Origin of the sequence: Mesorhizobium sp. M1142 (assembly GCF_040318565.1) — a bacterium.
Lineage (GTDB): Bacteria > Pseudomonadota > Alphaproteobacteria > Rhizobiales > Rhizobiaceae > Mesorhizobium.
The window spans coordinates 170,804-228,351 of record NZ_JAMYMK010000006.1; the positions used below are offsets into that span (position 1 = coordinate 170,804).

Genomic DNA, 57,548 nt, shown 5'->3' on the forward strand with positions numbered 1-57,548 from the left:
CACTTCCTGCATGTTGGAGACGGTCTTGTCGAAAAAGCGATCATGGGGCGCGATGACGATCACTGGCATGTTGTCGTCTATCAATGCGATCGGACCGTGCTTCAATTCACCCGCCGCATAGCCCTCGGCATGGATGTAGGAAATCTCCTTGAGCTTCAGCGCACCTTCCATCGCTAGCGGGAAACTGGTGCCACGGCCGAGATACAGGACGTCACGACACTTTGACAGTTCGCGCGACAGGAACTCCATCTCCGACTGGATGCTGTTGAGTACCTGGCCCATGACGCGCGGCACTTCGGCGAGGCTCCGGACGAGCGCCTGGAGCTCGTCTTCGGTTACGGTCCCGCGGGCTCTGGCGGCGCCGATGGCAAGTGCGGCTAGAACGGCAAGCTGGCAGGTAAAAGCCTTGGTGGAGGCGACGCCGATCTCCGGTCCGGCAAGGATCGGGAAGACCGCATCGGCCTCCCGAGCGATGGTCGATTCGCAGGCATTGACGATAGCGCCAATTTTCAGCCCACGCTCCTTGCAGTACCTCAACGATGCGAGCGTATCAGCGGTTTCGCCGGACTGCGAAATGAAAAGAGCCGCCGACTGCGGCGACAACGGGATCTCGCGGTAACGGAATTCGGACGCAACGTCGATTTCAACTGTCAGGCGCGCATAGCGCTCGAACCAGTATTTTCCGATCAGTCCGGCGAGATAGGCGGTCCCGCAGGCCGAGATCGCCAAGCTCGGGATCCTGGCGAAATCGATGCCAGAAACCGTGTCGGCGCGATTCTCTATGATGTTGCTATAGTGACGGAGAGCATGGGCGATGACTTCGGGCTGCTCGTAGATTTCCTTCTCCATGAAGTGGCGATGGTTGCCCTTGTTGGCCAGATCGGCCGCGGCCGTGGAGGTATGGCGCGGACGCTCGACGGGATGGCCGTCGAAATCGAAGATATGGGCGCCCGAATTGCCGACAATGGCCCAGTCGCCCTCGATGAGATAGGTAATTTCATTGGTGAAGGGAGCAAGCGCGATCGCGTCGGAACCCAGGAACATCTCGCCGTCGCCGTGACCGATCGCCAGCGGTGGTCCATTGCGCGCCGCCATGATGGTCGACGGATCATCTTCAAAGAGGACAGCAAGCGCATAGGCGCCCCTGAGGCGTTTCAGCATGGCACGCATCGCGTCTTGCCGCCTCATGCCGTCCCGGCGGTGTCTTGCCAAGAGATGCGCGACGACCTCGGTGTCGGTGTCGGTCTGGAACTCGGCGCCAGCCGCCGCCAATTCGTCCTTCAGCTCGGTGAAATTCTCGATGATCCCGTTATGGACGACGGCGACACCGTCGGTAAAGTGCGGGTGCGCATTGCGTTCCGTCGAGGCCCCATGGGTTGCCCAACGCGTGTGGCCGATGCCGATGTTGCCGCTCAGCGGCTCTTCCTTCAGTCTCCTCTCGAGATTGACGAGCTTGCCCTCGGCGCGCCGGCGGTGCAAGGCACCTTCGGTGATCGTCGCAACGCCGGCGGAATCATAGCCGCGATATTCCAAACGCTTCAATGCGTCGACCAACCGATCCGACACCGGCTGTTGCCCAATGATGCCAACAATCCCGCACATGTTCGTCTCCCCATTCTTGCCGGCAGCTTCAGCCCACGCGAGACGGATGCCCATCCGGCCGCGTTCATTCGGGACCTTGTAGTAGTATTCGGTAATATTGGTACAATTGATTGTAGGGATAACTATCATCCACCACATGGATGAGCCCCTGATCTAAACTTCTCGTTGCGCCTGACGCCCTCATGACCGAACGCAAGCCCACACCCCGCGGCACGAAGGACCAATCGGCCATGCGCGACCATCCCGGCTACGCACCTGACACGAAGCGCCGCCGCTCGTAATCACGCGGTGATCGGCGTGATCACAAGCACTGTAGTTAGGCAGCATCAGCGACGCATGATCGGCATCATCATCATCGGCAGCGTGGGCGCCGTCGGCATGATTCACGTGTTCGTCACGTTGATCATAATCATCGTCGCCGCCGATCAAGTTTCTGATTGCCTGCCGCTGTTGACGCCGCTTTCGCCGGTAGAGCTTAGCCCGCGATGGCCTATCAATACGCTGTTGGTCGGCATGGCCGAAACCGAGAGTCAGGCGGCGCAGGCCACAGAGCACGTTCAGCGACCGTTTCAGTCAGCGCCGGCTTTGTCGGGGTTCGTAACGGTCATCAGGATTCTCGGGGCATGAATGCACTATCACGAAAACGTTGGTTCTCAGTGCTTCGTCCGTATTACTCAAACCGGATTCCCGCAGCGGAAGAACTAGGCGCGTGTCACGTCTTGTACAAGGCACAATAGCAGTGAGAAATGGAGATTGATGCCTGCGCGTTTTCGAATAAGACAATCACCAAGCTGTCACCCGAATTACATCAGGAACTGTCTATAGCCGCCGCCCATCAGGTAGCGGCCACGTTGGATGGCGCGACGCACCTGATCGCGAAGATGGCTACCTGGATGAGACCAATCTTCTTCGACACGGCGTCTCCCAAACAGGGCAATGGCGATCTCCTGATGAGATGCTCCCGCAAGCGAGCCGTCCAAAGCCTGGAGCACGATACGCAGACGCGCTCCGCGGGGTTCCGGCGGAAAGCAAGCAGCTGCCAGGCGGCCGCAACCATTGATGTCGTTCAGGAACTGAAGGGCAGCGACATGGAACTTCAGGTGCTGCGGCTGCACGATCGCGTCGACATATAGCCGCAACGGGCGGAGAACGGATGCACCGGAAAGGGCGATCTGCAGACTCCGGCAGTCCTCCCTCAGCAGCACGTGCTGCACGCCGGCAGGTGTCAGCAGGATGTCCTTGCAGCATGAGAGCGAAGAGAGATCAAGCGGTTCAAAATCGTGGTCGAGCCCAACCGGCTCCGCGGCCGCTCGTAGAATACGGGCGCAGTCGCGCGGATCCCAAAAGACCCTTGCCGACGTAGCGTCCGACTGTGGCGCGTCCGCGAAAAAGGAGGCTCCATTGTCTTAGGAAAGATGATCCTGTCGTCAACTCGATTATCTTCATGTCGGCCTGGGCTCCGACAATGCAGGCGGACGGTGCCATTTTGGCGTGGTCGCGCTGGAATTGTGGATTGCGCCGAAGAAACTCCCAGGCCCAGGCAGTGCGTGGCAATCGTCTGGCGTAGTGGTAAGCTTCGTGACGACGCCAGTCCGGCCAGCATACAAGACCGACCGTCGCTTCCTTGGGCAGACCTGCATCCTTCACGGCTCAGGTGTCCACAATGGCGCTATGCCGACGGGCCTAGAACCGGTTGCCACAGTACCGGTCCGCTCAGACGTCCCCTGCTGCGGATGCGCAAAAGGCTCGCGCGGGAAATCTCGAGAAACCCGGCCACCGCCTCCGTTTTGCCGACGGACTTGGGTTGTCCGATGCGCGACAATGGCCACGTCGCGAGGCGAAGGATCCGTTCCATGCGCGTATCCGTCACCGTTACGATCCGGGTCAGATCCTTGGCCAAGCCGAACTCGATCATGCCCGCGAAGAGCTCGTAGGTTGCCTGGGCCAGCCCGCCCGCTGCCTTGGGCGCCGACGGAGGGAGATCGAGCGCGAAACGACTGCTCTCCCATATGTCGGCAGTCGAGGGCACGACGTCAGCACCCAGCAGCACCGGGAACGTGTCGCGCAACATTGTGGGTCCGGTGCTGGGCAAAAGACGCACGCAACCGCGAATTCGCCAGTCGGATCCCTTGAGGAGCAGATAGACAGGCTTCAGACCATCAAACGGGTCTGTTTCCATCTGGTCTTCGGTATCAACTTCCCAATCGAGCCTTTCCTTGAACACCCGAAACCTGAGCCCGTGCATCTCTTTGAGCTCGCTTGCGAACTCGTTGTAAAGGTCTGGTGTTATCAGCTGCATCATGGTCGCCTCCGTGCGGGATGTGTTCCCGCCATGGAAGGGCAAAGCTGGCAGCGATGCAGCCTGTAGAGGTTTACAGCTATCGTGGCCGAAGAATCAGGATCTCGCCTGGCCGGAGGCAGCCAGTCGTGCAACGGCCTGGTTGATCGTTCGAACGCCAAGCTTTGCCTTGGCGTTTTCCAGGTGAAAGGTCACGGTGCGCTTTGAGACGCCGAGAAGCTGGCTGATATCCCAAGCCGACTTGCCGCGCGCCGCCCATTTCAGGCACTCGAACTCCCGCGGGGTGAGCGTTACACCATCCACCACGCGATCGTCGGCGAGCCTGCGCCGGACATGGATATGAAAGTTGATGGCCACCAGCTGCAATGCTTTTTCGTAACGTGTCAGTGACCGCAACAGAGGCGGACGGGACTCGTCGGAAGCAAAGGTCAGGGCAGCAAACCGGCCGCGATGATCATGCATGGACATCGTCAGGCCGCCCCGGATGCCAAACTCAGCCGCACTCTCCAGAATTTGTTGCTGCGAATTCGGCAGACAGTGCCGAGCGCGATCCACACCCCAATCGAAGGTATCCCAGCCTTGCAGCCCGCGCAGGATGACCGGATCAAGACTGTGGTACCGCTGTTGCAGATAACGTGATGTCCAGGATGAAGGATAGTTTGAGATCAATTGCGGGGCGTCGCCGGGGGCCGACGGGTAAGTGAAATAGGCGAATAGCGGAAAATCGAAGCCGGCTGCAGCGGATGCCATTGCCTCACGGAGATCGGCAGCATCAACACTTGCAGACAGTTGCTCGACGAAGTTCTCAAACACGCGATGCATTTGCGCTTTGCGTAACCTCCGTGATCGCTCGATGCCAGGCAGAGACCTTGTTTTAAACGATCCCGGACGGATACAGCGCGTGCCGAGAACCCCGTTAATCTGTTGAAACCCGTGATATTCTGACGTTGTCTATGAGCCGTGTGCCGCCGAGCCAGGCCGCGACAAGCAAGCGTGCAGGTCGGTCAAGGCTTGTCATGGGTCGCAGATCTGCCTCGTCGCGAAGTTCCAGGTATTCGACCTCGCGATAGCCCGCAGCCAGAATTGCTGCGCGCGCTTCGGCAAGCGTTGGCAGGACGGGCGAGCCGCGGGCAAGCCGCTCAGCCGTCTCGAGCAAGACCGATGGTAGCTCGGGGGCAACAGCACGCTCTGCTGGCGAGAGCCGGACATTGCGCGATGATAGTGCAAGACCGTCGGCTTCGCGGACTGTCGGACAAGGAACAATGGTGATTGGAATATCCAGGTCCCGGGCCATACGCCTGACTAGCTGAAGCTGCTGAAAGTCCTTTTCGCCAAAGAAGCCGAAGTCAGCGCTGGTCTGCAGGAAGAGCTTGGCGACGACGGTCGCCACGCCATCGAAATGTCCCGGCCGGAAGGCACCGCACAGGCCCTCGCTGACACCGGACACCGAAACGGTCGTGGCGAAGGCCGCCGGATACATTTCCTCTGCATCCGGCGCATAAAGCAGGTGCGCGCCAAGCGGTGCCAGCTTGGCGGCATCCTCGTCCTCGGTGCTCGGATACGCGGCGAGATCGGCCTGGCTGTTGAATTGCTTCGGGTTGACGAAGAGCGTCACGATCACCCGGTCGGCCTTCTCGAGTGCCGCGCGCACCAGGCTGAGATGACCCTCATGCAGGACGCCCATCGTTGGCACCACGGCAATCCTCACGCCCTCGCGGCGCCATGCGGCGACGATTTGGCGAAGCTGGGCAACGCTCCTGACAATCGGCACGCTCACGCTGCTTCTCCGCTCTTGGTGGCGTCCCCGTCGGCGGGCTTGGGCGCATCGGCAAACACGTGCTCGGCGGCCGGAAACTGGCGCTCCTTCACTTCCCGCGCATAGGCCGCGATCGCAGCCGCAGCGGCCTCCCCCAGTTCAGCATAGCGCTTGACGAATTTGGGCCGGAAGTCGCCGAAGAGGCCCAGCATGTCGTCGACGACGAGAATCTGGCCGTCACAGGCTGCCGAGGCACCGATGCCAATGGTCGGGGTCGCCACCTCCCCGGTGATCCGGCGGGCGAGCGCCTCGGGAACCTTCTCCAGCACGACCGCAAAGGCGCCCGCTTCGCTCACCGCAAGCGCGTCGCGCCTGATGCGCTCGGCATCCCCGCCTCTGCCCTGCACGCGGTAGCCACCGATGGTGTTGATCGCCTGCGGCGTCAAGCCGACATGGGCCATGACCGGCACGCCGCGCGCGGCGAGGAAGCCGATCGTCTCTGCCATCGTTTCGCCGCCTTCGAGCTTGACGGCCGCGCAGCCGGTCTCGGCCATGACGCGCGCGGCATTGCGGAAAGCCTGCTCGGGGCTTTCCTCGAAGGAACCGAACGGCAGGTCGACGACCATCAGCGCCTGCTCGAGGCCACGGCGCACGGCCTGGCCGTGAATGATCATCATCTCCAGCGTCACACCGAGCGTCGAGGGCAGGCCGTGGAGAACCATGCCGACGCTGTCGCCGACCAGCACCACATCGCAATGGGGATCGACAAGCCGGGCGACTGGGGTCGTGTAGGCGGTAAGACAGACGAGCGGCGTCCCACCTTTGCGCGAATGAATATCCGGCGGTGTGATCGCCTTGGTGTCACCAAACGCACTCAATGGACCCTCCTTCCCCAACGTTACCAACCGCGGGTGTCGCGTTTGCCACATTTTTGTGCAAGTGCGAAGAGCTAAAAATGGCCGTGCAGCTGTGCGGTGTTGACGTGCGGACAGGCGCGCTTACATTTAATCGATTCAGGCGCTCCCGAGCTGGCCAACCACTTTCGCGAACATGGACGATCAGGCAAAAGGACCCAGGAAAGACAGAGCCGCCGTCAAGGCCGACGAAGTCAAAGTGGACCTGATCGCCTTTGTCGTCGCCGTAAACGACAGTGAACCCTGTGTCCTCACCATCGGCCAGGCGGACACCCTGCCCTCCGGACCATTTGCGCTTGAGCACCGATCGCTGCAATCCGGTTTGAGGGGGTGGGTCGAGCAGCAGACCGGCCATCCGCTGGGGTATATTGAGCAACTCTACACCTTCGCGGATCGGGATCGCATCGGCGCCGAGCGCCAGCAGCGCGTCATCTCCATCAGCTATCTCGCATTGACCCGCAAGGAACAGGCAGCTGGCTCGCCCAAGTGCGGCTGGCAGAGCTGGTATGAATATTTTCCATGGGAGGACCACCGCTCCGGCACGCCTCCGGTCGTGCTGGACGTTCTGCGACCGCGCCTGATTGAATGGGCAGACGGCGTCAGCGACGCGGCCACGCGACGTGAACGCTGGCAGCGGGCGACGATAGCCTTCGGCTTCGACGACCGCCTTTGGAACGAGGAACTCACGCTTCAACGCTATGAGTTAGTCTACGAAGCAGGCCTGGTCCAAGAGGCCGGAAGCGGACGGGACGCGACGCTGCCTCCGCTGGTGCCTAGCAAGTCCATGGTCGCCGATCATCGCCGCATCGTGGCGACCGGCATTGCGCGGCTGCGCTCCAAGATCAAATACCGGCCGGTCGTCTTTGAGCTGATGCCGCCGGTCTTCACGCTTTTGCAGCTGCAGCGAACCGTGGAGGCGCTTGCCGGCAGGCTCGTGCGTAAGCCGAACTTTCGCCGGCTGATCGAGCAGCAGGAGCTGGTCGAAGAGACCGGAGAGGCAACCGCGGAGACCGGCGGCCGGCCAGCGAAGCTTTACCGGTTCCGCCACGCCGTTCTCGACGAGAGGGTCATCGCCGGGACAAAATTGCCGCTGGCGCGGGGTTGACATCGCTTATACTCACAGCAAGTATATGCTGGTTATTTTCAACTAGAGTATAAGCTGGAGGGGTCGATGAGCGCCATGCTGCCTGCGACCGCGTTTCTCTACGAGCGCGTCCGACGAGTGATCCCGCCGATCGAATGGCCGGCTTTCGTCGAGGATATCGAGGCGATCATTGCACTGAAGCGCGAGCGCAACGCCATCATCCTGGCGCACAACTATCAGACCCCCGAGATCTTCCATTGCGTGGCCGACATCGTCGGCGACAGCTTGGCACTGGCCCGCACGGCTGCGACGATCGAGGCGCAAGTCATCGTGCTGGCTGGCGTACATTTCATGGCCGAAACGGCCAAGCTGCTCAATCCGCAAAAGACGGTGCTCATTCCCGACCTGCGGGCAGGCTGTTCGTTGGCGGAATCGATCACGGCAGAAGACGTGCGCTTGATGCGCCAGCGTTATCCCGGCGTGCCGATCATCACTTATGTCAACACGTCGGCCGAAGTGAAAGCCGAGTCGGATATCTGCTGTACATCCGGCAACGCCAAGGCGGTCGTCCAATCCCTTGGCGTTCCCCGGGTGATCATGTTGCCGGACGAATATCTGGCCCAGAATATCGCCGCCCAGACCGATGTGCAGATTATCGCCTGGAAAGGGCATTGCGAGGTGCATGAGCGCTTTACACCGGCCGACATCCGCGAGTTGCGCGAAAGCCATCCCGGCGTGATCGTGCTCGCGCATCCCGAATGCCCGCCCGACGTCGTGGCTGAAGCAGATTTTTCCGGCTCGACCGCTGCCATGTCCGACTATGTCGACAGGCAAAGGCCGGCACGTGTCATGCTGATGACCGAGTGCTCGATGAGCGACAACGTCGCGTTAGCGCACCCAGAGGTCGAGTTCATCCGGCCCTGCAATTTGTGCCCTCACATGAAGCGGATCACGCTTGCCAACATCCGCATGGCGCTCGAGCAGAACCACCATATCGTAACCATCGAACCCGGGATCGCCGGGCGCGCGCGGCTTGCGGTCGAACGGATGCTGGCAATTTGAGCGCCGATGTCCGCAGCTTCTTCGGGCGGCCCATCATCATCGGCGGCGGCATCGCCGGATTGATGACCGCGCTTCAACTGGCGCCGGAGCCGGTGCTGCTTCTGTCCAGGACGCTGCTGGGAGCTGACAATTCGAGCACGTGGGCACAGGGTGGTCTGGCTGCAAGTTTCGGCGAAGACGACGATCCGGAACTGCACCTGGCCGATACGCTTGCCGCCGGGGATGGTCTCTGCGACACAGACGTGGCGAGCCGCATCCTCCAAGCCGCGCCCAAGGCGATAGAGGGGCTTGCGCGCTTTGGGGTTCCCTTCGACCGTACGTCGAAAGGATCACTGTGCCTCGGATTGGAGGCCGCACACAGCCGACGTCGCATCGTTCATGCGCATGGTGACGGCACCGGGCGTGAGATCATGCGTGCCCTGATCGCGGCTGTGCGTTCCACTCCGTCGATTGTTGTCGTGGAGGGCGTGGAAGCGCGCCGACTGGCGGTGCGAGAGAATGCGATCCGAGGCGTCTGGGCGAGCTGTTCGATCGGACCTGTCTTCTTCGGCTCACGGCGGGTCGTCCTCGCCACCGGTGGGATCGGGGGACTGTTTCTCGACACCACGAATCCTTCGGGCAGTTGCGGACAGGGCCTGGCGCTTGCGGCCCGCGCTGGAGCTGTCCTTGCCGACCTCGAGTTCATCCAGTTCCACCCGACCGCGCTTGACGGCCCGGAACGCCCTATGGTGCTGCTCAGCGAGGCCGTCCGCGGCGAAGGTGCTGCCCTGATCGACGAAACCGGCCAGGCTTTTCTCCAGAGCGTGCCAGGGGCGGAACTTGCGCCTCGTGATGTCTTGGCGCGCGCCGTCTGGAACCATCTTGCCAACGGCCACCGTGTTTTTCTCGACGCGCGGCAACGGCCTGGCCCGGAATTTGCTCGACACTTCCCGACAATCGCATCAGCCTGTCGTGGAGCCGGCATCAATCCCGCGCGCGATCTCATCCCCATTCGTCCGGCCCAACACTACCACATGGGTGGCGTTGCCGTGGACGGCTCCGGTAGGACCTCCGTCAAGGGGCTGTGGGCCTGCGGCGAAGTCGCTTCGACAGGACTGCATGGCGCCAACAGGCTCGCCAGCAATTCCTTGACCGAGGCCGCCGTGTGCGCGCGCTGGGTCGCTGAAAGTGTCGCCGGAACGCCTGCTCGCAGAACAAAGCGTGCGTTTGCGGACGTTTACCCATCGCCCGCGCCGACACCCGTGCGTGTTTTCCTGTCGCGTGCACTGGGCATCGTCCGGGATGGTGAAGGTTTGAAAGCAGCCGCATATACCTTGTTGCCGCTCGCCGAAAGCAAGGACGCGGCCTCGGATCCGGCGGCTGTCGGGCTAATGATCGCGGTTGCCGCCCTGTTGCGCGAAGAAAGCCGCGGCGCTCATTACCGGACAGACTTTCCTCATCATGCGACTGTCGCCCGACGGTCCGAAATCACCCTCGAAGCCGCTTTGGCCGCTGCGCGGGAACTCGGACACTCGCCAAGGCTCGAAGGGGCAAAGTGATGACGTTCTCACCGCTTCCCACGGTCATGCTTGAGCCGCTTGTAAGGGCAGCTCTTCTTGAAGACCTTGGCAGAGCCGGCGACTTGACCACGGAGGCCATCATCCCGAAGGCACACCAAGCGGGAACCGTGCTGGCGGCGCGCCAGTCCGGAGTTGTCGCCGGCCTCGATCTGGCGATGCTCGCTTTCCGCTTGATTGATCCTGATATCGAAATCTCGGTGGAGCGGGCAGACGGCTCCAATGTCATGGATGGAGAGGTCATTGCATCAGTGGTTGGCCCTGCCCGGGCCATTCTCACAGCCGAACGGACGGCACTCAATTTTTTGTGCCATCTGAGCGGCATCGCTACAGCAACGGCATCGATCGTCGCCGCGGTTCGTGGATATGGCGCGAAGATCGTCTGCACGCGCAAGACGACGCCCGGATTGCGGGCAGTCGAAAAATACGCCGTGCGCGCAGGTGGCGGATCCAATCACCGCTTCGGCCTCGACGACGCAATTCTGATCAAGGATAACCACATCGCCATCGCAGGCGGCGTTCGCCCGGCGCTCGAGCGAGCACGAAGACGGGCCGGTCATCTCGTCAAGATCGAGGTCGAGGTCGATACGCTGGCCCAGTTGGAGGAGGTACTTGGCTTCGCTCCCGATGCGGTTCTGCTCGACAACATGTCCCTCGCCGATCTTCGCCGCGCCGTCGCAATCGTTGGCGGCCGTGCTATCACCGAGGCTTCTGGCGGGATCGCATCCGATACAGCGCGAGCGATTGCCGCGACCGGCGTCGATCTGATTTCGGTCGGCCGCCTGACCCACAGCGCGCCGATCCTGGATATCGGCCTCGACTATTGGGGCTCATGATTGTCTGAGGAACGAACAGGATCGAATCAACTGTCCTTTCCGATCGTCGTCAATCAGACAGCAAAGCAAGGCAGAACCGGAGGAACAGCATGGACATGCAAACAGCCAGTCCAACGCAGTCATCGCCACAGGCTCAATCCCCTGACCCTGGAGCGTGGACCCTGGAGAAGGCTCAGGCACTTCACGATGCCCCCTTCAACAATCTCCTCTTCCTCGCGCAAACCGTGCACCGCCAGAATTTCGATCCCAACAAGGTCCAGCTCAGCCGGCTGCTCAGCATCAAGACGGGCGGATGCCCGGAGGATTGCGGCTATTGTAGCCAGTCGGCGCATCACGAGACCGGCCTGAAGGCGTCGAAGCTGATGGAGGTCCGGCGCGTCGTCGCCGAGGCGACCAAGGCGCGTGACGCCGGCGCGACCCGCTATTGCATGGGCGCGGCCTGGCGAAACCCCAAGGCGCGCGACATGGATGCGGTGGTGGCGATGGTCGAAGGCGTCAAGGCGCTGGGCATGGAGACCTGCATGACGCTCGGCATGCTCGATCTTGAGCAAGCCGCTCGACTGAAGCAGGCTGGTCTCGACTTTTACAACCACAACATCGATACGTCGGAACGCTACTATAGCGAGATCATCAGCACGCGGAGCTTTGCCGAGCGGCTCGAGACGCTCGAGCACGTTCGCCAATCCGGCATCAAGGTCTGCTGCGGCGGCATTGTCGGCATGGGCGAGGAGCCGGCGGACCGGATCGACATGCTGGTGACGCTGGCCAACCTGCCGGAACATCCGCAAAGCGTTCCGATCAACATGCTGATCCCGATCCCCGGCACCCCGCTTGCCGACGCCAAGCCGATCGAGCCGATCGAATTCGTGCGCGTGATCGCGCTGGCCCGCATCATGATGCCGAAATCGCATATCCGTCTTTCCGCCGGCCGTACGGCCATGACCGACGAGATGCAGGCGCTGTGCTTTTTTGCCGGCGCCAACTCGATCTTCGTCGGCGACACGCTGCTGACGGCGGACAATCCCGGCGAGGACAAAGATACCCTGCTGTTCCGGCGCCTCGGCATCGAGCCGATGGAACTCGAGGCGCAATGAACGGGGCACCACTTGCCCGCTATGAGGCGACCCTGCAGGGACTGGCGCGCAAGGACCGGCTGCGGACGCTAAAGCCGCGCGCCGGCCTCGACTTCTCGTCGAACGACTATCTCGGGCTTGCCGCCTCCAAAAGACTTGGCGAAGCGGTTGCGGCGGCGATTGCGCGGGGCACGCCGGTTGGCGCCACCGGGTCGCGGCTGTTGCGCGGCAATGCACCGGAACACGAGCAGCTCGAGGCAGACGCGGCGGCGTTCTTCGGCGCGAACCGCGCGCTGTTCTTCGGCAGCGGCTACATCGCCAACTTCGCTCTGCTGACTGCGCTGCCGCAGAAGGGCGATCTTTTGGTCCTCGATGAGCTCGCCCATGCCAGCATGCATGAGGGTGCGCAGGCCGGGCGCGCACAGTTGGTGCTGGCCGCGCACAACGACGTCGATGCTGTCGAGGACGCGATCAAGCGTTGGCGCGCCGAAGGCGGCGCGGGGCGCGTGTGGATCGTGGTCGAAAGCCTGTACAGCATGGATGGCGACCGCGCGCCGATGGAGAGCCTGGTCGCGCTTGCCGATCGGCACGACGCATTCATCGTCATTGACGAGGCGCACGCCACCGGCGTCTGGGGACCGGACGGCCGGGGGCTGGCCGCCGCTTTCGAGGGCCGCGACAACATCGTCGCGCTCCACACCTGCAGCAAGGCGCTCGGCGCATCTGGTGGGCTCGTGACCGGGCCGAGGACACTGTGCGAGTATCTGATCAACCGTTGCCGGCCATTCATCTACGCCACCGCGCCATCGCCGCTGATGGCGGTCGCGGCGCGGGAAGCGCTCGCAATGCTCGCCGACGAGCCTATGCGGCGTGTTCAGCTGCATGAGCGGGTCGCTTTCGCGAGCCGCCAGTTGGCCGATCGCTGCGGCGTAAAGCCCAGCGGCTCGCAGATCCAGCCAGTTGTCATCGGCGACGTCAGCCGCACCATGGCAGTGGCGGCGCGCCTGCAGGGCCGCGGCTTCGACATACGCGGCATTCGTCCGCCGACCGTGCCCGAGGGCACGTCGCGGCTGCGCATCTCACTGACGCTCAATATCAGCGAAGCCGACATTTCCGCCATGGTCGAGGCGCTCGTCGAGGTGTTGGCTCAGACATGACCGGAGGCGACATGACCAAGCGCATCGTCATCACCGGAACAGACACCGGAATTGGCAAGACGGTGTTTTCGGCCGGGCTTGCCGGCCTGCTTGACGGTTTCTACTGGAAGCCGGTGCAATCGGGCCTCGACGGCGAGACCGACAGCGAGGCGGTTGCGCGACTTGCCGGGCTGCCGTCGGGGCGCGTGCTGCCGGAAGCCTACCGCTTGAAGAGCCCGCTTTCGCCGCATCGTTCGGCCGAAATCGACGACGTTTCGATCGAGGCTGCCGATGTTTCGTTTCCGGTCCTGCCGACACCGCTCGTCATCGAAGGCGCCGGCGGGCTGATGGTGCCGCTGAACCGCCGGACAAGGTTCATCGACATATTCGAGCAATGGCAGTTGCCGGTCATTCTGTGCGCCCGCACCGCGCTCGGAACAATCAATCACACCCTGCTGTCGATTGAGGCCCTGCGGGCGCGCGCTATCCCGCTGGCTGGCATCGCCTTCATCGGCGATGAGATGACCGATACGCAACGGACGATCGTGGAATTCGGCGACGTGCCGCAACTCGGCAGGCTGCCGCACCTCGATCCGCTGACGGACAAAACGCTGAGACAAGCGATGATTGCCGGCTTCGACCTCGCTTTGATTGCCGGAGGCGAGTGATGTCGCATTCCCGTGTGTGGCATCCCTTCACCCAGCACGCGCTCGAGCCTTCGACCCCTAAAATCGTCCTGACTGAAGGCGCCTATCTCCACAAAGCCAATGGCGCGCGCATCCTGGACGCCATCTCATCCTGGTGGGTCGTCACGCATGGCCACCGCCATCCGCGCATCATAAAGGCTATCGAGACGACCGCGTCGAGCCTCGACCAGATTATCTTCGCTGGCTTCACTCACGAACCGGCCGAACGCCTGGCCAAGGCGCTTGTCGGTCTCGCTCCCTCCGGACTCGACTGGGTGTTCTATTCGGACAGCGGCTCGACCTCCGTCGAAGTCGCGCTGAAGATGGCGCTCGGCTATTTCCGCAACACCGGCGCTCCGCGCTCGCGCATCGCCGTCATGGAGCACAGCTATCACGGCGACACCATCGGCACGATGAGCGTCGGTGCGCGTGGCGTGTTCAACGCCGCCTACGAACCCTTGCTGTTCGAGGTCGACACCATTCCCTTCCCGGCCGCCGGCCGCGAGCAGGAAACGCTGGATAGATTCGAGGCAGTCTCCCGCGACCGGCGCGCCGCCGCGCTGATCGTCGAACCGCTCGTGCTTGGCGCCGGCGGCATGCTGATGTATCCGGCCTCGGTTCTGACCGGATTGAAGAAGATTGCCGAAGCCTCCGGCACGCTGCTGATTGCCGACGAGGTGATGACCGGCTGGGGCCGCACCGGGAGCATGTTCGCCTGCGAGCAGGCATCGATTTCTCCAGATATCCTGTGCACCTCCAAAGGCTTGACCGGCGGCGTGATCCCGCTGGCGGCCACGCTTGCCACCGATGCGATCTTCCAGGCTCATTATTCAGCGGATCGCAAGAAGACGTTTTTCCACTCGAGTTCCTACACGGCCAATCCGATTGCCTGCGCGGCAGCACTCGCCAATGTCGAGATCTGGCGTGACGAGCCGGTGGCCGAGCGGATCGCGGCCTTGAGCGAGAGACAGGCCGCCGGGTTTCGACGCTTTCGCGACAATGCCAACTTCACCGACAGCCGCGCGATCGGCACGATCCTGGCTCTCGACCTGCGCGCCGGCTCTGCCGGCTATCTGGCCGAGATCGGGCCGAAGCTGCGCGCATTTTTCCTCGAGCGCGGCCTGCTCGTGCGCCCGCTCGGCAATGTCCTCTACCTTCTGCCGCCCTATTGCATCACCGGCGAGGAACTGGACGGGCTCTATGACGCCATCGAGGAGGCCGGCGAACGCTTCGGTTCGAAGCCATGACCGGGTCGTCGCGCATTCTCGGGTTTGGCCATCATGCGCCTGGGCGCAAAGTGGAGAATGCCGAAATTGAGAACAATCTCGGCCTCGAACCGGGCTGGATCGAGCGGCGTACTGGAATCCGGTCGCGCTTCTGGGCAACGGACGAAGACACGCTGTCTGGTCTTGCTGCGCAGGCCGGCGCCATGGCGCTGGCCAGCGCCGGCATTGCGCGCCACGACATCGGTCTGCTGCTGCTTGCCACCTCGACGCCCGATCACCTCCTGCCGCCCAGCGCGCCCCTGATCGCACATCGGCTGGGGCTCGGCCGCGCCGGCGCTGTCGATCTGACCGGCGCCTGCGCCGGCTTCATCTATGCGCTGATGTTTGCGGACGGATTTACCCGCCTGCACGGCAAAGCGAGCCTTGTTATCGCCGCCAATATCCTCAGCCGCCGCATCAATCCCTCTGAGCGCGCCAGCGCCGTGCTGTTTGCCGATGCCGCCGGCGCCGTCGTGATCGGTCCGTGCGAGGATACTGGTCGGGGGATTCTCGGTGCCTCCGTGGATTCGGACGGCTCGCGATACGGCCTGATCCAGATTCCCGCAGGAGGAAGCAACATCCCGTTCCACGGTGACCTCGACCTCGCGCAAACCCGAATGACGATGACCGACGGCCGCGAAGTGTTCGCAAAGGCCGTCGAGATGATGACCGATTGCTCGATAAGCGCGCTAGCCGCTGCCGGAGTGCGACCACACGATGTCGACCGGTTCGTGCCGCATCAGGCCAATGCTCGCATTTTCGATGCGGTCGGGCGAAACCTCGGCGTTGCCGATCACCTGATCGTCAAGACGATCGCCGAATATGGCAACTCTTCCGCCGCGACGATCCCGCTCTCACTGTCGCTCGCCAATCAAGCGGAGCCGTTTCGGCCGGGCGAGAAAATACTCCTGGCGGCGGCAGGTGCGGGACTCAGCGGCGGGGCGCTCGTCGTCGGGATTTAGCCCAGCGAAGCTGCTCAACATCAGGACTGACTTTGTGAGATGAATAGGACAACGGGACCAATGCGAAAATAGTCGCCGGCAAGCTGCACGGCATCCACGTCACCGAGCAAAGCTCAACTACCACGGTTCGATACTGCTCGACCCTGACCACGCGAAGAACCCGGGATCCTGCCAATGGATTCGTGAAGACATGGAGCAAGACTTCCGGCGCGCGAATCTCGACCTATGTCATCCTCGGCGAGCGCGGCTCTCGATGCTGCATCCTCAACGGCGCGGCCGCCCGGAACCTGCCAGCCCACTCCATCCATCTGGACGAAGCGCACATTCCTGTCTGAAGCCGCGGATCGTTACGTTCGTCATCAACAATGTCGTCGGCTTCTCGCCGATGGCAATGCGCTGACGCGGACGGCGTTGACGATTACATCGGCAGGGGCGCTTCAGCAGAACTTTCGCCGGTTGGATGGAGCAGCAGGAACTGGTGGAGGAGACCGGCGAAAGTGCTTTTGATACCGGCGGTCGGCCGGCGAAGCTTTATCGCTTCCGCCACCATGTCCTCGACGAAACGGCGGTCGCCCGGACAAAATTGCCGCTGGCGCGGGCTTGACATCCTTTATACTCAACGTAGAAATATACCCTTATAATCAATTCGATTATAACGAGAAATTCATTCGCAAGTCCGAACCCACGGTCTCGCTCGGGAAGCCCGTATGAGTGGATCGAAGTGATCTTGGAAATGAAACGCCCGAGGACGGGCTTTCAACCTTTGTCGTGAAGGAGGTGCCGCGCGAGTGGGCCAATGCCTTGCGGCAACGGTGAAGGATGTATACCGCCAGTAAACGCATGCGTCAAAGTCGCTGTCGAATGTACAGTTCGTCTAAATGTGCGATACGTTCGATTTGTGCAAGTAACACTTGGAAAGTGTTGCATAAAAGAAAACGTATAATTACATAAAGCAGGCAAGCTAAACTTTAAACTTGCACAAATGAGCGTGGGGCGCCTTGTTCCAGGGCGCCTTTTTTTAAGGATTATCATTAGACTCTCTCCCGGGGGAACTGTGGGTGAAGAAACAACGCATCGTCCTGCTGGCAGCTGTTTTGGCGTCTGCCTTTGGCTTTTTTTTGCTGATCCTGATCCTGCAGATGGTCAGTTTTTTGGTTGACTAGGCACGCGCAAGCGGGATGGATCGCGCAGAGACACGCGGAAGTTTTTTCGCCAGCGAAACCCCGACGACCTGATGGGGAGTCGCGCCAGCAGGGTGGGAGCCACGTCCAGTGCCACCGACCATGCGAGATGCCGATTGTTGGCGCGTCTGTCAGTTCGCGCGGCCATATTCATTCTGGTGCCGATCTGTTGCCTTTTCTGCTTTTCCCATGCGTTTTAGGCCGAGCCAATTTGTGAAGCGGGCGGTCAATGGATCTGCGCCTCGCGATTGCCTGCCGTTGCCTGATTGATCTGGGCGGGATAATCCGAGAGCGAACGCTGCAACCGCGGTTCGAATTGCGCGAAGTTGAACCGGACTTCATCCACGGTCAGGAATTGGTGGGTTGCGCCGGGAAAGCCGGCGACCATCACAAGGTCGCCTTCCTTGACGCCTTCACAGGCTATGGGTAGCCAACTCTTCGGCCGGTAAGGCACATTGTCGCGCGCATATGGCCGGGAGGAACCATCAGGAGCGACATAGGCGCGATAATAGCCGAAGTGGCCCGTGTGGCGCAGCCACATCCAGTTGTCCGTTTGGCCGCCGAAGTTGCCGATGCCGAGCGCGGGCGCATAGACGAGGCGCACGTCCTCAATTTCGAGCTTCTGGAGGAGATAGTAGGAGACGCCGCCATACGTCGCAACGAGCGATTGGGCTGTCCTTCACATGCGGCGATCAGGGCCTTTTTTGTTCGTGGCGAGCCGCTCATAGCGGGCAAACCCGTTCAGCTTGTCCGAGACGCTCTTGAGCATTTCGGCGGTCACATCCCGCATGTCCTCGATCACATAGATGCGGCTGCCTGGCGCCGCGGGCAATTCTTCACCCAGGGCTCTTCGCCAGAAAGCCGTCTGTGAGATAGTCCTGGCCCTCCTTGCTGTGGTATTGGATGGATTCTAACACGCAATGATGATTGGTTGCGACCAGCCCTTGTGGACTGACGAACGAGGCGGAGCATCCGCCCAGTGATACGATCGCGTTGAGCGGGTCAGCGTCTAGACGGCCCAGCTGGGCGGGATCGATCTGGAGCCCATCCGCGCGCATGGCCGCGCACACTTCCGCAGTCTGGCCCGGCATCCACATACCTTCGTCCGCCGATGTAGCCGTGACCGTCCAGAGCAAGGCGATGGCAGTTGCTTTGGCCAAACATTTCAAATTCGAGTTCGTGCTGACTGTCGCTCTCATCTTGCCTCCTGTTCTCCGCAGATTGGATTGGTGACTATCGGGATGGCCGGAGTCCTGGCGCCCGCGCGGCGGCCACACCGTAAAGACCGAGTGGACGGTTAACGCAGGAATCCTGATGGCGCTCACCTCTCATTATATCGGTCGCGCGCAACGTTTGCGGATCATCCGCTGCACCAATCGTGCCAAATGAATAAGTTGCAAATGGTGAGCCGCCCCATCCATGTCCGATCTCCGACGTCGTTCACGTAAAAGGCTCGGTGCTTCCACGCTCGTTTGCTCTTCGCCCGTCCCTCTTCCGTCTTGACTAGCAGGAGCCTACGGCCTATCTCACTGCCGCGTTAGCACTCGCTTCTGGTGAGTGCTAAACACGCTCCGGCAACGGAGAACCGTTCAACATCCGCACCAGGGAAATCCAAAAATGGCAAAGTCGAATTTCCGGCCGCTGCATGACCGCGTGGTCGTTCGCCGGGTCGAATCCGAATCCAAGACCGCGGGCGGGATCATCATCCCCGATACGGCTAAGGAAAAGCCGCAGGAAGGCGAGATCATCGCCGTCGGTTCCGGCGCCCGTGACGAAGCCGGCAAGCTCGTCCCGCTGGACGTCAAGGCCGGCGACCGCATCCTGTTCGGCAAGTGGTCGGGCACCGAAGTCAAGCTCAATGGCGAAGACCTTCTGATCATGAAGGAATCCGACATCATGGGCATCATCGGCTGACACGCCGCCGCCTTTCATCCGCACCATCCAATCTGAATTTCGGGCGAAATGCCCAGGAGTAAAAAATGGCTGCCAAAGACGTAAAATTCTCCCGCGACGCTCGTGAGCGCATGCTGCGCGGCGTCAACATCCTCGCCGACGCGGTGAAGGTCACGCTCGGCCCCAAGGGCCGCAACGTCGTCATCGACAAGTCGTTCGGCGCACCGCGCATCACCAAGGACGGCGTCACCGTCGCCAAGGAAATCGAGCTTGAAGACAAGTTCGAGAACATGGGCGCGCAGATGGTTCGCGAAGTTGCTTCGAAGACCAACGACATCGCCGGCGACGGCACCACCACCGCGACCGTTCTGGCACAGTCGATCGTCCAGGAAGGCCACAAGGCGGTTGCCGCCGGCATGAACCCGATGGACCTCAAGCGCGGCATCGACCTCGCCGTCGCCGACGTCGTCGCGACGCTGATCAAGAACGCCAAGAAGATCAAGACCTCGGAAGAGGTTGCCCAGGTCGGCACCATCGCCGGCAATGGCGACGTTTCGGTCGGCTCGATGATCGCGGAAGCGATGCAGAAGGTCGGCAATGAGGGCGTCATCACCGTCGAGGAAGCCAAGACCGCCGAGACCGAACTCGAAGTCGTCGAAGGCATGCAGTTCGACCGCGGCTATCTCTCGCCCTACTTCGTCACCAACGCCGAAAAGATGGTTGCGGATCTGGAAGACGCCTACATCCTGCTCCACGAGAAGAAGCTGTCCAACCTGCAGGCCATGCTGCCGATCCTCGAGGCTGTCGTGCAGACCTCGAAGCCGCTGGTCATCATCTCGGAAGACGTCGAAGGCGAGGCCCTGGCCACGCTGGTCGTCAACAAGCTGCGTGGCGGCCTGAAGATCGCTGCCGTCAAGGCGCCGGGCTTCGGTGATCGCCGCAAGGCCATGCTGGAAGACATCGCCATCCTCACCGGTGGCCAGGTCATTTCCGAAGACCTCGGCATCAAGCTCGAGAATGTCGGCCTGAACATGCTCGGCCGCGCCAAGAAGGTGTCGATCTCCAAGGAGAACACCACCATCGTCGACGGCGCCGGCAAGAAGGAAGAGATCCAGGGCCGCGTCGCCCAGATCAAGCAGCAGATCGAAGAGACCACCTCGGACTACGACAAGGAGAAGCTGCAGGAACGTCTCGCCAAGCTGGCAGGCGGCGTTGCCGTCATCCGCGTCGGCGGTGCGACCGAGATCGAAGTCAAAGAAAAGAAGGACCGCGTCGATGACGCCCTCAACGCGACCCGTGCGGCCGTCGAAGAAGGCATCGTTCCCGGCGGCGGCGTCGCCCTGCTGCGCGCTTCGCTGGCCATCACCGTCACTGGCGCCAACTCCGACCAGACCGCCGGCATCGCCATCGTGCGTCGCGCGCTGCAGGCTCCGGCCCGCCAGATCGCGGCCAACGCCGGTGCGGAAGCATCGATCGTTGCCGGCAAGATCCTTGAGAACAAGGGGGCAACCTTCGGCTACAACGCCCAGACCGGCGAATATGGCGACATGATCGCCATGGGTATCGTCGATCCGGTCAAGGTTGTGCGCACGGCTCTGCAGGACGCGGCCTCGGTCGCCGGCCTGCTGGTCACCACCGAAGCCATGATCGCGGAGGCTCCGAAGAAGGAGTCCGCTGGCGGCATGCCGGCTGGTATGCCCGGCGGTGGCATGGGCATGGGCGGTATGGATTTCTAATTCAGCCAATCTCGCAAGCTTACGGAAAGGGCGGCAGCGATGCCGCCCTTTTGTGTGTGCCGAGCATGATCGACAGCTTTAGACGTGCAAGTCCTCTACCCAGCCTGATGGCGGCGAAGCGCAATGGCGTCGTCGTGAGACGGGGTCTGGCCGTGTCCTTTCGTTCAGCCGCTGGTCGAAACTCACGATGATCGTGCTGCCTTCCGCCGTGCCGTCGATCTTTACAGGGCTGCGAGAAGGCCTTGCTAACGGCTGGCAGACCCTGGTTGCGGTAGAACTCATCGCATCGTTCGAAGGGCTCCGATACCTGATGGCCTATGGTCGTCAGCTCTTTCAATTGGAACTCGTCTTTTCGGCCATGATCGTGGTCGGCCTGAGCGGATTGGTGATCCACGGCCTGCTCACGCTTGCCGAAACTATCTGCAACGCTGGCGTCCGGAGACCCCACGATCAGCCTGATCACGATTGCAGGTCGGGATAGGCTGTCGCGGCGCTTCCATCGCACCGCCGGCCTTCCGCTTCATCGGCCGACATCTGCGGCCGCTTGCGGTGCTGATGGCGCTGCTCGCGATTTGGGAGTTGCTCGCCCATGCCGGCGCTGCTGACCCACGTTTTCTACCGCGGCTGGAAGAGGTGGCGGCCCGCGGCATGGCAGAGTTCAGCCGAGGTGGCCTCGGCTCCAATCTTCTGGTGAGCCTGGAACGTGACCTGATCGGTTTCGTGTGTGGCAGTGTGGCGGAATCGCGCTTAGTTCGGTGATCGGATTTTTGTCGCCTCATCGAACGCCTGAGAGGCTCGTGGTCGCTGTTGTATTACCGCTATTACGTGACCTGATCACGTTGACGATGCCAGCACCTTCATTGGCCACTTTCTGGACCATGTACGTCACATCAGGCTCCCCCGCCCGATCGACACGAGCCGGCTCTGTAACCAAGCCGCCGTCATATGGCGGTTCCACGACGGCACTGGCGGCAGTCGTCTTCTCAGCGGCTACAGGTGGACGTTTCAGCAGCCAACGAATCCGATGGTGGCAAGGACAGGCAGACCAAGCACCGCGTAGAAGCCGTACTCCGCTGGAGTTCGCCTCGGAAGTGGAGCGACAAGGGCCTGATTTGTCTTGCCATGCCGACATTGTCAGCACGCTTTTCGAAGCCTCTGAATTCCTTAGTGTCCATCCCAGCTCGACCTCCGACCATCCCCATTTCCGGCTGCCCGCGGCACGACAGCCCTTGGCCTCTAGCTGCGCTCGAGCGGATCAGCGTGCCGTCCGCCTCCTCTGGCTGATCAAAATGTCTGCACCCATTTGGCAATGGCCGTTTCGCGCAAAAGTATTCCCCCGTGAGCCGGCTTTCCGAATTGGCTTAACTTCCAAATCTGTGGCTTTGCCTGCATTGCGGAGCGCGGAGTTCCGACCACTCGCCCAAGGGTATGCCATGGCGTTTCGTCTCTTTGTTCCGATCCTTGCCGGTGCAACGCTGCGCGAGCGGCTGCTCGCCTGCATCGGGGCCATGATCGGCATCGCATTGACTGGCGTGATCAGTGCGCTGGCGAACGGGTCTGGCCCACATGTCGCACTGCTGGTTGCTCCAATGGGAGCATCGGCCGTGCTGCTCTTTGCCGTGCCTTCAAGCCCGCTCGCGCACCCTTGGTCGATTATCGGTGGCAATACGATTTCGGCGCTGGTCGGGGTGATCGTGGCGCATTTCGTGCATGAACCCGTCCTTGCTACCGGCATTGCGGTGGCGCTGGCCATCGCCGCCATGTCGTTCACGCGCTGCCTGCATCCGCCGGGTGGCGCCGCCGCCTTAACCGCGGTGTTCGGCGGACCGGCCGTCTTCAGCTCGGGCTTGCTGTTTCCCTTCGTTCCGGTAGCGCTGAACTCGATCGTGTTGGTCGCACTCGGCTACGGCATCCATAAACTGTCGCGGCGCAACTATCCGCATGTGGCGGCCCCCGCCTTTAAAAGCGCGCATGGAACCATCGATCCGCCGGCGCGGGAGCGGGTCGGCTTCCAGCCCGAGGATGTCGATGCCGCGCTCGGCGCGCTGGAGGAAACCTTCGATATCGACCGCAACGATCTTGAGCGGCTGCTACGGCAGGTCGAGTTGCAGGCGATGGTGCGCTCCCACCGGACCCTGCTGTGCGAGGACATCATGTCGCGCGATGTGATTTCGGTCGATGAACATGCGCCTGCCGACCAGGCGCGGCATTTGCTGCTCGATCACAACATCCGGACGCTGCCGGTGACCGACGCCGAGGGCGGGCTGGTCGGTGTAGTTGGCCTGCGCGAGCTAACGAAGGCGACCGACACGGTGAGGGCTGTGATGTCGAAGGCTAGCACCGCCTCTCCCGATACGCCGGCGATGAGCCTGCTGCCGGTGCTCACCGACGGCCGCAGCCATGCCGTGGTCATCGTCGATACCGAGCGACGCATTATTGGGCTGATCACCCAGACCGACCTGCTGGCAGCGGCAGCGCGCGTGCACATGGCCGACACAAGGCTGGCAGCGGCATAAAATAGTGATCCGGACTTGCTCAATCCGGGAACCCGATGGGGCGCCAATAGGATAGCGGTATTAAGTGCGGCCTTCCGCCTAAGACAATTCCTTTTTACGAGTAGATCAACCCTGAAACGCGACCGCGTGCTCAGGCATCTGGTTCACGTAGGCCAAGTACGACTGCAACAACGGAACACTCTTCAACCTTGCCGGTGGCCAGAGCCAGTCCGCTATGTCGACCAAAGGCGTGCGGACTACAAGTGCAACCATCTGGTGGACGGCTCCTCTGCAACGATGGTAGCGCGGTTCGCGTGTCCAAGGCTGGGTTGAAGCTCTATGTCGCGGGTTGAGTGATCGTTGGCAAGGGTCGCGGCTCAGACGCCGAGGACGCGGTTCGCAATTCCATGCAGGTGGTCCTTTCCTTTGGTTCCTGCATTTCGCCTATGGTGAGGCGCCGCCGACTCCCGTCATGCATCACGCCGACGACCGCCGCTTCCTCGCCGCGCCAAGGGTTTGACTAGGCCGACGATAGACCATGCGATAAGCAATTCCGATACGATGTGGCTTCCTTGCGCGAAGTCGGCTCTGTCGAACAGCGATGTCAACATGATCCTGAGTTCCGAGGGTTCGCCGCGCATCAATCCTATAACCTTGATGACGTTCCTGACTAGGAGGATGAGGCTGCTCCAACACGTCCACGGTGTTAGGAATTGCCATTGCACGAGTTGATCTCGGACTTCTTCGTCGCGCGTCGCCAATTTCCAGCCCAATACCGCGCCTACGCTTGGTACCCCAACCACGCGGCCTATCGCCCTCATGCCCACTTCGAGGACCCTCCAGGATCGGGCCTGTTCGGATAGGTGTGGGAGGCCGAGGCATCAGAGGGAACGGCCAGACGCTACCATGAGGATGCGCCATCTGCCGAAGAGCCGTACCCTTACCTTCGTCACTGTGCGGAACGCGGGGCGACCGTCGCGTCAGCCATCCGGCTTTGGGTGTCATTTCTCCCCTGGCGGAGTCCACCGCCCCGACAAAAGCCTGACCTTTGCCAGTCTTCTACGGGCAAGCGTTCGCGCCAAAAGTTCAAAGCCGTGTCCTTAACATTCAACAATGAAAGCCAGCCTCATCAGATCGAGCAGAAAGTCGTCGATGGCATGTGTGAGCGCGTCAGACTTTTGTTCAAGCTGAAGCAGCAAGGCGCGCCTCTTCGATCGCGGCCCGGCAACCGTCTGCGTTTATCAGGAATCAATCCTGTCTAAGATCTGCAAGCCCTCACCTCGCCCCAAGCCAGACTCAGCGCATCGAACGCCGTTGGAGAGAGTTTCCGACGAAAGAACATCGTCGCGTTTCGCGAAAAGGCATCGCTCGGCAAAGTGCCCGTTGATGAAGCATGCTGCGTCAAACGACAAGCAAGATCCGGGCTCCACCCAGTGATGTCTTCGAAGGCGGGGTGAGCCGGCTCGGGCATGCGTCTCGGCCGCAACCCTTAATCACGAGGAACTGTGCCGCAAGGCAAACAGTTTCTCTCTATTCTTCTAGCCGCCACGGTTCAGCCTAGATTACATGGGAAACGACAATAACGGAAAGCAAAGGGTCGCAAAATGAGTAGGGTGGCTGGATTAAACGAAGATTTGGCTGCACCAACGACCTTTGGGCCACTTTTGCAGCCCACCTTTCGTTCGATCTGGCTCGCCACGCAGGTTTCGAGTCTCGGCTGGCTGATGCAGACTGTCGCCATCAGCTGGCTGATGGCTACCATCTCGACTTCCGATCTGATGGTTGCGCTGGTGCAGGCTTCATCGAACCTGCCCGCTTTCATTTTGTCCGTGTTCGCCGGGGTTCTCGCTGACAATTTCAGCCGTCGCAGGGTTATGTTCGCGGGCCGCTGCCTTATGGTGATAGCATCTGCGATGCTGACCGCTGTTGTAGCGCTGGGCTTTCTCGACCCATGGATGATTCTCGGCTTCAGCTTTTTAATCGCATGCGGCGGCGCTCTCAACGATCCCGCCTGGCAGGCGTCGGTTGGCGATATGGTGGACCGGCGCGATGTTCCCGCTGCCGTTACCCTGCTTTCCGTTGGCTTCAACACCGTACGGACCGTGGGCCCGGCGCTCGGCGGCATCGTGGTTGCCTCCTTCGGGCTTTTGGCCGCTTTTACCGTGACCACCCTCACCTATTTGGTACCCTTGGCCACCATATGGCGCTGCAAGTGGAAGGTCCGCTCGTCGCCTCTTCCGCGCGAGTCGATGAGGAGGGCCATCTATGACGGGCTGCGCTTCACGGCGATGTCATCGGAAATCAAAGCGGCGATCGCACGCGGAACCCTCTTTGGCCTGGCGAGCATCGCTATACTCGCGCTGCTGCCGCTGATTGTCCGCGACCAGTTGGGAGGAGGCCCGCTCGCCTATGGCACGCTCATGGCAGGTTTCGGAACAGGCGCGGTCTTCGCCGGCCTCTCCAACAGCCGGTTCAGACGGAGCTTGTCGCAAGAACAGCTGATGAGGCTCTCCTGCGTCGCCTGCGCGGCGTGCTCCCTCTCCCTGGCGCTTACCTCTTCGATCGGCGTGGCGGCAATTGCACTTGCTTTGGGCGGCGCAGGCTGGGTCACTGCCTGGTCCGGGGTTGGCGTGAGCGTGCAGCTGGCAAGCCCGCGCTGGGTCGTGGGGCGCACGATCTCCATCTACTATGCATTGATAGACGGCGGCATAGCGGCCGGCAGCTGGGTGTGGGGCACCGTTTCCCAGAACCATTCGCTGACCTGGGCGCTAGAGGGTTCCGCTGCGGCCCTGCTGCTCGTTGCTGCAGCCGGCGTTCTGTTTCCTCTTCGCGAGCGCCGCGAGTCCGAGCCCGATCCTTTGGAGGAATTCGACGCCCCAGCTGTCGCTCTCAGTTTGAAGCCGAGAAGCGGCCCGATCGTGGTCAAGATCGAATATCTGATAGCCGAGAGAAATGTCGAGGCCTTCCTCGACCTCATGCGGCAGCGGCGTCATGTACATAGCCGCGTCGGTGCTCGGAACTGGACGCTCCAGCGCAACCTTCAGAAGCCTATGCAGTGGACAGAAACGTTCCGCACGCCGACCTGGACCGACTACCTTCGCCTCAATCATCGTCTGACGGAAGTAGACAAGGAACTGGACGAGCGTGTTTTCCAGTTACACGCGGGAGAGGAAGCGCCTCAAATGACGCTTTCGATTGAGCGGCCGACAAGCTCGGCCCGGAAACCCGACCAGTCAATCCTTCACCTTCCCCGTCATTGAAGCCTGACCTTCCCATATCTGGGCATCAGCGATCGTTAAAGATCCGGGTGATGGATGAGAATCTCGGCGGCATCCGTGTCGTGCGTGCCTTCGCCGCGCAGCCGCACGAGCTGGAAAAGTTCGACCGCGCCAAGCAGGACGCGCCTTGATCTCGCCAATGAGCGCGTCGACATCCGTGTCGGCAACACCAGCGCCATGAATTTCTCGTTCCTGACCGCCATGGGCCTGGTGCTCTGGTTCGGTGGCCAGAAAGTGATCGCAGGTCAAATCAGCGTCGGCATGCTGGCCCTGTTGTTCACCTTCATGACCATTCTGCAGATGCCGGTGCGCTAGCTCGGATTGATGGTCAACTCGTTCGCGCGCGCCTCGACCTGCGGCACGCGGCTGTTCGAGTTGCTCGACGCCGGACTTGACATCGAGGACGCGGCGGGCGCCAGGGATCTCGTCGTCACCGACGGCGTGCTGCGCTTCGACAATGTCGGTTTCTGCTACGCGGGCTCGGGCGGCCGCCCGACGCTCTCCGGCATCACCTTCGAGGCGAGCAATGCATCGCCGTCTAGGCAAGGCGAATGCTCCGGACTTCCCAGCCTTTCTTGCCTTGCCCGCATTCGACAAACACCTTCTGTCCCGCCACCAGCACGCTGAGCCCTGAGCGCGTCAGGGCGCTGGCATGAACGAAGACGTCCTTCTCACCGTTGTCAGGAGCAATGAAGCCGAAGCCCTTTTCGGGTTTGTACCACTTGACCGTGCCCCCGCTCTCCAGCTGCGCACCGGTTTCAACGAAGGTCCCTCCAGCGACGCGCGTATGTGACGGAGTTTTCGCGCGGTGATCGCCGATCTCCAGCACGTGCGCGACTTGATGACCTTTTGGACTTTTTTCGACCGTGATCTTGAGAGGCGTTCCCGCGGCAACATCCCGGCTTCCGGCCGCCTCTAACACTCGCACGTGCAGATAGGCCTCCGTGCCGTCCGACAGTTTGACGAAGCCAAAACCCTTGCTGACTGTGAACCACAATACCTCCGCATCGACAGGATCTGCCGTCACGGTCGGCGGGCGCTGAAAATAGCTTGGCTCGGAAGTCCGTTCCGAAAAGGAAACGGGGTCATCGTCATAGCGATGCCGGCGTGGCTCGCGATGGTCTCGATATTTGCCCATGATGATCTCGACTGGCATGGATGGCGCACTGCGCTACCTTCAAGATAATCTCAATCGGGCGACGCGTTTATGTCAAAAAGGCCGTGAAGACCGCAGCTGTGCCCGGCCTATCGGCCGAACCCTTTGAAACTAGATTCATTTCCCCTGAAACAATAGTGCCGGCGAGTCGATTTACTGACTCGCATAGGTTGTGTTGGAGCGAGAGTGCGATGATGCTGGCGCGGGCGCACTGGAAGGGCTTTATCAGGCATTGCGGAAAGCCTGCTCCGGGTTTCTTCAAAAGGAACCGAACGGCGGGTCGACGACCATTTGCGCCGGCTCCAGGCCACGGCGCAGGCCTGACCGTGCATGATCATCATCTCCAGCGTCATGCCAAGCGTCGACGCCAAGCCGTGGAGAACCATGCCGCGCTGTCGCCGACGAGAACAACGCCGCAATGTCGATCGACGAGCTTTGAATCGGCGCACTCAATGGGCCTCCTTCCCCAAGCACGGATGTCGCGTTGGCACTTTTGTGCAGCTGCGAAGAGCTAAAATCGCCACGACGGGTGGTGTTGACGCGCCGACAATTATCAGACAAAAACCGAATTCAATCGGTTCAGCCGCCTACGCGGCAGGGCTCTGCTCAACAACGTCGGGGACCATGGACGATCGCGCAAAAGGGACTAGGAAAGGCGGAGCTGGAGGCAAGGCCAACGACGTCAATGCGGACTTGATCGCCGTTGTGGTTGCCATGGACAGCAGCGCCCCCTGCGTTCTGACCATCCCGCAGGCAAACGCCCTGCCCTCGGGCCCGTTCGAGCTTGCTCACCGTTCGCTGCAGTCAGGCCTCAGGGGATGGGTGGAACAACAGACCGGCCAGCCGCTCGGCTATATCGAACAGCTCTACACCTTCGCCGATCGCGACAGGGTTGGCGCTGACGACCGCGTGGTCTCTATCAGCTATCTGGCGCTCACCCACCAAGACGAAGCTGGCGACCCGGCTGGGCGACACTGGGGAAGCTGGTACGACTATTTCCCGTGGGAGGATCACCGCTCCGGCACACCGGCGGTCGTGTTGGACGAATTGCGGCCGCGCCTGATGGAATGGGCGGATGGCACTGACGACGGTACGACACGCCTCGACCGACGACGGCGGGCGGCGATCGCCTTCGGCTTTGACGACCGCCATTGGAACGAGGAACTCGCGCTTCAACGTTATGAGCTGCTCTACGAAGCCGCCCTGGTGGAGGAAGCAATACGCGCCGGACATTCCGCTGCGCCCACCTCGGTGTCGGGCAGATCGATGATCGCCGATCATCGTCGCATCCTGGCGACCGGCATTGCGCGGCTGCGCGCCAAGATCAAATACCGGCCGGTCGTATTCGAACTGATGCCGCCGGTCTTCACGCTTTTGCAGCTGCAGCGGACCGTGGAGGCGCTTGCCGGCAGGCTCGTGCGTAAGCCGAACTTTCGCCGGCTGATCGAGCAGCAGGAGCTGGTCGAGGAGACCGGTGAGACAACCGCGGAAACCGGCGGCCGGCCGGCGCAACTTTATCGCTTCCGTCACGCCGTTCTCGACGAGAGGGTGATAGCCGGAACAAAATTGCCGCTCTCGCGCGCTTGACCCGCCTTGCGCCGCGCACGGCGTGGCCCTTGTGAGAACCGGGATTGTCGAGAATGACGATGTCGCCCGGCTTCAGTGTTTTGTTGAGTTCGGTTTCGACATAGACGCGAAAGGCCTGCGTATTGATGGGTCCGTCAATGACCCAAGGCGCCTCCACCCGATCATGCCGCAGCGCCGTGATGAAGGTCATCGTCTTCCAATGGCCATATGGTACGTGGGCCATCAGCCGCTTGCCGCGCACACCCCAGCCGCGCAACGGCGCCATGTTGGTCTTGACTCATGTTTCATCCAGGGAGACCAGGCGCGCAGGGTCAATGCGGTCTGATAGCGCATCCATTGCGCACGCCGGCGCATCAGCTTTGGCTTGAGCTGCTCGGCCGGCAGAACGGTTTTTTTGAAGCTCTTGCCCTCGCGGTGCAGGAAGCGACCGACGCTCGCAGGAGACCACGTTCAGCCAGTGCCGCCGTCGATTGATGAAGCGTCATGTTGGCATGTCGCTCAACCTCGCCCAGGACGAAAGCACGGTGCTCCCCGTCGATCAGATAGGGCCGATGACCACCCATCTTGCCGGGTGCCGCACTGCCAAGGCGACGCTTGCGGCCTCGGGCGTTTCCTGGGCGAAGGCGGTGGCGATGAAAGCCGAGACGACGCCACAGACTGCGCTGGCGGATAGTAGTTCGCGAGTCAGCCACGGTAGCGGTCGCTACGAACCGCGCAGCACATTGTCATCGGTACATTCCGTCCCATGCCTGAAATGAGCAGTGCAGCCATGTCGCCTCCTCCGCAGTCACCGTGGCGAAAGCAATCCTTCCGCTGCCACACGGACCTAATGTCGCCTGGCACTAGCTTGCTTCAGCAAACCACTTAGCGCAATTCTCAGGAGCTACCGTGTCCGCACCGCAGGCGAGGTCCGGGGAGGCTTGCTCACTCAGTTTGCCATTCTGGAAAGTCGCGTTCTTGCCAACGCGCATATTCGAGATATTCTCTCGCAATCGCCTCTACAAGATCTTGTTGGAGCTCTTTGCGAAGGCACGGCATTTCGCTGATTGCCAAGCTGTGCTCTCTCGCAAAATGAATGGCGCAACGATATCCGTCAACGTCTTCCAAAATGGGACGGACTGCATCTTCCTTCCACTGATCCGCAAGTTCCTGCAGCAATGAAGGTTGTCCTTCTCTTGTGACAAACATGTCTGTGACCCGACGCTTGGCTCTCTCCAGAAAGGCGTCCGAGTTGCCGAGCCGCAACCGCCTTACATACCACCGAAAAGCGCCATCCCAATGCTGACTTCGCGCCATTAAATTGAGAAGGGAGATCGAACCGCCTTCGAGGATGAGCCCCGGCTGGGAACTACGCTCATCCACTTGCATTATCAGCTTACGATGGGCGGTCTCGGCGTCGATGATGCCCGCGGTTAGCGGGCGCGAATCCAAGTAGATCCGCTGGGTAGATTGCAGTTCGGAATCCGAGGGACGCCCGCTGCCGGTGGCGATTTGAGGACAGCATTGTACACGATCCAGCGCAATGACCGGCCATCCGGTCTCTCGTGCAATTTGGATTGCCGCGTCTGTTTTGCCGCTGCAGGTCGGCCCGTAAATCAAATAGATTAGCATGTGTATGCCGCTTAGTTTATCGGAACTAACCGCCCCCAAGCACAAGATACTCGGCAGGCTTTCACCGGACTTGTCGCAAACATTTTGACAAGCGGCGATTATGCCCTGAAACGACGCCATTTTCGAACTTTGTGAAGCCCGAAAGGGCGCAAGCAGCCCGTTCTGGTCGTTCAGTCCAGTCGCCAACGCCTCTGTTTGACGTTTGACGACGGTCCACTTTGCACATCTCATGCCGACTGTGACGCAACGCGGCACCAAAGGATGGTGACCTCGTTGTCTCCGGCAAAAGATCCTTGCGCGTCTTGGGTTAATCGAGGCGGCGGCGTACGGGCGCCTTATTGTCTCGGAACATGGCCAGGAAGGCGGCTGATCAACAAAAGTGGAAGACGGTGCCCCGACGACCTCACCGATTTGTGAGGCGACCGAGGATCTGCCCGACATCGTCGATCTCGTCCTCGAGGTGGGCCGTGTGCCGGCCGCGCCGCCAAAGCCTCCTCCCCTGCCGGTCCGGCTGGAAGCCTCGTCGAAACGGCACAGGAGTACACCAAAGCCGCCAGCGCGCAAACACACAGACCGCCGGCGCCAAGGATTTGGCGCTTTTTGCGTGGCGTCCGCTCCGATCTTCCGGAAGGGGAGCTGGCTGCCGTTTTCTGGGCACTCGCTGCGCATCGCCGCTGCGCAACGCCGAACTGGACATCGAGCGGCTACGCGATGAACCGCATGGTCTGCCATTGTGAGGCTCTTGCTCGACACTAATGGCCTCTCCGAGGTGACGAGGCCGAGCCCTGACGCGCGCGTGCTGGAATGGATGACGGGCTCGATGAAGACCGCTCATTTATCAGGTTGTGTCGATCGCCGAGATCCGGCGCGGCGCTGCCCTCATAGACAAAGGTCGGAAACGTGACGCACTGGCCGGATGGCTCGCCCGGGACCTGCCGCAGCGCTTCGAGCCGAGAGTCCTGCCCGTGGACGAAGTGGTTGCCCTGGCCTGGGGCGACCTGACGGGCCTCGCGAAGCGGCGTGGCCGCGGTCTGTCATCGATGGACGGGCTGATTGCAGCCACCGCGATTTCCTGACCCATCACATGGCGGGGATATTCATGCGCTGACGGCGAAACACCCAGATGTCCCGCACCTACCACGATCAATATGGAAACGCCTCGGTGGCAGCCACGAGGTCGATGTCATTGAAGATGAGATGAAATAGGCGGATCAGCTCTGCTTTTCGCATCCTTGACGCGCGCTTCATGACAGGCCTCGGCCAAGGGCGTCGAGTTTAGCTTCCGGTTGGATGCTTGCCCTCACCTGTGGCTATGCTTACGGCCATCCCGATCGAGAAAAGCATCGAACGCGGCAGCGACAGCGCGAATTACAAAGCGATGCTCCCGCCGTACGCGGACAAAACCGTTTTCGAAGTCCACTATCCCGTCCTCGGCCAGCATCGCCAAGCGTTCAGCTGAATCGAGAAGACGGATCGGATCAGATCCGTGGGCGGCACAGATTGCCTGCACATCGGCCTCGAGATCGCACATTAGTCGCTCGATAATTGCGGCTCGCACGCGGTCGTCGTCGGTGAGGCGATAGCCCTTTGACGTCGCCAGACGGCCAGCTGCGATGTGCTGGATGTAGGAATCCCGTGTAACTTCGTTTTGGACGTACCCCTCGCCGACGCGGCCGATAGCCGACGCGCCGAAACCGATCAGGGTTCTGCAGGTGGTGGCCGAGTAGCCCAGCGAGTTACGCCGCAGGCGACCCGTTTTCTGTGCCAGCGCGAGCTCGTCGTCCGGCAAGGCGAAATGGTCGAGCCCGATCTCGCGGTAGCCGGCGGCAATCAGCGTCGCGGCCACGGCCGCATACTGTTCGGCGCGGGCAGCGCTGCCCGGAAGAACTGCCTCCTCGATGAGGCGCTGATTCTTTACAAGCGACGGGATGTGCGCATAGCCGAACACCGCAAGCCGGTCGGGGCGCATTGCGACCGCCGCCCTCGCGGTCTCGACGCAGGACTGCACCGTTTGATGCGGGAGACCGAAGATGAGGTCGAAGTTGATGCGGCTTACTCCATGCCGGCGCAGCATTTCCACGGCAACCGACGTCTGCGCCTCACTCTGAACCCGGTTGATCGCTTTTTGAACAATGGGATCGAAGCTCTGCACGCCGAGACTCACACGGTTCACGCCGGCCGCTCCTAAGGCCTCGGCCATCTCGGCCGTGAACGTGCGCGGATCAATCTCGACGGCGACCGTAGCTGTTTTCGTGAGAGCGAAGCGGCGTCGCAGGAACTCCATCAGAGCCAGGAACTCGGCTGGTCCTATGAGAGACGGCGTTCCGCCGCCGAAATGCATGTCGCTCACGGGCAGCCTCTGCGGCGCTCGCTCCGAGACCAAACGGATCTCGTCACGCAGCGCCGCCAGATAGTTGAGGATCGGCGCATCATGGCGGGTGATGGTGGTGGGGAAGCCACAATACCAGCAAGCTGATCGGCAGAACGGAACGTGAAAATAGAGCGAGACCGGATCGTCAGCCGGCAGGTTCCTGAGCCATTCCTCATAAGCCTCGGCGCCGACCGCCCCAGAGAACTCCGACACGGTCGGATAGATAGTGTACCAAGGCAGGCCGGCCTCGCGATATTTTGTGGTCTGCAACAGTTACCGTCCCATGCTGATAACCACCAACCTTACCGCTGCGCTCGCCTGTGTCTTTGCGCTATGTCAGTCCGTTCGCTTTGGGCTTGAAACTTGTATTTCGCAGCAATAGCGGCCGTTCAGTCTTGGCTGGACAGCGATGGTCTGAGCACTCGGGCAGCAACTGGCCATGGCTGTTCCCGCCGAGATCCTCACGCGCACCGTTAAGTTCCACCATCCCTTCCCTTCAGCTTGCGCCTGGTCGAGGAGATTCTGCTGAGCGCGGCTGCCGCATCCGACGAGATAACACGGCCTTGGGACCAGACTAGCTCGCCAGCCAGCGCAGCCCCATGGTGATCTCTGGCATCTCGATGAGCTCGTTTTGTGAATTGCTGGCAAGAAGCATTAGCTGTGGCGCGCCGTCTATCAGGACGAGAGCTTGCTCGACGCGACCGTTAGGTCCGCCGCAATGCCAAGGCCGGCGCGCGCCTAGTGACTCCGTGCTGGAGGCAAGGCTGCGCGTTCAGCGCGTGATTATCGACCATCGCGCTCGCTAAAATGACGGCGTCGTACCGAGCGGTGCCGCCGCATGATGTCTCAACGTCGGGGCTCACAGCAAACAAAGCTGTCGCCATTGAACGAAACTGTCGCGAAGCGAACAGACGAACCGTAGGCGAAACGTTTGCCGTTCGTGCTTGGGTTGATCCGCAAGGCAAAAAGGAAGGAAGAGACCAAGGTCCGCCGGCACACTTGAGCTTCAAGCCGCAGCGCGTCGTCAGGATGGCACGTCATTTGCAGTAGCCTTTTTGACGGCCCGCCCACAACTAGCGGAGATGACGGTGGTGATTTGGACAGAATTGTTGAATGGCGTCGTCTCCGCGATAATTATATTTGTAACAACAATTGCATATTTGTAGCAATACTACCCAATCATATTCTCAATTTCTCATGAACATCTGGCATTACGAGCGCATCAAAACTGCTCAAATTCGACTCAATGCGCATCGTTATCGACTGTTTCCTTAGCAAAAATTCATTCACTGACGTCCATTCCTTTTACTCTTTGAACGGAGATCAACAATGAACATTAGGAGCCTCCTCCTCGGCTCAACTGCGGCACTGATTGCCGTTTCCGACGCTCGCGCCGTGACCGCCGTTGCCGAGCCTGACCCGACTGAGTACGTTAAAATCTGCGACGCTTACGGCTCGGGCTACGTCTACATTTCAGGCACTGAGACCTGCCTGCGCATCGGCGGCTATGTCCGTTACGACGTCGGCTTGGGCCATATGGTTGATCACGCAAGAACCTCGGATATGAGGACTGGTGAGGATCAGGGCACATGGCAAAACAACACGCGCTTCACATTGAAAACTTGGACCGGCCAGGAGACCGAACTCGGCACGTTGAAGACCTACACCGAAACCCGCATGAACTTCGGCAACCGCCACACTTCGGTTTCGGACAGTTCTCGGTCCCATGCCTTCAACGGAGACAGCACCTTGACTTTCGCCTGGATTCAGCTTGGTGGCCTCCGAGTTGGTAAGGACTGGTCGGCCTTCGACATGTTTATTGGCGGCGCGGGTGACGTACTCAACCAGACGCCGGTTCCGTACGGCGCTTTCGATACCAATGTGGTTCAGTACTACTTCGACGCCGGGAACGGCTTTTCGGCCGTGGTTTCGCTCGAAGAAGGCTCGGGCGTGGTCGGCACAATCGACAGCTACGCTCCGCACGTAGTCGGCGGCTTGAAATACACACATGGCTGGGGCGCGATCACCGGCGTTGCCGCTTACGACAGCAACTACGAATCGGTGGCCGCCAAGGTCCGTGTCGACATCAATGTCACCAACGAACTGTTGCTGTTCGGAATGTTCGGCTACGGTTCCAGGGGCAAGCTCAACGACAACTCCACGAACGCGATCGACGCTCATGGTCGCGGCTTCTATAAGATTTGGGGCGGGAACTGGGCTTTCTGGGCTGGCGCCGCTTACGAGCTCAACGAGACAACTTCGTTCAAGCTTCAGCTCTCCGGTGATCAGCTCAAGAACCATGGTGTCGCTGCAAACGTCGCCTATGCGTTTCTTCCAGATTTCACAGTTACGGCGGAACTCGACTATGGCCGATACGGTAACTTCGCCGTCGGCAAGGTGGACGCTTCCAACGTGAATTGGACCAACGCCAACAAGAAGAGCAGTGTCGGCGGAATCCTCCGTTTCGAACGCTCATTCTAACGGATGAAAGGGTTGAGCTCCGAGATCCGGTTGAGCGGACCAATCCGGCAACACTCCAAGAGAACGTCGCATGGAAGCTATACGAGATTGAAGCCTCGATCTCGGGGCCGGACGATGTTTCATATCAGATCTGGTCCGGATGATCGCGCAGGCGATATTCATCGCTCGATTATGTGTTTTTGATCTGCAGCTCTTTTCATTTCTCATCCCTTCCGCCCGCTTGACGGACCCTGCCATCCAGCAGTACCCGGCCAGGTTTCAGATCCGAACTTGAAGGCCCAGTCGGGTCAGGACGTGTTCAACTTGTTGAGCGATTGTGGGGATGCGGCTCGACGCACTTGAAAATCGCAAATGGATCGCCTCCGTTCAGCCATCCCTGGGAAATTCGGGCGCGAGAGAACACGCTCCAGAGCATAAGCGAGGCTGATCGAGGAACAGACGATTCTCAGGCGACGCTCCATCCGATCTTGCGCCTGGCCGAGACGATCGCCCGACGATCACCGTCGCGGCCCGAATGCGCTTGACAAGATAGCGCTCGCCCGTTCAACCTGAGGCATTCACCAGGGGGGTCCCGGCAAGGGGCTGAGATACTGCTGGCTTTCGCGGCGCAGTGACCCGTTGAACCTGATCCAGTTCATACTGGCGTAGGGACGGTGCAAGCGCTTTGCGGGAGTTTACGCCCCAGGTCCTGTTTCGGCAGGTCAACCAAAGCGTCTTTTCATCCTTCCGGCACAGAACTGGGTCTCCAATGCATGAGCAAAGGAGCCTCAAGATGAATGCCCTCACCCCAGCCGTCTCAACGGGACCGCTGCCTGCCTCACGGAAAATCCACAAGCGCGGCACCATCCACCCACAGATCAGGGTGCCGATGCGCGAAATCTCCGTCCATCCGACGGCCGGCGAGCCGCCCGTCACCGTCTACGATCCGTCCGGCCCTTATACCGACCCGGCTGTCGCAACCAGCATCGAAAAAGGCCTAGCCCGACTTCGCCACGAATGGATTTTGGCGCGCGGTGATGTCGAGGCCTGTGACGGGCGCCATGTCCGGCCGGAGGACAACGGGTTCGCTACGGGCGAACGCCTGACGCCAGAATTTCCCATTCGCAACCGGCCACTCAGGGCCAGGGCCGGCAAGACGGTGACACAGCTTGCCTATGCGCGCGCCGGCATCATCACGCCCGAAATGGAGTTCGTCGCCATCCGCGAGAACCTTGGTCGTGAGATCCTGCATGGCAAGCTTGAGCGTGACGGCGAGGCTTTCGGCGCGACGCTGCCCGATTTCGTGACGCCGGAATTCGTCCGAGAGGAGGTGGCGCGCGGACGCGCAATCATTCCCGCCAACATCAACCATCCCGAGAGCGAGCCGATGATCATCGGTCGCAATTTCCTGGTCAAGATCAACGCCAATATCGGTAACTCCGCCGTCACCTCGTCCATGGCCGAAGAGGTCGAAAAGATGGTGTGGGCGATCCGCTGGGGCGCCGATACGGTGATGGACCTGTCGACCGGCCGCAACATCCACAACATCCGCGACTGGATCGTGCGCAACTCGCCGGTGCCGATCGGCACGGTGCCGCTCTACCAGGCGCTCGAGAAGGTTGGCGGCATTGCCGAGGATCTGACCTGGGAGGTCTACCGCGACACGCTGATCGAGCAGGCCGAACAGGGCGTCGACTATTTCACCATCCATGCGGGCGTGCGGCTGCACTACATCCCGCTGACCGTTGACCGGGTCACTGGCATCGTCTCGCGCGGTGGCTCGATCATGGCCAAATGGTGCCTGCACCATCACCGGGAAAGCTTCCTCTACGAACATTTCGCCGAGATCTGCGACATTTGCCGCGGCTATGACGTGTCCTTTTCGCTGGGCGACGGCCTTCGTCCCGGCTCGATCGCCGACGCCAATGACGCAGCACAATTCGCCGAACTGGAAACGCTCGGCGAGTTGACAAAGATCGCCTGGGCCAAGGATTGCCAGGTCATGATCGAGGGGCCGGGCCATGTTCCCATGCACAAGATCAAGGAGAACATGGACAAGCAGCTCGAAGTCTGCGGCGAGGCGCCCTTCTATACGCTTGGGCCGCTGACGACCGACATCGCACCGGGCTACGACCACATCACCTCAGGCATCGGCGCGGCGATGATCGGTTGGTTCGGCACCGCCATGCTCTGCTACGTCACGCCCAAGGAGCATCTCGGCCTTCCCGATCGCAACGACGTCAAGATCGGCGTGATCACCTACAAGATAGCCGCCCATGCCGCCGACCTGGCAAAAGGTCATCCGGCGGCGAAAGTCAGGGATGATGCCCTTTCCCGCGCGCGCTTCGAATTCCGCTGGGAGGACCAGTTCAACCTGTCGCTCGATCCCGAAACCGCGCGGTCCTTCCACGATCAGACCTTGCCCAAAGAGGCGCACAAGCTGGCGCATTTCTGCTCGATGTGCGGGCCGAAATTCTGCTCGATGCGTATCTCCCACGACATCCGCGCCGAGGCGCAGAAGGAGGGCATGGCGGCGATGGCGGCGAAATACCGCGAGGGCGGCGATCTCTACATACCGGCTGACGAGACCCGCGCACCGGCCATGCCACAGGCGCGTGCGCCATCATGAGGGTGCTGGTCAAAGGGGCCGGCGTTGCCGGCCTCACCGCCGCCTTCGAGCTCGCCGCACGCGGCGCGGCGACCACCGTTGCCGAGACAAGGCCTGCCATCGAGGGCAATGCGTCGTGGTTCGCCGGTGGTATGCTCGCGCCATGGTGCGAGGGTGAAAGCGCCGAGCAGCCGGTGCTGGATCTCGGACGCGATGCTGCCGACTGGTGGGATGCGGTGCTACCGGGTCAGGTGATACGTGCCGGAACGTTGGTCGTGGCCGCGCTGCGTGATACTGGCGAGCTCGACCGGTTCGCCAGCCGCACGTCGGGATATCGGCGGGTCGCCGAAGACGAAATTTCACTCCTGGAACCCGACCTCGCCGGCCGCTTCTGGCGCGGATTGCTCTTCCCCGATGAGGCTCATCTCGACCCGCGCCAGGCGATGGTAGCACTTCACGACAAGCTCGCGGCCATGGGCGTCGAATTCCGCTTCGGCGCCGACGCCCAGCCTGTTTCCGGTTTCGATCGTCAGATCGACTGCACTGGAATCGCAGCGGCCGATGACAGGCTGCGCGGCGTTCGCGGCGAAATGCTGATCCTGCGCACGCCTGATATCTCGCTGTCGCGCCCGGTCAGGCTGCTGCATCCGCGCTTTCCGCTGTATGCGGTGCCGCGTGCCGACACGCAGTTCATGATCGGCGCGACTATGGTTGAAAGCCAGTCCTCCGGACCGGTGACGGCGCGTTCGATGATGGAACTGCTCAGTGCCGCCTATGCCCTCCACCCGGCTTTTGGCGAGGCCGGGATCGTTGAAACAGGTGTCGGCATCCGTCCAGCCTTTCCCGACAATCTGCCGCGCGTGGAGGCACTTGGAACTGCCGTCGCGATCAATGGACTCTATCGCCATGGTTTTCTTCTCGCCCCTGCCACGGCGCGCCAGGCTGCCGACCTCGTTTTTCAATCAAAACGGACCAAGGAACTTGCTCATGAAACTGATGGTCAACGGCGAAGCGCATGAGGTTGCCGCCGCCACGCTGGCCGAACTGCTTGCCGCGCTCGACTATGAGGGCGATTGGCTGGCAACGGCGGTCAACAGCGACCTCGTGCACAAATCCAAGCGGGCGGAATTCCAGTTGAGTGACGGCGACCGGATCGAAATCCTCTCGCCCATGCAAGGCGGTTAGACCATGTTAGAGCTTTATGGAACCGAGCTTCCGTCGCGCCTGCTTCTCGGTACCGCTCAATATCCTTCGCCGGCCATCCTTGCCGAGGCCGTCAAGGCGTCGGGAACCTCGGTGGTGACCGTCTCGCTGCGCCGCGAGATGGCAGGCGGCAGGGCTGGCGAAAAATTCTGGTCACTGATCCGCTCGCTCGGCGTCAGAATCCTGCCCAACACTGCTGGCTGTCACTCCGTCAAGGAAGCGGTCACGACCGCGAAAATGGCGCGCGAGGTCTTCGGCACCAGCTGGATCAAGCTCGAAGTGATCGGCAATCACGACACGCTGCAGCCGGACGTGTTCGGCCTAGTCAAAGCCGCGCGCATCCTGTGCGAGGACGGTTTTGATGTATTCCCTTATACCACCGATGACCTTGTCGTCGCCGAGCGGCTGCTGGAGGCGGGCTGCAAGGTCTTGATGCCATGGTGCGCGCCGATCGGTTCGGCGCTGGGGCCGGTCAACATCACAGCGCTGCGCTCGATGCGCGGACATTTCCCTGGCGTCCCACTGATTGTGGATGCGGGGCTGGGACGACCTTCGCACGCGGCCACCGTCATGGAACTCGGCTTTGACGCCGTCCTCCTGAACACAGCGGTCGCCAGGGCGGCCGATCCGGTCGGCATGGCGCGTGCGTTCGGCAAGGCGGTCGACGCCGGCCGTGAGGCTTTCAGTTCGGGAATGCTCGAACCGCGCGACGTCGCCGTGCCATCGACACCGACGATCGGCAGAGCAGTTTTTTCATGAAGCTCGATCCCTTCTACCTGATCGTCGACAGCGCTGCCTGGATCGAACGGCTAGTGCCACTCGGCGTCAGGCTGGTGCAGCTGCGCATCAAGGATAGGGACGAGGTCACGCTGCGCTCGGAAATCCGCCGCGCGAACGACGTCTGCGCGGTCCATGGTTGCCAACTGATTGTCAACGACTATTGGCGACTCGCCATTGAGGAAGGCTGCGACTTCGTACATCTCGGCCAAGAGGATTTGGCTGCGGCTGACCTGCTGGCGATTAAGTACGCCGGATTGAAGCTCGGGTTTTCGACCCACGATCATACCGAACTGGAAACGGCGCTAGCGGCCGAGCCGGACTATGTGGCCCTGGGGCCTATTTATCCCACTAGCCTCAAGAAGATGAAATGGGCGCCGCAAGGGCTCGAGCGGATCAGCAAATGGAAGCATCGGGTAGCGCCGATCCCATTGGTCGCCATCGGCGGCCTCAACCCCGACCGGCTCGACAGTGTCTTTGAGGCTGGTGCGGACAGCGCGGCCGTGGTGACCGACATCACGCTCAACGCCAATCCCGAAACGCGCACGCGAGAATGGATCGAAAGGACAGAGAAATGGCGCTGAGGCGAGAACCGCATGTGCTCGTCGTTAGTGGTTCGGACTCCAGCGGGGGCGCCGGAATAGGACGCGATATCGAGACGATCTCCTCCCTTGGTGTGCGCACCTGCCTGGCTGTCACCGCGCTGACGGTGCAAACGCACGAAACCGTCATGGCAGTCCATCCTTCTCAGCCCGATCTCGTGGCCGATCAGATGCGCGCTGCGCTGCAGGCCAACAATGTGACGGCCATCAAGATCGGCATGCTCTCAACGGCTGAGATCGTCGTTGCCGTTGCCGGCGTGCTGCGCGAAAATCCGCGGATACCGGCAGTCCTCGATCCGGTGCTGGCTTCCACGTCAGGCCGAGCGCTTCTTGAAGCAAGCGCTATCCCCATGATGAAGCAGGATCTGATGCCACTTTGCCGAATCGTCACACCCAATCTCATCGAACTGGCGCTTCTTGCCAGCTCAGAGCTGGCGGTGGATGAGGTCGGCGCGCTTCAACAAGGACAACAACTGCTCGCCGCCGGGGTTCAGGCCCTGCTGATCAAAGGCGGCCATGCCTCAGGACCTCGCTCAACGGATGTTCTCGTTTGTCCCAACCAAGAACCCGTGCGCCTCGATAATCGTCGGCTGGCAAGAACGATGCGCGGCACCGGCTGTGCCCTGGCCAGCGCGATAGCCGCGTATCTGGCGATCGGGGGATCGATTGAGAAAGCTGTGCGCCAGGCCAAGCTTCTGGTGTTCGAAAAGATTTGGAAACACCCCATATGAGAATCGGGCTCGCGATAGGCGGCCCCATTTTATCGCCGACGATTTCAGCCAACGGAGGGTCATGTTCGCTGGCCGGTGCTTATGACAAAAGCATCTGATCCTGACCGCTTTTGTGGCTCTGGTTTCGTCGATGGGTGAATGATCTTCGGTTCAGCAGACGATTAGCAGCGGGAGCGAGGCACCGCCAATCGCGTGGAATCTAGGATCATATTGCGCGAGCAAGAATTCCGTTGGCGGCGATTATCACCAAGGGGATCTTGGCGTCGGCGACTGTGCACACCTGACTAAATCTAGTTTGCGCCGATCATAGCCACAAAACATCAAAAAATAAGAGCGAGTAAATTTTAGTAGACAGCTCACAACTCGAAGCAACGTTATCGTAGCCGCCGGCGCGCACACTGGTGCATAGTTGGTCGCCTCGCGCAAGCCACCTCATCTGCTGGACTCCTCCACCATTTGGGACCCAGATGGGTCATATCCAAACAACTAATTTTATCAATCTACCAGGATGCCCGCATAGCGGTGCCGGCAGAATGCTCACCGTTTGGATCGTACTTCGGTTAGCCTTGTCAACGCGAGCCCATTTGCTGGGCGAGACAAGGGCCGCGCGAAGGAAGGAGCAAACAAATGCAGATTCTCGACGTTAATCAGATGGTCCAGTACTACCTAACATCGCTTGAGCTGGTTGTGATCTTCGCTACCGTTTGCGCGGCGCTGGAGCTAACCTTTCCGGCTTTTCGATACAGTTTTGCCTCAAATGTTCGTGGCGTGCGGTATTGGATATTGGCTCGGATGGGGTACATTTATCTGGCATCTCTACGCTGCGAGCTTGGGCTGGTTAGGAATAAAGCCGCTCGTAACGATCAATTTCGGTGCGTTTCTTCACTCTGACAACGCAGTCATTAACACTGGATTCGCCGTCATTTCAGGGGTCTTAGTCGCGATTGCCGGCGACTTCTTTTACTACTGGATACACCGCGCTCAGCATGCTGTTCCATTCCTCTGGCGCATGCACGCTACTCACCACTCGATCCGCGAATTGACGGCATGGACAGCGCTTGTATCACCCACTCAAGCTGATCCATTTCGAATCTAGCGTAGTGCCCGCTGTTGCCATGACACTGATTACCTTTCAGGGACATCTTTCACACTCTAGCACCCGCATCAATCTTGGGCCGCTTCTGTACGCTGGCGGCGTTCCTCGGGGCCTGCGGGGGAGCTGGGTCTCGGCCCATCCGGGTAACGATCCTTCGCGCAGACGAGCTATGGAAACGATCAAAAGTGTGATTTCACTGGGTCCCGATTATCGCATAAAAAACTTGTTATCGCACAACTTAAAAAACTTGCAACCCCACAGCATCATTGACTTGTCGCCTATCAGCACTATATACTTGTAATCGCACAGCTCTAAAAACTTGCAAAGGCACGGCCATGGCCAAGCCCCATGAAAAACTCGCTGAATCACTGGCCGTCCTCAAAGAGCTGCAGGAGGGTGGGCGGCGCATATTCAAGTCAGATGAGCTGACCCGCCTCCACCGGGAGCGGCTGCTGCAGAACGGGTTCCTGCGCGATGTTATCAAAGGCTGGCTCATGTCGACCGGCCCGCAGGCACAGCAGCAAGACACCACCTCCTGGTACGCGAGCTTCTGGGAGTTCTGCTCCCTTTACTGCAATGACCGGTTCGGCAAGGACTGGTTCCTGTCACCGGAGCAGTCGCTGCTTCTGCACGCGGAAGCGCCCACTATTCCGCCTCAGGTGGTGGTGAATACCCCCAAAGGCACGAATAACAAAATCGACCTGCTGTTCGGCACTTCGCTCTATGACCTCAAGGTCAAGGAGATGCCGGCCGAACTGACAGAGAAAAACGGCCAGCGCGTGTTCACTGTCGAGGCCGCCCTTACCCGGGTGCCGGAAGCGTTCTTCCAGCGCGCCCCTATCGAGATGCAGATCGCCATGGCGTCGGTGCGCGACGTATCAACCGTTCTGGCCCTGCTGCTTGATGGCGGCCATTCCGCCGTGGCGGGACGGCTTGCGGGGGCCTTCCGTCGCGTAGGACGCGACTCCTTTGCCGATGAAATCGTGGCCGCCTTCAAAGCCGCCGGCTATGACGTGCGCGAATCCGATCCGTTCGCGGGACAAATTGGAGTGACAACCATTGCGGCGGGCGTACCGCCGTTGGTCGCCCGCCTGCGCGCGATCTGGCAATCGCAGCGCGAAGCCATCATCGAGATATTCCCGAAGGCACCCGGACTGCCGTCCGACAAAGACGCCTATATGAAGTTCGTCGAGGATATCTACGAAAGCGACGCCTACCATTCGCTGTCGATAGAAGGGTACAGCGTCACCCCGGAACTCATCGACCGGGTGCGCGAGAGGAGCTGGAATCCGGAGATTGATGAAGAGGACCGCAAGAACCGGGATGCGCTTGCCGCGCGTGGCTACTACCTCGCATTCCAGAAGGTCAAAGACTCTGTTGCCGCGATCATCAACGGCCAGCCAGCCGGCGCGTTGACGCGGGACACTCACCGGGAGTGGTACCGAGAGCTGTTCGCGCCGTCAGTGACCGCCGGCATCCTCAAAGCCAGCGCGCTTGCGGGATATCGCAATCACCCTGTGTACCTGCGCGGCTCGCAGCACGTGCCGCCGCGTACCGAAGCGGTGGCCGATGGTATGAATGAGCTGTTCGACCTGCTGGAGGCGGAGAAGGAGGCCTCCGTGCGTGCCGTGCTGGGGCATTGGCTTGTGGGCTATGTGCACCCCTATCCGGACGGCAACGGACGAATGGCGCGGTTCCTCATGAACGCGATGCTGGCTTCAGGCGGTTACCCCTGGACAGTCGTCAGAGTCGATGACCGGAAGGCCTACCTCGCAGGGCTGGAGGAGGCGAGCGGCAATATGAATGTGAAAACGTTCGCCGCCTTTCTCGCCGAACGGGTGAAGTGGTCTATGGAGAAGGCGGCGTGAGGTCGGTGGTGTGCCATGTTTAACTTGCTTGTCTCGGGCCACGGCGAGTGGTGGGAAACGCCGCCGTTCACGTCAACCATTGACCGGTTCAAGGAATATAGCGGCGCCGAGGCCGAGGCTATCGACCTCGCGCGCCCTGAAACATTGCGCCGGCTGGAGGAAATCCCGGCGCTGTTGATGTACGAAGTCGGGGCGGGAGGCCCGCACGCGCGCGTGGTCGGCACGGCCGCATACGCAATATCGTTCGGCGCGGACACGAACTGGCCTTCACCTTCGAGCCCGATCCGGAACATGCCTTTCTCGAACGGAAGCTTCCCATTCCCATTCTAGCAGCCAGAAGAGTGGGTGAGCTTTTGAAATATCTATCCGAGGAATCGATAAGCTCAGACTATTGCAAGTATACATAGTTTTTTCTGTTATAGGGTCTGCTCGGCTGCAGACAAAGAGCCCCGGATAAACTTCAGCACGAAAGCAGAATTGAATGAAGGTGGGCTACACGGAGTTCTCATTTGGGTATGCCTTCACCGAAAACCTTATCCGGTCATCGTCAGCCGCACCTGTAGGCGCGCCGGTCTTTCCAAACCTCTTACAGGAAGGGCATTCTGGCTTTGACATCCGCATCAATTTCCCAGGGGTTCCGCTGTTTTTCCAGTACAAGCTTCCGGAGCTGATGAAGCGAGGAACTGCCTTTGAGATTGCGAGCGGACATTGTCCCGGTTTGTCGATACCATTTTTTCGGATTGCGATGATGCGCAGGGATGTGTCGCGTCAGCATGAACTGCTTCTTCGGCTTGAGGCGCGCTATCCGTCAAACGTCTTCTATGCGGCTCCTTGTATTGCAAACATCAGCGATTTCGACCGCTCTTATAATGGAGCAACCGTAGCACGGCAGTCCATTTTCCTCTCACCAGGGGAAATTGGGCCCTTGCCAGACGACAAAGCGCACAGCCTTGCCTATAAACCTGGACTGGCAACTGGATATTTTTGCTCGAAACCCAAGCCCACCAAAGTTCAAACATTTGATGATCTCGCTGCGCTCTTTAAGGAGCAGTTCGCCGAGAAGCGTTTTGCGGAAGTCCGCGAAGCGGCGCGTGAGATGCGCGAAAACGTACTTGAGCTTGCTTCGCCATCAATGCGGCAAGCCGAACAGCTCATTGCTGAACGGGTCGGCGCAAGACGCATTCAGATTCTAGACGGCGCAGCCAGACCGCCCGAGGAAGAGCGCGCAGTCACTGACATTCTCGTAGCGCGGGAAATTGCGCGTGTCGATCTTGGCGTCGACCTGCTGGTGGCCCAACCACGCTAACGACATCATACCTAGCTGATTAGCCCAGCTTTTGTCTAGGCCACATTACGTAGCAATTGCAATGGTATAAAAAGTTCCCAGTTTCATCCTGTCGGGCGCGCCCGAGAGGACGAAACCAAAACTCGTATGTCTTTGTACCATGCAATTCATGGCAGCGTACGGAGGCCGATCAGAGAGGCGACGCTCACAATGTCGTTCGGTGGAGTAAGCAGGACAAGGTTGGAACCAGAGGAGTCAGTCCAGTCCTGGTCGCGGTCGAGTAGCTCAGCCATTCGGCTTTTGCCCTCACAGATCCGGGCGGGCGGATTTCCCGCACCCGGCTCTTCCCGAGGGTAACCCGCGTCATATCCGTGCCTGCGCCCAAGTTCGAGTGATGCGCGGAGTTGGCAGGGGGAAGCGCGCCGTCAGGGTCTCGAACTCCGACCAGGCCATGCGCCGGCTTTTCTGGCTGCGCCGTCTCAGACACCGTAGCCATATCCGGCGCATTTGCCGATGGAATCCGTTGAGCGCTGGATAGTTGTGCGGCCTGCCGTAGTAGCCGTAGTGTCCACGCAGAACGGCGGCGAACCACCTGTGCTGCGCAGCCATTGGCGCGTGCATGAGCCGCCAGGCATCCTGGCGCAGCGCCGTCAGCTTGCGCGTCAGGCGTTTCCCTTCCGTCTTGTGCTTCACGATGAACCGGCCATCCCGGGTCCGCCCGCAGTAGTGGGTGAAGCCCAGAAAGGCGAAGGTCTCGGGTCGCCGCTCGCCACGCCGCTGTCGTGAGAGGGCCGCGAACCGCCCAAACTCGATCAACCGCGTCTTGTCCTCGTGGAGTGTCAGGCCAAAGCCGGCCAGCCGCGCCTTGAGGGCCAACAGCATCTCCTCTGCATCGGCCTTCTTCTCAAAGCCCATGACGAAGTCGTCAGCGTAACGCACGATCACAACGCGACCGTGTGCATGGCGACGACGCCATTGGTGGACCCAGAGATCGAGGATGTAGTGCAGGAAGATATTGGCGAGGAGCGGACTGATGCCCGCCCCTTGCGGGGTACCCCTGTCCGTCTCTTGCTTCTCGCCGCTCTCAAGGACGCCAGCCCGCAACCACAGCCCAATGAGCCGTAGGATACGAGGATCAGCGATCCTGTGCGCCACCATTCGCAGCAGCCACTCGTGGTCGACCGAGTCGAAGAAGCTGCGAATGTCGGCATCGAGCACCCAGTTCACACGCTGGCTCATGATCGCTGTATGCAGGGCATCAAGCGCCATGTGGGGGCTCCGCCCCGGCCGGAAGCCATAGGAGAATCCCAGGAAGTCGACCTCGTAGACAGCACTCAGCACCTCGGCCACCGCGCTTTGGACGATCTTGTCTTCCAGCGCCGGCACCCCGAGAGGCCGTTTACCGCCATCGGCTTTGGGAATGTAGACCCGCCGCACCGGCTGTGGCCGGTAGCGATCGGTGTGGACCCGTTCGCAGAGATCCTCTGTGTCCGGACCTTGGCCTCCTCGCGCAGGCTCCCCTCAGGCTGGTCCCTTCCCTCCACTCGCCTCGTTTCCTTCGACGGCTTCACCGGTACTATGAACCAGTCCGACTCCCGACCTCAGCTCGAACGGCAGCTCTGGCAGTACCTTGCTGCTGTCCCCCGCTGGAGACCAATCCAGCGGACCCGGTCGGGCCTCTCATGTTCCGATGATTACCTTCCATGCGTGATCCGGCCATCGACCCCGACGGAGCGGCATCGCCTCGCGTAACGACGATGCTCATATTGCCTTCGTGACTAGGGAACACACTCGGCCTCCGCGAACATCCACCTTTCGAGGCTCATTCCCGCACCCCGCATGGCTCCTGTCTACACTTCAGACCCCGCGTTGCCGCGACGCCCGCAAGACTCGGTCCCGGCTTGCCCGCTACGGCTTTGGCCGGATGGGACTTGCACCCACAAGCAATCATCAGCTTGGCATGACGTACTCCCTACAGGTGGTGTAGCTCGGCGGTAGCGAAGCCGCTCGCGAGCGCGCCCTCGATAGCGCTGTAGCGAGCGAGCGGCTTTGCGGTGGTCATCGACAGTTCGCCGGTAAGGTCGGGTTGCTGACACCAACCTGATTCGAAGGAACCATCGATGACCGACGACATGATGAACCTGCGCGCGCTCGTGGAGAAGACCCGGAAGCCGATATCTTGCGCGAGATGATTGGCTTTGCCGCCGAGCGGCTGATGGAGCTGGAGGTTGGCGCCGCCACCGGCGCCGCCTATGGCGAGAAGAACCCGTTGCGCACGGCCCAGCGCAACGGCTATCGCGAGCGCGACTGGGAGACGCGGGCCGGCACCGTCGAGCTGCGCATCCCCAAGCTCAGGAAGGGCTCCTATTTCCCCGGTTTCCTAGAACCGCGCCGCATGGCCGAGAAGGCGCTGACCGCCGTCATCCAGGAAGCCTATGTGCAAGGCATCTCGACCCGCTCGGTCGACGACCTGGTCAAGACCATGGGCATGAGCGGCATCTCCAAAAGCCAGGTCAGCCGGCTGTGCGAAGAGATCGACGGCAAGGTCAAAGCGTTCCTTGAAAGACCCATCGAGGGCGACTGGCCATATCTGTGGATCGACGCCACCTACCTGAAGGTGCGCCGCGGCGGCCGCATCGTCTCGGTCGCCGTCATCATCGCTGTCGGCGTCACCGCGGACGGCCGGCGCGAGGTGCTGGGCATGGAGGTCGGCACGTCTGAGGCCGAGCCGATCTGGACGGAGTTCTTGCGCAAGCTGACCCGCCGCGGCCTGCGCGGCGTCAAGCTCGTCGTCTCCGATGCCCATGAAGGCATCAAGGCGGCCGTCACCAAGGTGCTGTGCGCGACATGGCAGAGGTGCCGCGTCCACTTTATGAGGAACGTGCTGGCCCATGCCGGCAAGAGCGGGCGCCGCGTCGTCTCCGCTTCATCGCCACCGCCTTCGCCCAGGAAACGCCCGAGGCCGCAAGCACGCAATGGCGCGCCGTCGCCGACCAGATCCGGCCGAAGGTGCCGAAGCTGGCGACAAGCATGACGCTGGAAACCATCAGCCAAATGAGCGATGATCCGCTGATCAGCCTGCCAGCCGTGGCACGCTGATCAGCCCGGTCCCATGCCGGAGAGCGCGGCGACCAAGCCGTCAGCTACACCACTCCCTTTGACACGATCTTATCGACTCGAACTGCCGCCGAACTCCGTGCCGAAAAGGCATCGCGAAGCCGACGGTGAACCATGGTTGCTCCGCGTCGCGCAGCAACTTGGAACCGCGAGCGCAACTGTCGGGAAGGCTGCGCGTTCAGCGCGTGATTATCGACCATCGCGTTCGCCAAAATGACGGCGTCGCACCGAGCGGTGCCGCCGCATGATGTCTCAACGTCGGGGCTCACAGCAAACAAAGCTGTCGCCATTGAACGAAACTGTCGCGAAGCGAACAGACGAACCATAGCCGAAACGTTTGCCGTTCGTGCTTGGGTTGATCCGCAAGCAAAAAAGCAAGGAAGCGCGAACCAAGGTCCGCCGGCACACTTGAGCTTCGAGCCGCAGCTGGGTCGTCAGAATGGCACGTCATATGCAATAGAAGCCTTTGTGACGGCCCCGCCCACAACTAGCGGAGATGACGGCGATGATTTGTACAGAAATGTTGAATGCCGTCATTTCTGAGATAATTATATTTGTAACTACAATTGCATACTTGTAAAAATAATACCCAATCATACGCAATTTCTCTTGAATATCTGGCACGACGAGCGCATCAAAACCGCTCAAATTCAATTCAATGCGCATCGTTATCGACTGTTTCCTTAGCAAAAATTCATTCACTGACGTCCATTCCTTTTACTCTTTGAACGGAGATCAACAATGAACATTAGGAGCCTCCTCCTCGGCTCAACTGCGGCACTGATTGCCGTTCAACCAGACGCCGGTTCCGTACGGCGCTTTCGATACCAATGTGGTTCAGTACTACTTCGACGCCGGGAACGGCTTTTCGGCCGTGGTTTCGCTCGAAGAAGGCTCGGGCGTGGTCGGCACAATCGAGAGCTACGCTCCGACGTAGTCGGCGGCTGGAAATACACACATGGGTGGGGCGCGATCACCGGCGTTGCCGCTTACGACAGCAACTACGAATCGGTGGCCGCCAAGGTCCGTGTCGACATCAATGTCACCAACGAACTGTTGCTGTTCGGAATGTTCAGGCGATATTCATCGCTCGATTATGTGTTTTTGATCTGTAGCTCTTTCATTTCCCTCATGGCCTCCGCAGCTTGACGGACCCTGCCATCCAGAAGCACCCGGCCAGGTTCAGGTCCGTACTTGAAGTCCCAGTCGGGTCAGGACGTGTTCAACTTGTTGAGCGTTTGTGGGGGTGCGGGCCCGACGAACTTGAAAATCCGCAAATGGATCGCCTCCGTTCAGCCATCCCCGCGGAAATTCGGGCGCGAGAGAACAAGCTCCAGAGCATAAGCGAGGCTCAAAGGGCCAGACGCGCATCCGCACGCAAATGTCGGCCGCTCATTCCAGCGCCGATATCGACCGTGCGGTCGAGGCGTTCGGCGCCATCGGGCGCGAACTCGGTGTGATCTTCCTGAACGGCCGGAACAGAAAAGCGATTTCGGATCATTCGGATCAAGAGATTCAAGGGACAAAAGAATGTCGAACATGATGAAGGCGCTGGTCAAGGCCAAGGCCGAGCCGGGCATCTGGATGGAAGAGGTGCCGGTGCCGGAAATCGGCCCCAACGACGTGCTGATCAAGGTCCGGAAGACGGCGATCTGCGGCACCGACGTCCACATCTACAATTGGGACCAGTGGGCGCAAAAGACCGTGCCGGTGCCGATGGTGACCGGGCATGAATTCGTTGGTACGGTCGCCGATTTCGGCGCGGCGGTGACCGAATACAAGGTTGGCCAGCGTGTCTCCGGCGAAGGCCATATCGTCTGCGGCCATTGCCGCAACTGCCGCGCGGGCAGGGGGCATCTTTGCCGTAACACGCTCGGCGTCGGCGTCAATCGCCCCGGCGCCTTCGGCGAATATCTGGCTATCCCGCAGCACAATGTCGTGCCGATCCCCGACGACGTGCCGGACGAGATCGCCGCGATCTTCGATCCCCTGGGCAATGCGGTTCACACCGCACTATCTTTCGACCTCGTCGGCGAGGACGTTCTGGTCACCGGCGCCGGGCCGATCGGCATCATGGGCGCATTGGTGGCGCAATGCGTCGGCGCGCGAAAAGTGGTCATCACCGACATCAACCCGGTGCGCCTGGCACTGGCAAAAAAGCTCGGCGTCCAGCATGTCGTTGACGCCTCGAAAGAAAAGCTGCGCGATATCATGCCGGCGCTCGGCATGACCGAGGGTTTTGACGTCGGCCTCGAAATGTCCGGTGCCGCACCGGCATTCCGCGACATGATCGATACCATGAACAATGGCGGCAAGATCGCCATTCTCGGCATCGCGCCGACCGGCTTCGAGATCGACTGGAACAAGGTCATCTTCAAGATGCTGCATCTGAAGGGCATCTACGGCCGCGAGATGTTCGAGACCTGGTACAAGATGATTGCGCTGGTGCAGGGTCCTCTCGATGTCAGCGGCTTGATCACCCACCGCATCGGCATCGACGACTTCCAGACCGGGTTCGACGCGATGCGCAGCGGCAATTCGAGCAAGGTGGTGATGGACTGGTAAGCGCCTAATCCTGCCCAGGGCCTCCTTGAGCGCACTCAATCCATTTGTGATCGCGGTGCGCTCACCAGCGCTGAGTTTTGCCAGCAATTCCCGCTCGAACGCCTTTGGCAGCGGCACCATCTCGCGATAGGCGGCAAGGCCCGCTCCAGTCAGCGTCAGGTGCTCGATGCGGGGTCTCTTTCATCGGGTTTTCGCGTGAGTCAGCCGAGACGGAGAAGCATGCGACCTTCTCGGAAATTCGACTGCTCCGGAAACGCGAATGCGCCATCGTCTTTATCATGTTCGCAGGCGGAGCATGACCGCGCGACGCGCTGCTGCGGCGACTGCACGAGCGATTGATCGTCGAGGCGGATACTGGAAAATATTACCACTCTGCGGACGAATGTTTCTGTGCCCCGCACGGCGGGATCGCACCGCCAGCGCTGGTTTACGGTCGTCGGTCCTGATACTGAACTGATGGCTAGCGCGCAAACTTTCGCTATCGATGCCGCGTATTCGGTTGCGGCTGGACAGCCGGGCATAAGCGTTTCGGAGAATATCAAAGGGGATTTTGTATCGAACTGGCTGCCTTTGGCATCGGCCGTGATCCAGGCTATTTTCCAAAATGCACGTTGCACTACTCTTTTTTCGTCATTTGTTTGCTCGCCACCAAGCCAATCGCAGACGTGCTTCCTTTGCGCATGAAGTCAGTTGTAAGGGTCGAAATTGTAGCCAGGCGAGTTCAGCTTTGCATCAGATCCCCAGCTGCACGGCGTTCGATCTCATAAAGGGAACAATGTGCTACGCGCATTCGACTGCCGAACCCGTTCGCTCCAACTGGCAACCGTTGAATAGCCAGCTCATCGCGGTCGCCGCTTTTTGGCCGGAGCTGTTGATGCCGTGGAGAGAGTGTCGGTGATGGAGGAACGGCTACGCTTCGTGGCCCGTCTTTTGGACGGCGAAGGCATGAGCGATGTGTGCCGGGAGCAAGAGCGGGTTGGGCAAACGTTGCAACAGATCCTTCAAGCAAATTCATAGACTCTTAGCAACTCCAGTTCGCTGTGAATGGTAGGCTTATTGCAACGTCTGAGATCAGTGGGGTCAAAAACGTGGCGCCGCTTTTCTCCGACCCGCCGAACTGCGAGCAATTTCGGCTAAGGCAATGGCAAGAAGAGCGCCCATCTTGGTTGTTCGAACACAGCATTTTCGGCTCAACAGTATCTTCACGGCCACCGTGATTGTCATGTCGGTGGGCAACCAGCCATATAATTTGGTTCGAAAGCTGCAACATCTGTGGAGAACGCGAAATGACAAATTCAGTAGGACGAGTGCCCAGGTTTTCCATGTGGCTTGATCCTGACCAATGATGACACTGGTCAGTCGCCTACGCACGGTGGCGCATATTGATCGCCTTCGAATCCTGGGCCATTGCGCGCATGCGGACCTAACTGTCTGCGAGCTAGCGGAGATTCTGGGCGTGCGTCGCGAGCGGGTGGTGCGACACGTCGGGCTGCTCGCCAGAGCCGACTTTCTTTGCTGCAATGAACAACCCCCGTGGCGCTCGTACCATCTCAAAGCAGGAGGCAACGACGGTGGGCTGGCTCAATTATTGGTCGATCTCCTGCCCCAAGGCGAGGGCTATCATAAACGGGACCTGCAGCGGCTCGAAGCGGTACGAGACACGCGGCCCAAGGGGACCGCATGCTTGACCGTGAAATAGATCAATCCAATTGGAGCGCGAAGCTACCATGGACAATTCCGCCGACGGCGCCATCGCGCAGCCCGACACCTACGGGCGGTCTTCCTTGGCCGCAGTTGATTGCCGCGTTCACGAGCTGCTTCTGAGACAGGAGCGGCAGGAGCGGACGACCCTCAAACTCATCGCATCTGAGAACTTTGCGTCCTCGGCCGTGCTGGAAGCGAACGGCTCGATTTTCACGAACAAGTACGCCGAGGGGTACCCCGGTGCGCGCTACTATGCCGGAAACGAGATCGTTGATGAGCTTGAGAACCTAGCCATTGAGCGCTTGAAGACACTATTTGGCAGCGAGCATGCCAACGTCCAGCCTTATTCCGGCTCGCCGGCCAACCAGGCTGTCTATCGTGCGCTTTTGAGCCCCGGTGACAAAGTCATGGGCTTGCCCCTTCCGGAAGGTGGCCATCTGACTCATGGTTGGGCCATCAACTTTTCCGGAACTGACTATCAACGCGTCCCCTATGGACTAGATGAAAAGACACAGCAGATTGACTATGACCGCTTGCGCGAGACAGCCAAGCGCGAACGGCCGCGGCTCATTTGGGTCGGCGGAACTGCTTACCCGCGTGTCTTTGACTACGCGGCAATGGCAGAAATCGCCCTGGAAGCGAACTCCTATCTCGTAGCCGACATCGCGCACATCGTTGGCCTGATTGCCGCGGGAGCGCACCCGAATCCCGTGCGCTATTGCGACGTGGTCAGCAGCACGTCACACAAGTCGATCCGCGGTCCCCGCGGTGGTTTCATTTTGTCCAGGAACGAAGATCGCTATCAGGCCCTGTATCATCCAAAGAGCAAATACAATCTCGCCAGACGAATAGATCGGGCGGTCTTCCCTCACCTGCAGGGTGGGCCCCACATGAATGTCATCGCTGCGCTAGCTGTTGCCTTGCACGAAGCCGCGAACCCGTCCTTCCGAAGCTACGGCCAACAGACCGTCAAGAATGCCAAGGCTCTGGCCCAGGCACTGCTCGAGCGAGGTTATGACCTGGTTACCGGGGGGACGGACAATCACATGCTGATCCTTGATCTGCGCGATCGACCGCTATCGGGCAAGGCCTATGCCGAGCGACTAGCAAAGGCAGGCATCATCACAAACTTTAATATGGTGCCTGGCGACCCGCGGGATCCGGCGGTCACAAGCGGAATTCGCCTGGGGGCGCCAGCAGTGACGTCAATGGGCATGCGCGATGTGGAAATGGTGCAAATTGCTGGCTTCATTGACTCCGTCCTTCGGCGGCCAGACGACGAGGATCTCCATGCCTGCGTGCGAAGAGACGTTGCCGACTTGTGCGCTGCGTTCGAGGTCCCGGGCATCACCGACAGGTAAGGTGGGCTAAGCAAAATGTCCCATACAACTCCAACACCCGAAGCGAGGCATTTCATGGCTAGGCAGTTCGTGTTCTCTTCCGAATCGGTTGGCGCGGGACACCCGGATAAGTTGGCCGACAACATCTCGGATGCCATCCTCGATGCCATCCTCCGCACCGATCCCAAGGCGCGTGTCGCCTGTGAAGCGTTGGTAAAATCAGGGATGGTCGTTCTGGCTGGCGAGATTACCAGCGATGCGCAGGTGGATTATAGCCAAGTTGCGCGCGATACGATTCTCGATATTGGATACGACGATGAGGCCGTCGGCTTTGACGGCCGGCGTTGCTCCGTCGTTCATGCTCTCACCGAGCAGTCGCCCGACATCAGCCAAGGCGTTGACGAGGGACGAGGGCAGGACCTCCAACAGGGAGCGGGAGATCAGGGCCTCATGTTCGGCTACGCCTGCCGCGAAACCGATACTCTGATGCCTTTGCCGATCCAGCTCGCTCATCGCTTGACGAAACGACAGGCAGATGTCCGGAAAGCACGACAGCTTGGCTGGTTGCGTCCTGACATGAAATCCCAAGTCTCAGTGCGCTATGAGGGGTTGCGCCCGGTCGCCCTGGATACCATCGTCGTATCGACCCAACATGACGAGCAGGTCTCGCAAGAGACGGTCCGCGAGGGCGTCATTGAGGAAATCATAAAGCCTGTCCTGCCGACCCACTTGGAGACGGAAGGCATCAGAATTCTGGTCAATCCAACGGGGCGGTTCGTGGTCGGTGGGCCGCGTGGCGACTGCGGCCTCACTGGACGCAAGATCATCGTCGATTCCTACGGCGGGATGGGGCGTCACGGCGGCGGCGCCTTTTCGGGCAAGGACCCGTCCAAGGTTGACCGCTCGGCTGCCTACGCGGCCCGGTATGTCGCGAAGAATATCGTCGCTAGCGGACTTGCGGACGTCTGCGAGCTGCAGCTTGCTTACGCAATCGGCGTGGCCAGTCCGGTTTCTGTCATGGTCAACACGTTCGGGACAGCGAGGGTTGAGGAAAGAAGGATCGAGCGCCTCATTCTTGAGTTATTCGATCTCAGACCGAAGGGCATTATCAAGATGCTTGATCTCTTACGCCCTATATACCGCAACACCGCGACCTATGGCCATTTCGGCCGTGAAGAGCCTGATTTCACCTGGGAGAAGACAGACAGGGCCGAGGAATTGCGGCGCGAGGCAGGACTCGCCGCCCCGTGAGGGCCGGCGCCGAACGGATTGGCAAGCGGAAAGCCCATTCCCACTGGCCAGACCCGCGCCCGGCCGGCATCGCAGAAAGCCGGTGGCTCGTTGGCGGAGACATGAATTGATGCCGGACTATGACGTGCTTTGTATCGGAAATGCCATCGTCGACATCATCGCCCAGTGCGACGAGGCGTTCCTGGAGACCAACGGCATCATCAAGGGCGCGATGAATTTGATCGACACGCGGCGCGCCGAACTGCTCTACAGCCGCATGGGCCCGGCCATTGAAGCCTCGGGCGGCAGCGCCGGCAACACGGCGGCGGGCGTTGCCTCCTTCGGCGGTCGCGCCGCCTTCTTCGGCAAGGTCTCCAACGACGCGCTCGGCGAAATCTACGCGCATGACATCCATGCCCAGGGCGTCGCCTTCGACACCAGGCCGCTCAACGGCGAACCGCCGACGGCGCGCTCGATGATCTTCGTCACGCCCGACGGCGAGCGCTCGATGAACACCTATCTCGGTGCCTGCATCGAGCTCGGCCCGGAGGACGTCGAGGCCGACAAGGCGTCGGGCGCCGCGGTCACCTATTTCGAGGGCTATCTGTGGGACCCGCCGCGCGCCAAGGAAGCGATCCGGCAGACCGCGAAGCTCGCCCACGCCGCCGGGCGCGAAGTGTCGATGACCTTGTCGGACTCGTTCTGCGTCGACCGCTACCGCGACGAGTTCCTCGATCTGATGCGCTCCGGCACCGTCGATATCGTCTTTGCCAACAGCCACGAGATCAAGTCGCTCTACCAGACCGCGTCCTTCGACGCGGCGCTGGCGCAGATCCGCAAGGATTGCAAGATCGCCGCCGTCACCCGCTCGGAAAAGGGCTCGGTGATCGTGCGCGGCGACGAGACAGTCACCATCGAGGCGACCAGGATCGGCGAGCTGGTCGACACGACAGGCGCCGGCGACCTCTACGCCGCCGGCTTCCTCTACGGCTACACGCAAGGCCGCGGCCTGAAGCAGTGCGGCGACCTCGGCTCGCTGGCCGCCGGGCTGGTCATCCAGCAGATCGGCCCAAGGCCAAGGCAGAATTTGCGCCACGAGGCCGAGCAGGCGGGGTTGCTGTAGCGCGGCGAGCCAAGAACCAGCTGCCCACCCTCCTTAATCCAGCCCAAGCCTTTTCTTCAGTTCCGCATTCTCCTTGCGGAGACGATCGGCAAGCAGGCTCTTTAGCCGCTTGTTTTCTTCCTCGAGCGCGACGAGATCCTTCAGCCCGTCACTGTCCGCCGCAGGCGCCGCCGCCTTCTTCCAAAGATAATATGTCTGTTCCGAGATGCCGGCTTGCTTCACCGCGCTCTTGAGAGTAGCGCCGCCGCCGATCGAGGTCTCGATCTGCGCCAGCTTTTGGGCACGATCCTTCGCGGAGTA

General features: G+C 60.7%; 50 protein-coding genes, 10 pseudogenes and 1 riboswitch (2 of these 61 running past the window's edge). Of the genes and pseudogenes, 41 read left to right on the forward strand and 19 right to left on the reverse strand.

Annotation, left to right across the window (positions count from 1 at the left end):
- Positions 1-1,602, reverse strand: the 5' portion of a protein-coding gene (gene glmS / locus NKH42_RS12685; RefSeq protein ID WP_352707415.1) for a glutamine--fructose-6-phosphate transaminase (isomerizing). It extends 222 nt beyond the left edge of the window; 1,602 of the gene's 1,824 nt are visible here — the first part of the coding sequence; it begins with the start codon at positions 1,600-1,602; its stop codon lies beyond the left edge, outside the window.
- Positions 1,603-1,938: 336 nt separating this feature from the next.
- Here glmS and NKH42_RS12690 point away from each other — a divergent pair, with 336 nt between their 5' ends.
- A complete protein-coding gene (locus NKH42_RS12690) occupies positions 1,939-2,229 on the forward strand; it encodes a hypothetical protein (RefSeq protein WP_352707414.1) in 291 nt (96 codons plus the stop codon).
- A gap of 176 nt (positions 2,230-2,405) precedes the next feature.
- Here the strand turns inward: NKH42_RS12690 and NKH42_RS12695 are convergent, their stop codons facing one another.
- From NKH42_RS12695 to panB, 6 genes are all read right to left on the reverse strand, one after another.
- The gene (locus tag NKH42_RS12695) at positions 2,406-2,816 is read right to left on the reverse strand and encodes a DNA -binding domain-containing protein (RefSeq protein ID WP_084643024.1); all 411 of its coding nucleotides are present in this window, start codon (positions 2,814-2,816) and stop codon (positions 2,406-2,408) included.
- A gap of 58 nt (positions 2,817-2,874) precedes the next feature.
- Entirely contained in the window at positions 2,875-3,249 is a 375-nt protein-coding gene (locus NKH42_RS12700) for a transcriptional regulator domain-containing protein (RefSeq protein WP_352484151.1), read from the reverse strand.
- Between the two features lie 22 nt (positions 3,250-3,271).
- A complete protein-coding gene (locus tag NKH42_RS12705) occupies positions 3,272-3,904 on the reverse strand; it encodes an acyl-homoserine-lactone synthase (protein WP_352577954.1) in 633 nt (210 codons plus the stop codon).
- A 93-nt stretch (positions 3,905-3,997) separates the two neighbouring features.
- The gene (locus NKH42_RS12710) at positions 3,998-4,723 is read right to left on the reverse strand and encodes a LuxR family transcriptional regulator (RefSeq protein ID WP_352707412.1); all 726 of its coding nucleotides are present in this window, start codon (positions 4,721-4,723) and stop codon (positions 3,998-4,000) included.
- Positions 4,724-4,817: 94 nt separating this feature from the next.
- Positions 4,818-5,678 carry a pantoate--beta-alanine ligase gene (gene panC / locus NKH42_RS12715; RefSeq protein WP_352756779.1) on the reverse strand — a complete coding sequence of 287 codons (861 nt, stop codon included), beginning with the start codon at positions 5,676-5,678 and terminating at the stop codon, positions 4,818-4,820.
- Complete coding sequence (gene panB / locus NKH42_RS12720; protein WP_352707407.1) at positions 5,675-6,535, reverse strand: 3-methyl-2-oxobutanoate hydroxymethyltransferase; 861 nt, start codon at positions 6,533-6,535, stop codon at positions 5,675-5,677. The genes panC and panB overlap by 4 nt, the downstream gene beginning before the upstream one ends.
- A gap of 172 nt (positions 6,536-6,707) precedes the next feature.
- On the opposite strand from panB, the gene NKH42_RS12725 reads away from it, so the two are divergent.
- The 11 genes and pseudogenes from NKH42_RS12725 to NKH42_RS12775 all read left to right on the forward strand — a co-directional run.
- Complete coding sequence (locus NKH42_RS12725) at positions 6,708-7,676, forward strand: NUDIX hydrolase (RefSeq protein WP_023722073.1); 969 nt, start codon at positions 6,708-6,710, stop codon at positions 7,674-7,676.
- Between the two features lie 66 nt (positions 7,677-7,742).
- Complete coding sequence (gene nadA, locus NKH42_RS12730; RefSeq protein ID WP_352707405.1) at positions 7,743-8,717, forward strand: quinolinate synthase NadA; 975 nt, start codon at positions 7,743-7,745, stop codon at positions 8,715-8,717.
- On the forward strand, positions 8,714-10,255 hold the full coding sequence (locus NKH42_RS12735) for an L-aspartate oxidase (protein WP_352707403.1): 1,542 nt from the start codon (positions 8,714-8,716) through the stop codon (positions 10,253-10,255). The genes nadA and NKH42_RS12735 overlap by 4 nt, the downstream gene beginning before the upstream one ends.
- Positions 10,255-11,109: a carboxylating nicotinate-nucleotide diphosphorylase gene (nadC, locus tag NKH42_RS12740; RefSeq protein WP_352707401.1), complete on the forward strand. Its 855-nt coding sequence runs from the start codon at positions 10,255-10,257 to the stop codon at positions 11,107-11,109. Before NKH42_RS12735 ends, nadC begins: the two co-directional genes overlap by 1 nt.
- Before the next feature lie 95 nt (positions 11,110-11,204).
- Complete coding sequence (gene bioB / locus NKH42_RS12745; RefSeq protein ID WP_352707421.1) at positions 11,205-12,203, forward strand: biotin synthase BioB; 999 nt, start codon at positions 11,205-11,207, stop codon at positions 12,201-12,203.
- Positions 12,200-13,339 carry an 8-amino-7-oxononanoate synthase gene (locus NKH42_RS12750; RefSeq protein WP_352707399.1) on the forward strand — a complete coding sequence of 380 codons (1,140 nt, stop codon included), beginning with the start codon at positions 12,200-12,202 and terminating at the stop codon, positions 13,337-13,339. Before bioB ends, NKH42_RS12750 begins: the two co-directional genes overlap by 4 nt.
- Positions 13,340-13,350: 11 nt before the next feature.
- On the forward strand, positions 13,351-13,986 hold the full coding sequence (bioD, locus tag NKH42_RS12755; RefSeq protein WP_352707397.1) for a dethiobiotin synthase: 636 nt from the start codon (positions 13,351-13,353) through the stop codon (positions 13,984-13,986).
- Entirely contained in the window at positions 13,986-15,251 is a 1,266-nt protein-coding gene (locus tag NKH42_RS12760) for an adenosylmethionine--8-amino-7-oxononanoate transaminase (RefSeq protein ID WP_352707395.1), read from the forward strand. The genes bioD and NKH42_RS12760 overlap by 1 nt, the downstream gene beginning before the upstream one ends.
- Positions 15,248-16,231: a 3-oxopimeloyl-[acyl-carrier-protein] synthase BioZ gene (gene bioZ, locus NKH42_RS12765; protein ID WP_352707393.1), complete on the forward strand. Its 984-nt coding sequence runs from the start codon at positions 15,248-15,250 to the stop codon at positions 16,229-16,231. Before NKH42_RS12760 ends, bioZ begins: the two co-directional genes overlap by 4 nt.
- Before the next feature lie 92 nt (positions 16,232-16,323).
- Positions 16,324-16,566 (forward strand): aspartate 1-decarboxylase, encoded by a 243-nt coding sequence (locus NKH42_RS12770; RefSeq protein WP_352974192.1) that lies wholly within the window; start codon positions 16,324-16,326, stop codon positions 16,564-16,566.
- A 103-nt stretch (positions 16,567-16,669) separates the two neighbouring features.
- Positions 16,670-16,835: pseudogene (locus NKH42_RS12775) on the forward strand (NrtR DNA-binding winged helix domain-containing protein); the annotation flags it as partial.
- Positions 16,836-17,638: 803 nt separating this feature from the next.
- On the opposite strand, the gene NKH42_RS12780 reads toward NKH42_RS12775, so the two are convergent.
- The 3 genes from NKH42_RS12780 to NKH42_RS12790 all read right to left on the reverse strand — a co-directional run bounded on the left by NKH42_RS12780 (position 17,639) and on the right by NKH42_RS12790 (position 18,611).
- Complete coding sequence (locus tag NKH42_RS12780) at positions 17,639-18,025, reverse strand: S46 family peptidase (RefSeq protein WP_352707417.1); 387 nt, start codon at positions 18,023-18,025, stop codon at positions 17,639-17,641.
- A 66-nt stretch (positions 18,026-18,091) separates the two neighbouring features.
- Positions 18,092-18,244, reverse strand: coding sequence for a hypothetical protein (locus NKH42_RS12785; RefSeq protein WP_352707391.1), 153 nt, complete (start codon positions 18,242-18,244; stop codon positions 18,092-18,094).
- A gap of 4 nt (positions 18,245-18,248) precedes the next feature.
- On the reverse strand, positions 18,249-18,611 hold the full coding sequence (locus tag NKH42_RS12790; protein WP_352707389.1) for a S46 family peptidase: 363 nt from the start codon (positions 18,609-18,611) through the stop codon (positions 18,249-18,251).
- Between the two features lie 418 nt (positions 18,612-19,029).
- On the opposite strand from NKH42_RS12790, the gene groES reads away from it, so the two are divergent.
- From groES to NKH42_RS12825, 7 genes and pseudogenes are all read left to right on the forward strand, one after another.
- Positions 19,030-19,326 carry a co-chaperone GroES gene (groES, locus tag NKH42_RS12795; RefSeq protein WP_019863563.1) on the forward strand — a complete coding sequence of 99 codons (297 nt, stop codon included), beginning with the start codon at positions 19,030-19,032 and terminating at the stop codon, positions 19,324-19,326.
- 65 nt (positions 19,327-19,391) lie between these two features.
- A complete protein-coding gene (gene groL / locus NKH42_RS12800; protein ID WP_352974153.1) occupies positions 19,392-21,041 on the forward strand; it encodes a chaperonin GroEL in 1,650 nt (549 codons plus the stop codon).
- A gap of 163 nt (positions 21,042-21,204) precedes the next feature.
- Positions 21,205-21,522, forward strand: a pseudogene (locus NKH42_RS12805) (ABC transporter permease); the annotation flags it as partial.
- Positions 21,507-21,800, forward strand: a complete 294-nt coding sequence (locus NKH42_RS12810) for an ABC transporter permease family protein (protein ID WP_352707450.1) — start codon at positions 21,507-21,509, stop codon at positions 21,798-21,800. The pseudogene NKH42_RS12805 and the gene NKH42_RS12810, both read left to right, overlap by 16 nt.
- 674 nt (positions 21,801-22,474) lie before the next feature.
- On the forward strand, positions 22,475-23,557 hold the full coding sequence (locus NKH42_RS12815; RefSeq protein WP_352707452.1) for an HPP family protein: 1,083 nt from the start codon (positions 22,475-22,477) through the stop codon (positions 23,555-23,557).
- Between the two features lie 1,583 nt (positions 23,558-25,140).
- Complete coding sequence (locus NKH42_RS12820) at positions 25,141-26,796, forward strand: MFS transporter (RefSeq protein ID WP_352707455.1); 1,656 nt, start codon at positions 25,141-25,143, stop codon at positions 26,794-26,796.
- A 32-nt stretch (positions 26,797-26,828) separates the two neighbouring features.
- Positions 26,829-27,378: pseudogene (locus NKH42_RS12825) on the forward strand (ABC transporter transmembrane domain-containing protein); the annotation flags it as partial.
- Here NKH42_RS12825 and NKH42_RS12830 read toward each other — a convergent pair.
- A complete protein-coding gene (locus NKH42_RS12830) occupies positions 27,353-27,970 on the reverse strand; it encodes a cold-shock protein (RefSeq protein ID WP_352707457.1) in 618 nt (205 codons plus the stop codon). The pseudogene NKH42_RS12825 and the gene NKH42_RS12830 sit on opposite strands and share 26 nt — an antisense overlap.
- Before the next feature lie 261 nt (positions 27,971-28,231).
- Positions 28,232-28,448, reverse strand: a pseudogene (locus NKH42_RS12835) (3-methyl-2-oxobutanoate hydroxymethyltransferase); the annotation flags it as partial.
- A gap of 146 nt (positions 28,449-28,594) precedes the next feature.
- On the opposite strand from NKH42_RS12835, the gene NKH42_RS12840 reads away from it, so the two are divergent.
- Positions 28,595-29,557: an NUDIX hydrolase gene (locus tag NKH42_RS12840; protein ID WP_352707458.1), complete on the forward strand. Its 963-nt coding sequence runs from the start codon at positions 28,595-28,597 to the stop codon at positions 29,555-29,557.
- 34 nt (positions 29,558-29,591) lie between these two features.
- Here the strand turns inward: NKH42_RS12840 and NKH42_RS31225 are convergent.
- Positions 29,592-29,822, reverse strand: a pseudogene (locus tag NKH42_RS31225) (transposase); the annotation flags it as partial.
- A 208-nt stretch (positions 29,823-30,030) separates the two neighbouring features.
- Between NKH42_RS31225 and NKH42_RS12850 the strand changes: the two are divergent.
- Positions 30,031-30,315, forward strand: coding sequence for a hypothetical protein (locus NKH42_RS12850; protein ID WP_352707467.1), 285 nt, complete (start codon positions 30,031-30,033; stop codon positions 30,313-30,315).
- Between the two features lie 166 nt (positions 30,316-30,481).
- On the opposite strand, the gene NKH42_RS12855 is transcribed toward NKH42_RS12850, so the two are convergent.
- Positions 30,482-31,288, reverse strand: coding sequence for an isopentenyl transferase family protein (locus tag NKH42_RS12855; RefSeq protein WP_352974156.1), 807 nt, complete (start codon positions 31,286-31,288; stop codon positions 30,482-30,484).
- A 613-nt stretch (positions 31,289-31,901) separates the two neighbouring features.
- Between NKH42_RS12855 and NKH42_RS12860 the strand changes: the two are divergent.
- A pseudogene (locus tag NKH42_RS12860) lies at positions 31,902-32,241 on the forward strand (PIN domain-containing protein); the annotation flags it as partial.
- A 227-nt stretch (positions 32,242-32,468) separates the two neighbouring features.
- Here NKH42_RS12860 and hemN read toward each other — a convergent pair.
- Complete coding sequence (gene hemN, locus NKH42_RS12865; protein ID WP_352707462.1) at positions 32,469-33,809, reverse strand: oxygen-independent coproporphyrinogen III oxidase; 1,341 nt, start codon at positions 33,807-33,809, stop codon at positions 32,469-32,471.
- Between the two features lie 1,059 nt (positions 33,810-34,868).
- Here hemN and NKH42_RS12870 point away from each other — a divergent pair.
- From NKH42_RS12870 to NKH42_RS12925, 12 genes are all read left to right on the forward strand, one after another.
- Positions 34,869-36,020 carry a porin gene (locus NKH42_RS12870; RefSeq protein WP_352707465.1) on the forward strand — a complete coding sequence of 384 codons (1,152 nt, stop codon included), beginning with the start codon at positions 34,869-34,871 and terminating at the stop codon, positions 36,018-36,020.
- 552 nt (positions 36,021-36,572) lie between these two features.
- Positions 36,573-36,689: riboswitch (TPP riboswitch) on the forward strand.
- A gap of 103 nt (positions 36,690-36,792) precedes the next feature.
- Entirely contained in the window at positions 36,793-38,628 is a 1,836-nt protein-coding gene (gene thiC / locus NKH42_RS12875; protein WP_352974159.1) for a phosphomethylpyrimidine synthase ThiC, read from the forward strand.
- Positions 38,625-39,626 carry a glycine oxidase ThiO gene (thiO, locus tag NKH42_RS12880; protein WP_352807758.1) on the forward strand — a complete coding sequence of 334 codons (1,002 nt, stop codon included), beginning with the start codon at positions 38,625-38,627 and terminating at the stop codon, positions 39,624-39,626. Before thiC ends, thiO begins: the two co-directional genes overlap by 4 nt.
- Positions 39,595-39,792 (forward strand): sulfur carrier protein ThiS, encoded by a 198-nt coding sequence (gene thiS / locus NKH42_RS12885; protein ID WP_352974161.1) that lies wholly within the window; start codon positions 39,595-39,597, stop codon positions 39,790-39,792. The genes thiO and thiS overlap by 32 nt, the downstream gene beginning before the upstream one ends.
- A gap of 3 nt (positions 39,793-39,795) precedes the next feature.
- Positions 39,796-40,569: a thiazole synthase gene (locus NKH42_RS12890; protein ID WP_352881909.1), complete on the forward strand. Its 774-nt coding sequence runs from the start codon at positions 39,796-39,798 to the stop codon at positions 40,567-40,569.
- A complete protein-coding gene (locus NKH42_RS12895) occupies positions 40,566-41,171 on the forward strand; it encodes a thiamine phosphate synthase (RefSeq protein ID WP_352807753.1) in 606 nt (201 codons plus the stop codon). The genes NKH42_RS12890 and NKH42_RS12895 overlap by 4 nt, the downstream gene beginning before the upstream one ends.
- Positions 41,162-41,920, forward strand: a complete 759-nt coding sequence (locus NKH42_RS12900; protein WP_352974163.1) for a hydroxymethylpyrimidine/phosphomethylpyrimidine kinase — start codon at positions 41,162-41,164, stop codon at positions 41,918-41,920. Before NKH42_RS12895 ends, NKH42_RS12900 begins: the two co-directional genes overlap by 10 nt.
- A gap of 627 nt (positions 41,921-42,547) precedes the next feature.
- Positions 42,548-42,811 carry a hypothetical protein gene (locus NKH42_RS12905; RefSeq protein WP_352707603.1) on the forward strand — a complete coding sequence of 88 codons (264 nt, stop codon included), beginning with the start codon at positions 42,548-42,550 and terminating at the stop codon, positions 42,809-42,811.
- Positions 42,750-43,016, forward strand: coding sequence for a sterol desaturase family protein (locus NKH42_RS12910; protein WP_352707601.1), 267 nt, complete (start codon positions 42,750-42,752; stop codon positions 43,014-43,016). The genes NKH42_RS12905 and NKH42_RS12910 overlap by 62 nt, the downstream gene beginning before the upstream one ends.
- Positions 43,017-43,351: 335 nt before the next feature.
- On the forward strand, positions 43,352-44,884 hold the full coding sequence (locus NKH42_RS12915) for a Fic family protein (protein WP_352707591.1): 1,533 nt from the start codon (positions 43,352-43,354) through the stop codon (positions 44,882-44,884).
- A 15-nt stretch (positions 44,885-44,899) separates the two neighbouring features.
- A complete protein-coding gene (locus tag NKH42_RS12920) occupies positions 44,900-45,214 on the forward strand; it encodes a hypothetical protein (protein WP_352707593.1) in 315 nt (104 codons plus the stop codon).
- 151 nt (positions 45,215-45,365) lie between these two features.
- Complete coding sequence (locus NKH42_RS12925) at positions 45,366-46,190, forward strand: hypothetical protein (protein ID WP_352707594.1); 825 nt, start codon at positions 45,366-45,368, stop codon at positions 46,188-46,190.
- Positions 46,191-46,532: 342 nt separating this feature from the next.
- Here NKH42_RS12925 and ltrA read toward each other — a convergent pair whose 3' ends face one another.
- Together ltrA and NKH42_RS12935 are read right to left on the reverse strand one after the other, a co-directional pair.
- Complete coding sequence (gene ltrA / locus NKH42_RS12930; protein ID WP_352707596.1) at positions 46,533-47,606, reverse strand: group II intron reverse transcriptase/maturase; 1,074 nt, start codon at positions 47,604-47,606, stop codon at positions 46,533-46,535.
- 535 nt (positions 47,607-48,141) lie between these two features.
- On the reverse strand, positions 48,142-48,303 hold the full coding sequence (locus tag NKH42_RS12935) for a hypothetical protein (protein ID WP_167391251.1): 162 nt from the start codon (positions 48,301-48,303) through the stop codon (positions 48,142-48,144).
- Between NKH42_RS12935 and NKH42_RS12940 the strand changes: the two are divergent.
- From NKH42_RS12940 to tdh, 4 genes and pseudogenes are all read left to right on the forward strand, one after another.
- A pseudogene (locus tag NKH42_RS12940) lies at positions 48,290-49,202 on the forward strand (IS256 family transposase); the annotation flags it as partial. The gene NKH42_RS12935 and the pseudogene NKH42_RS12940 overlap by 14 nt on opposite strands.
- A gap of 877 nt (positions 49,203-50,079) precedes the next feature.
- Positions 50,080-50,357, forward strand: a pseudogene (locus NKH42_RS12945) (porin); the annotation flags it as partial.
- Positions 50,358-50,640: 283 nt separating this feature from the next.
- Positions 50,641-50,829 (forward strand): annotated as a pseudogene (locus tag NKH42_RS12950) (glycine C-acetyltransferase); the annotation flags it as partial.
- The gene (tdh, locus tag NKH42_RS12955; protein WP_352974166.1) at positions 50,817-51,851 is read left to right on the forward strand and encodes an L-threonine 3-dehydrogenase; all 1,035 of its coding nucleotides are present in this window, start codon (positions 50,817-50,819) and stop codon (positions 51,849-51,851) included. The pseudogene NKH42_RS12950 and the gene tdh, both read left to right, overlap by 13 nt.
- A gap of 15 nt (positions 51,852-51,866) precedes the next feature.
- Here the strand turns inward: tdh and NKH42_RS31230 are convergent.
- Positions 51,867-52,051: pseudogene (locus NKH42_RS31230) on the reverse strand (winged helix DNA-binding protein); the annotation flags it as partial.
- A gap of 1,527 nt (positions 52,052-53,578) precedes the next feature.
- On the opposite strand from NKH42_RS31230, the gene glyA reads away from it, so the two are divergent.
- From glyA to NKH42_RS12970, 3 genes are all read left to right on the forward strand, one after another.
- Positions 53,579-54,916 carry a serine hydroxymethyltransferase gene (glyA, locus tag NKH42_RS12960; RefSeq protein WP_352974168.1) on the forward strand — a complete coding sequence of 446 codons (1,338 nt, stop codon included), beginning with the start codon at positions 53,579-53,581 and terminating at the stop codon, positions 54,914-54,916.
- Positions 54,917-54,970: 54 nt separating this feature from the next.
- On the forward strand, positions 54,971-56,146 hold the full coding sequence (metK, locus tag NKH42_RS12965; protein ID WP_352706637.1) for a methionine adenosyltransferase: 1,176 nt from the start codon (positions 54,971-54,973) through the stop codon (positions 56,144-56,146).
- A gap of 109 nt (positions 56,147-56,255) precedes the next feature.
- Positions 56,256-57,248: an adenosine kinase gene (locus tag NKH42_RS12970; protein ID WP_352974170.1), complete on the forward strand. Its 993-nt coding sequence runs from the start codon at positions 56,256-56,258 to the stop codon at positions 57,246-57,248.
- 33 nt (positions 57,249-57,281) lie between these two features.
- On the opposite strand, the gene NKH42_RS12975 is transcribed toward NKH42_RS12970, so the two are convergent.
- Positions 57,282-57,548: the 3' portion of a transposase gene (locus NKH42_RS12975; RefSeq protein WP_352706639.1), read on the reverse strand. It continues 396 nt past the right edge of the window; the window shows 267 of its 663 coding nt (coding positions 397-663); its start codon lies off the right edge, out of view — the gene reads right to left on this strand; the stop codon is at positions 57,282-57,284.

Bases quoted from the DNA above. Each gene is read 5' to 3' on its own strand.
- NKH42_RS12690 (WP_352707414.1), top strand. From the start codon at position 1,939: ATGATCGGCATCATCATCATCGGCAGCGTGGGCGCCGTCGGCATGATT.
- NKH42_RS12705 (WP_352577954.1), bottom strand. From the start codon at position 3,904: ATGATGCAGCTGATAACACCAGACCTTTACAACGAGTTCGCAAGCGAG.
- NKH42_RS12710 (WP_352707412.1), bottom strand. From the start codon at position 4,723: ATGCATCGCGTGTTTGAGAACTTCGTCGAGCAACTGTCTGCAAGTGTT.
- NKH42_RS12725 (WP_023722073.1), top strand. From the start codon at position 6,708: ATGGACGATCAGGCAAAAGGACCCAGGAAAGACAGAGCCGCCGTCAAG.
- nadA (WP_352707405.1), top strand. From the start codon at position 7,743: ATGAGCGCCATGCTGCCTGCGACCGCGTTTCTCTACGAGCGCGTCCGA.
- nadC (WP_352707401.1), top strand. From the start codon at position 10,255: ATGACGTTCTCACCGCTTCCCACGGTCATGCTTGAGCCGCTTGTAAGG.
- bioB (WP_352707421.1), top strand. From the start codon at position 11,205: ATGCAAACAGCCAGTCCAACGCAGTCATCGCCACAGGCTCAATCCCCT.
- NKH42_RS12750 (WP_352707399.1), top strand. From the start codon at position 12,200: ATGAACGGGGCACCACTTGCCCGCTATGAGGCGACCCTGCAGGGACTG.
- bioD (WP_352707397.1), top strand. From the start codon at position 13,351: ATGACCAAGCGCATCGTCATCACCGGAACAGACACCGGAATTGGCAAG.
- NKH42_RS12760 (WP_352707395.1), top strand. From the start codon at position 13,986: ATGTCGCATTCCCGTGTGTGGCATCCCTTCACCCAGCACGCGCTCGAG.
- bioZ (WP_352707393.1), top strand. From the start codon at position 15,248: ATGACCGGGTCGTCGCGCATTCTCGGGTTTGGCCATCATGCGCCTGGG.
- NKH42_RS12790 (WP_352707389.1), bottom strand. From the start codon at position 18,611: ATGAGAGCGACAGTCAGCACGAACTCGAATTTGAAATGTTTGGCCAAA.
- groES (WP_019863563.1), top strand. From the start codon at position 19,030: ATGGCAAAGTCGAATTTCCGGCCGCTGCATGACCGCGTGGTCGTTCGC.
- groL (WP_352974153.1), top strand. From the start codon at position 19,392: ATGGCTGCCAAAGACGTAAAATTCTCCCGCGACGCTCGTGAGCGCATG.
- NKH42_RS12815 (WP_352707452.1), top strand. From the start codon at position 22,475: ATGGCGTTTCGTCTCTTTGTTCCGATCCTTGCCGGTGCAACGCTGCGC.
- NKH42_RS12820 (WP_352707455.1), top strand. From the start codon at position 25,141: ATGAGTAGGGTGGCTGGATTAAACGAAGATTTGGCTGCACCAACGACC.
- NKH42_RS12830 (WP_352707457.1), bottom strand. From the start codon at position 27,970: ATGCCAGTCGAGATCATCATGGGCAAATATCGAGACCATCGCGAGCCA.
- NKH42_RS12840 (WP_352707458.1), top strand. From the start codon at position 28,595: ATGGACGATCGCGCAAAAGGGACTAGGAAAGGCGGAGCTGGAGGCAAG.
- NKH42_RS12850 (WP_352707467.1), top strand. From the start codon at position 30,031: ATGAAGCGTCATGTTGGCATGTCGCTCAACCTCGCCCAGGACGAAAGC.
- NKH42_RS12855 (WP_352974156.1), bottom strand. From the start codon at position 31,288: ATGGCGTCGTTTCAGGGCATAATCGCCGCTTGTCAAAATGTTTGCGAC.
- NKH42_RS12870 (WP_352707465.1), top strand. From the start codon at position 34,869: ATGAACATTAGGAGCCTCCTCCTCGGCTCAACTGCGGCACTGATTGCC.
- thiC (WP_352974159.1), top strand. From the start codon at position 36,793: ATGAATGCCCTCACCCCAGCCGTCTCAACGGGACCGCTGCCTGCCTCA.
- thiO (WP_352807758.1), top strand. From the start codon at position 38,625: ATGAGGGTGCTGGTCAAAGGGGCCGGCGTTGCCGGCCTCACCGCCGCC.
- thiS (WP_352974161.1), top strand. From the start codon at position 39,595: ATGAAACTGATGGTCAACGGCGAAGCGCATGAGGTTGCCGCCGCCACG.
- NKH42_RS12890 (WP_352881909.1), top strand. From the start codon at position 39,796: ATGTTAGAGCTTTATGGAACCGAGCTTCCGTCGCGCCTGCTTCTCGGT.
- NKH42_RS12895 (WP_352807753.1), top strand. From the start codon at position 40,566: ATGAAGCTCGATCCCTTCTACCTGATCGTCGACAGCGCTGCCTGGATC.
- NKH42_RS12900 (WP_352974163.1), top strand. From the start codon at position 41,162: ATGGCGCTGAGGCGAGAACCGCATGTGCTCGTCGTTAGTGGTTCGGAC.
- NKH42_RS12905 (WP_352707603.1), top strand. From the start codon at position 42,548: ATGCAGATTCTCGACGTTAATCAGATGGTCCAGTACTACCTAACATCG.
- NKH42_RS12915 (WP_352707591.1), top strand. From the start codon at position 43,352: ATGGCCAAGCCCCATGAAAAACTCGCTGAATCACTGGCCGTCCTCAAA.
- NKH42_RS12920 (WP_352707593.1), top strand. From the start codon at position 44,900: ATGTTTAACTTGCTTGTCTCGGGCCACGGCGAGTGGTGGGAAACGCCG.
- NKH42_RS12925 (WP_352707594.1), top strand. From the start codon at position 45,366: ATGAAGGTGGGCTACACGGAGTTCTCATTTGGGTATGCCTTCACCGAA.
- NKH42_RS12935 (WP_167391251.1), bottom strand. From the start codon at position 48,303: ATGTCGTCGGTCATCGATGGTTCCTTCGAATCAGGTTGGTGTCAGCAA.
- tdh (WP_352974166.1), top strand. From the start codon at position 50,817: ATGTCGAACATGATGAAGGCGCTGGTCAAGGCCAAGGCCGAGCCGGGC.
- glyA (WP_352974168.1), top strand. From the start codon at position 53,579: ATGGACAATTCCGCCGACGGCGCCATCGCGCAGCCCGACACCTACGGG.
- metK (WP_352706637.1), top strand. From the start codon at position 54,971: ATGGCTAGGCAGTTCGTGTTCTCTTCCGAATCGGTTGGCGCGGGACAC.
- NKH42_RS12970 (WP_352974170.1), top strand. From the start codon at position 56,256: ATGCCGGACTATGACGTGCTTTGTATCGGAAATGCCATCGTCGACATC.